This window comes from Pseudomonas sp. NPDC089396, from assembly GCF_044749545.1.
Taxonomy (GTDB): domain Bacteria; phylum Pseudomonadota; class Gammaproteobacteria; order Pseudomonadales; family Pseudomonadaceae; genus Aquipseudomonas.
This window is the reverse complement of the sequence record NZ_JBIVIC010000011.1, coordinates 57,672-115,342: the sequence shown is the minus strand read 5'-3', so window position 1 is coordinate 115,342 and position 57,671 is coordinate 57,672. Positions and strand designations below refer to the sequence as shown.

Annotated in this window: 46 protein-coding genes (2 of these 46 cut by a window edge); 36 read left to right on the top strand and 10 right to left on the bottom strand. The window is 62.8% G+C overall.

Going from position 1 to position 57,671, the window contains the following annotated elements; translation table 11 throughout:
- From ACIPZB_RS20175 to ACIPZB_RS20155, 5 genes are all read left to right on the top strand, one after another.
- Positions 1-1,966, top strand: the 3' portion of a protein-coding gene (locus ACIPZB_RS20175; protein ID WP_400642304.1) for a TcfC E-set like domain-containing protein. 524 nt of this gene lie to the left of the window's left edge; 1,966 of the gene's 2,490 nt are visible here — the last part of the coding sequence; its start codon lies beyond the left edge, outside the window; it ends in the stop codon at positions 1,964-1,966.
- A gap of 173 nt (positions 1,967-2,139) precedes the next feature.
- Positions 2,140-3,138, top strand: coding sequence for a hypothetical protein (locus tag ACIPZB_RS20170; RefSeq protein WP_400642303.1), 999 nt, complete (start codon positions 2,140-2,142; stop codon positions 3,136-3,138).
- 134 nt (positions 3,139-3,272) lie between these two features.
- Entirely contained in the window at positions 3,273-4,007 is a 735-nt protein-coding gene (locus tag ACIPZB_RS20165; protein ID WP_400642301.1) for a molecular chaperone, read from the top strand.
- Between the two features lie 39 nt (positions 4,008-4,046).
- Positions 4,047-4,673 carry a response regulator gene (locus ACIPZB_RS20160; protein ID WP_400642300.1) on the top strand — a complete coding sequence of 209 codons (627 nt, stop codon included), beginning with the start codon at positions 4,047-4,049 and terminating at the stop codon, positions 4,671-4,673.
- Between the two features lie 3 nt (positions 4,674-4,676).
- A complete protein-coding gene (locus ACIPZB_RS20155; RefSeq protein WP_400642299.1) occupies positions 4,677-7,931 on the top strand; it encodes a transporter substrate-binding domain-containing protein in 3,255 nt (1,084 codons plus the stop codon).
- On the opposite strand, the gene ACIPZB_RS20150 is transcribed toward ACIPZB_RS20155, so the two are convergent.
- Positions 7,859-8,011, bottom strand: a complete 153-nt coding sequence (locus ACIPZB_RS20150) for a DUF3309 family protein (RefSeq protein ID WP_012271016.1) — start codon at positions 8,009-8,011, stop codon at positions 7,859-7,861. The two genes, ACIPZB_RS20155 and ACIPZB_RS20150, sit on opposite strands and share 73 nt — an antisense overlap.
- 304 nt (positions 8,012-8,315) lie before the next feature.
- On the opposite strand from ACIPZB_RS20150, the gene ACIPZB_RS20145 reads away from it, so the two are divergent.
- Positions 8,316-9,125 (top strand): SDR family oxidoreductase, encoded by an 810-nt coding sequence (locus ACIPZB_RS20145; protein WP_400642298.1) that lies wholly within the window; start codon positions 8,316-8,318, stop codon positions 9,123-9,125.
- Positions 9,126-9,251: 126 nt separating this feature from the next.
- Positions 9,252-9,440 carry a carbon storage regulator CsrA gene (gene csrA, locus ACIPZB_RS20140; protein WP_400642351.1) on the top strand — a complete coding sequence of 63 codons (189 nt, stop codon included), beginning with the start codon at positions 9,252-9,254 and terminating at the stop codon, positions 9,438-9,440.
- 114 nt (positions 9,441-9,554) lie between these two features.
- On the opposite strand, the gene ACIPZB_RS20135 is transcribed toward csrA, so the two are convergent.
- From ACIPZB_RS20135 to mnmC, 5 genes are all read right to left on the bottom strand, one after another.
- Complete coding sequence (locus ACIPZB_RS20135) at positions 9,555-9,782, bottom strand: YheU family protein (RefSeq protein WP_003252629.1); 228 nt, start codon at positions 9,780-9,782, stop codon at positions 9,555-9,557.
- Positions 9,783-9,842: 60 nt separating this feature from the next.
- Positions 9,843-11,027, bottom strand: a complete 1,185-nt coding sequence (locus ACIPZB_RS20130; RefSeq protein ID WP_400642297.1) for an osmoprotectant NAGGN system M42 family peptidase — start codon at positions 11,025-11,027, stop codon at positions 9,843-9,845.
- Between the two features lie 133 nt (positions 11,028-11,160).
- Positions 11,161-12,906, bottom strand: coding sequence for an N-acetylglutaminylglutamine synthetase (gene ngg, locus ACIPZB_RS20125; RefSeq protein ID WP_400642295.1), 1,746 nt, complete (start codon positions 12,904-12,906; stop codon positions 11,161-11,163).
- Between the two features lie 3 nt (positions 12,907-12,909).
- Positions 12,910-14,697 (bottom strand): N-acetylglutaminylglutamine amidotransferase, encoded by a 1,788-nt coding sequence (locus ACIPZB_RS20120; protein ID WP_400642294.1) that lies wholly within the window; start codon positions 14,695-14,697, stop codon positions 12,910-12,912.
- Between the two features lie 224 nt (positions 14,698-14,921).
- Positions 14,922-16,889, bottom strand: coding sequence for a bifunctional tRNA (5-methylaminomethyl-2-thiouridine)(34)-methyltransferase MnmD/FAD-dependent 5-carboxymethylaminomethyl-2-thiouridine(34) oxidoreductase MnmC (gene mnmC / locus ACIPZB_RS20115; protein WP_400642293.1), 1,968 nt, complete (start codon positions 16,887-16,889; stop codon positions 14,922-14,924).
- Between the two features lie 200 nt (positions 16,890-17,089).
- Here mnmC and pap point away from each other — a divergent pair, with 200 nt between their 5' ends.
- Positions 17,090-18,583 carry a polyphosphate:AMP phosphotransferase gene (pap, locus tag ACIPZB_RS20110; protein WP_400642292.1) on the top strand — a complete coding sequence of 498 codons (1,494 nt, stop codon included), beginning with the start codon at positions 17,090-17,092 and terminating at the stop codon, positions 18,581-18,583.
- A gap of 106 nt (positions 18,584-18,689) precedes the next feature.
- The gene (locus ACIPZB_RS20105; RefSeq protein ID WP_400642291.1) at positions 18,690-19,646 is read left to right on the top strand and encodes a DMT family transporter; all 957 of its coding nucleotides are present in this window, start codon (positions 18,690-18,692) and stop codon (positions 19,644-19,646) included.
- 138 nt (positions 19,647-19,784) lie between these two features.
- Here ACIPZB_RS20105 and ACIPZB_RS20100 read toward each other — a convergent pair whose 3' ends face one another.
- Positions 19,785-21,179 carry a class II fumarate hydratase gene (locus ACIPZB_RS20100; protein WP_400642290.1) on the bottom strand — a complete coding sequence of 465 codons (1,395 nt, stop codon included), beginning with the start codon at positions 21,177-21,179 and terminating at the stop codon, positions 19,785-19,787.
- Positions 21,180-21,333: 154 nt separating this feature from the next.
- Here ACIPZB_RS20100 and ACIPZB_RS20095 point away from each other — a divergent pair, with 154 nt between their 5' ends.
- The 7 genes from ACIPZB_RS20095 to ACIPZB_RS20065 all read left to right on the top strand — a co-directional run bounded on the left by ACIPZB_RS20095 (position 21,334) and on the right by ACIPZB_RS20065 (position 29,262).
- Positions 21,334-21,855, top strand: coding sequence for a DUF2059 domain-containing protein (locus ACIPZB_RS20095; protein WP_400642289.1), 522 nt, complete (start codon positions 21,334-21,336; stop codon positions 21,853-21,855).
- Positions 21,856-21,865: 10 nt separating this feature from the next.
- Positions 21,866-22,162 (top strand): BolA family protein, encoded by a 297-nt coding sequence (locus ACIPZB_RS20090; protein WP_400642287.1) that lies wholly within the window; start codon positions 21,866-21,868, stop codon positions 22,160-22,162.
- 203 nt (positions 22,163-22,365) lie between these two features.
- A complete protein-coding gene (locus tag ACIPZB_RS20085) occupies positions 22,366-23,298 on the top strand; it encodes a rhodanese-related sulfurtransferase (RefSeq protein ID WP_400642286.1) in 933 nt (310 codons plus the stop codon).
- Positions 23,299-23,301: 3 nt separating this feature from the next.
- Positions 23,302-23,934, top strand: coding sequence for a DsbA family protein (locus ACIPZB_RS20080; protein ID WP_400642284.1), 633 nt, complete (start codon positions 23,302-23,304; stop codon positions 23,932-23,934).
- Positions 23,927-25,759, top strand: coding sequence for an ABC transporter ATP-binding protein (locus ACIPZB_RS20075; RefSeq protein WP_400642283.1), 1,833 nt, complete (start codon positions 23,927-23,929; stop codon positions 25,757-25,759). The genes ACIPZB_RS20080 and ACIPZB_RS20075 overlap by 8 nt, the downstream gene beginning before the upstream one ends.
- A gap of 221 nt (positions 25,760-25,980) precedes the next feature.
- Complete coding sequence (locus ACIPZB_RS20070; RefSeq protein WP_400642282.1) at positions 25,981-28,437, top strand: EAL domain-containing protein; 2,457 nt, start codon at positions 25,981-25,983, stop codon at positions 28,435-28,437.
- Positions 28,438-28,476: 39 nt separating this feature from the next.
- Positions 28,477-29,262 carry a TenA family transcriptional regulator gene (locus ACIPZB_RS20065; protein ID WP_400642281.1) on the top strand — a complete coding sequence of 262 codons (786 nt, stop codon included), beginning with the start codon at positions 28,477-28,479 and terminating at the stop codon, positions 29,260-29,262.
- Between the two features lie 120 nt (positions 29,263-29,382).
- Here the strand turns inward: ACIPZB_RS20065 and ACIPZB_RS20060 are convergent, their stop codons facing one another.
- Genes ACIPZB_RS20060 through ubiG form a run of 3 tightly spaced genes read right to left on the bottom strand, consistent with a single transcriptional unit; the run spans position 29,383 to position 31,556 of the window.
- A complete protein-coding gene (locus ACIPZB_RS20060) occupies positions 29,383-30,123 on the bottom strand; it encodes a YciK family oxidoreductase (RefSeq protein WP_008090373.1) in 741 nt (246 codons plus the stop codon).
- Positions 30,124-30,183: 60 nt separating this feature from the next.
- A complete protein-coding gene (mupP, locus tag ACIPZB_RS20055; RefSeq protein WP_400642280.1) occupies positions 30,184-30,855 on the bottom strand; it encodes an N-acetylmuramic acid 6-phosphate phosphatase MupP in 672 nt (223 codons plus the stop codon).
- A 2-nt stretch (positions 30,856-30,857) separates the two neighbouring features.
- Positions 30,858-31,556: a bifunctional 2-polyprenyl-6-hydroxyphenol methylase/3-demethylubiquinol 3-O-methyltransferase UbiG gene (gene ubiG / locus ACIPZB_RS20050; protein ID WP_008090370.1), complete on the bottom strand. Its 699-nt coding sequence runs from the start codon at positions 31,554-31,556 to the stop codon at positions 30,858-30,860.
- A 110-nt stretch (positions 31,557-31,666) separates the two neighbouring features.
- Here ubiG and mtnA point away from each other — a divergent pair, with 110 nt between their 5' ends.
- The 20 genes from mtnA to ACIPZB_RS19950 form a co-directional block, all read left to right on the top strand.
- Complete coding sequence (gene mtnA, locus ACIPZB_RS20045) at positions 31,667-32,743, top strand: S-methyl-5-thioribose-1-phosphate isomerase (protein ID WP_400642278.1); 1,077 nt, start codon at positions 31,667-31,669, stop codon at positions 32,741-32,743.
- 345 nt (positions 32,744-33,088) lie between these two features.
- Positions 33,089-35,851, top strand: coding sequence for a DNA gyrase subunit A (gyrA, locus tag ACIPZB_RS20040; protein ID WP_400642276.1), 2,763 nt, complete (start codon positions 33,089-33,091; stop codon positions 35,849-35,851).
- 237 nt (positions 35,852-36,088) lie between these two features.
- Positions 36,089-37,174, top strand: coding sequence for a 3-phosphoserine/phosphohydroxythreonine transaminase (gene serC / locus ACIPZB_RS20035; protein WP_400642274.1), 1,086 nt, complete (start codon positions 36,089-36,091; stop codon positions 37,172-37,174).
- Complete coding sequence (gene pheA / locus ACIPZB_RS20030) at positions 37,174-38,268, top strand: prephenate dehydratase (protein WP_008090361.1); 1,095 nt, start codon at positions 37,174-37,176, stop codon at positions 38,266-38,268. The genes serC and pheA overlap by 1 nt, the downstream gene beginning before the upstream one ends.
- A gap of 105 nt (positions 38,269-38,373) precedes the next feature.
- Complete coding sequence (locus ACIPZB_RS20025; protein ID WP_400642349.1) at positions 38,374-40,581, top strand: bifunctional prephenate dehydrogenase/3-phosphoshikimate 1-carboxyvinyltransferase; 2,208 nt, start codon at positions 38,374-38,376, stop codon at positions 40,579-40,581.
- Positions 40,578-41,264, top strand: coding sequence for a (d)CMP kinase (cmk, locus tag ACIPZB_RS20020; RefSeq protein ID WP_008095152.1), 687 nt, complete (start codon positions 40,578-40,580; stop codon positions 41,262-41,264). Before ACIPZB_RS20025 ends, cmk begins: the two co-directional genes overlap by 4 nt.
- 123 nt (positions 41,265-41,387) lie before the next feature.
- On the top strand, positions 41,388-43,064 hold the full coding sequence (rpsA, locus tag ACIPZB_RS20015; protein ID WP_008095150.1) for a 30S ribosomal protein S1: 1,677 nt from the start codon (positions 41,388-41,390) through the stop codon (positions 43,062-43,064).
- Between the two features lie 254 nt (positions 43,065-43,318).
- Positions 43,319-43,615, top strand: coding sequence for an integration host factor subunit beta (gene ihfB, locus ACIPZB_RS20010; RefSeq protein WP_008095149.1), 297 nt, complete (start codon positions 43,319-43,321; stop codon positions 43,613-43,615).
- Between the two features lie 19 nt (positions 43,616-43,634).
- Complete coding sequence (locus tag ACIPZB_RS20005) at positions 43,635-43,898, top strand: LapA family protein (RefSeq protein ID WP_400642272.1); 264 nt, start codon at positions 43,635-43,637, stop codon at positions 43,896-43,898.
- 104 nt (positions 43,899-44,002) lie between these two features.
- On the top strand, positions 44,003-45,451 hold the full coding sequence (locus tag ACIPZB_RS20000; RefSeq protein ID WP_400642270.1) for an MBL fold metallo-hydrolase: 1,449 nt from the start codon (positions 44,003-44,005) through the stop codon (positions 45,449-45,451).
- Between the two features lie 339 nt (positions 45,452-45,790).
- Positions 45,791-46,828, top strand: a complete 1,038-nt coding sequence (locus ACIPZB_RS19995; RefSeq protein ID WP_400642268.1) for an LPS O-antigen chain length determinant protein WzzB — start codon at positions 45,791-45,793, stop codon at positions 46,826-46,828.
- A 249-nt stretch (positions 46,829-47,077) separates the two neighbouring features.
- Positions 47,078-48,208 carry a non-hydrolyzing UDP-N-acetylglucosamine 2-epimerase gene (gene wecB / locus ACIPZB_RS19990; protein WP_400642266.1) on the top strand — a complete coding sequence of 377 codons (1,131 nt, stop codon included), beginning with the start codon at positions 47,078-47,080 and terminating at the stop codon, positions 48,206-48,208.
- A gap of 4 nt (positions 48,209-48,212) precedes the next feature.
- Positions 48,213-49,478, top strand: coding sequence for a UDP-N-acetyl-D-mannosamine dehydrogenase (gene wecC, locus ACIPZB_RS19985; protein ID WP_400642265.1), 1,266 nt, complete (start codon positions 48,213-48,215; stop codon positions 49,476-49,478).
- A complete protein-coding gene (locus ACIPZB_RS19980) occupies positions 49,475-50,923 on the top strand; it encodes a mannose-1-phosphate guanylyltransferase/mannose-6-phosphate isomerase (protein ID WP_400642264.1) in 1,449 nt (482 codons plus the stop codon). The genes wecC and ACIPZB_RS19980 overlap by 4 nt, the downstream gene beginning before the upstream one ends.
- Positions 50,924-50,947: 24 nt before the next feature.
- On the top strand, positions 50,948-51,985 hold the full coding sequence (gene gmd / locus ACIPZB_RS19975) for a GDP-mannose 4,6-dehydratase (RefSeq protein ID WP_400642263.1): 1,038 nt from the start codon (positions 50,948-50,950) through the stop codon (positions 51,983-51,985).
- Entirely contained in the window at positions 51,969-52,889 is a 921-nt protein-coding gene (locus tag ACIPZB_RS19970; RefSeq protein WP_400642262.1) for a GDP-mannose 4,6-dehydratase, read from the top strand. Before gmd ends, ACIPZB_RS19970 begins: the two co-directional genes overlap by 17 nt.
- Positions 52,890-52,962: 73 nt before the next feature.
- Complete coding sequence (locus tag ACIPZB_RS19965; RefSeq protein ID WP_400642261.1) at positions 52,963-53,931, top strand: glycosyltransferase; 969 nt, start codon at positions 52,963-52,965, stop codon at positions 53,929-53,931.
- A 52-nt stretch (positions 53,932-53,983) separates the two neighbouring features.
- Positions 53,984-55,258, top strand: coding sequence for a lipopolysaccharide biosynthesis protein (locus ACIPZB_RS19960; RefSeq protein WP_400642260.1), 1,275 nt, complete (start codon positions 53,984-53,986; stop codon positions 55,256-55,258).
- Between the two features lie 128 nt (positions 55,259-55,386).
- Positions 55,387-57,315 (top strand): asparagine synthase (glutamine-hydrolyzing), encoded by a 1,929-nt coding sequence (gene asnB / locus ACIPZB_RS19955; RefSeq protein ID WP_400642258.1) that lies wholly within the window; start codon positions 55,387-55,389, stop codon positions 57,313-57,315.
- Between the two features lie 96 nt (positions 57,316-57,411).
- Positions 57,412-57,671, top strand: partial view of a bi-domain-containing oxidoreductase gene (locus ACIPZB_RS19950; RefSeq protein ID WP_400642257.1) — the 5' end (the start) only. Its footprint extends 1,885 nt past the window's final position; the window shows 260 of its 2,145 coding nt (coding positions 1-260); the start codon lies at positions 57,412-57,414; its stop codon lies off the right edge, out of view.

The window sequence follows — 57,671 nt, the reverse complement described above, 5'->3', positions numbered from 1 at the left end:
TTCGCTGCAGGGTCAAGGCAGTCTCGACAACTGGACGACACTGGCCAATGCCCAGGTCGACCGTGGCGGCATCAGTGGTCAGGACACCCGCCACCGGATCAGTCAGCTGTATGCCGAACGCCTGCACGATGAACATTTCTACCGCCTGGGCTACTTCACCCCTGGCGCCCAGGGCCTGACTCGCCAGCCCCGGCTGCTGGGCCAGAGCCCCGACACCACCTTGGGCCTGATGTTCGGCAGCAGCGACAGCCTGCTGATCGACAACGGCCAGCCCAGTTCTACACCGATCTATGTCACCCCCAACCGCCCCGGCGTGGTGGAGATCTACCGCAACGGCGTGCTGATCAACAGCCAGCCGGTGCAGCCCGGCCTGCAAGCACTGGACACCCGAGTGCTGCCGGGCGGCATCTATCAGGTCGAAGTGCGCCTGCTTGAAGACGGCCAGGAAACCTCACGCACCGACGAATTCGTCTACAAGCCCAGCAGTTGGCGCAACCCCGACAGCCGCTGGCGCTACAACCTGTACCTGGGCCAGCAGACCAGCCTGCTGAGCAACTGGGATGAGCAGCACGACGACAGCCTCAGCGCCGGGGTGCTCGCCAACTACCTGCTGCACCCACGGGCGGTACTGGGCCTTTCTGTGCAGCAGGTCGATGAAGCCATGCAGTACGGCACCTCGCTGGACTGGGACGCGCTGGACCGGCTGAAGCTCTACGGCAACGTCTATCGCACCGAAGACCAGGGCAATGGCTACGACCTGCAGATGATCCACAGCCACGACCTCGGTTCGCTTGTGCTCAGCCACAGCCGCTCATGGCTGGAAACCACCAGCCGCTCGACGCACAGCCAATACGTACGCTACGAAGAGCAGAGTCAGAGTTCGCTGTTGCTCACCCATCGCCTGGATAACCGCAGCACGGCGACCATCCGCCTGGCCCACAGCTCCGGTGCCGCCGATGGCATGGGCATCGACCTGGGTTGGTCGCACTATGGCAAGTTCCTCGGCTCCGACGCCAACTGGCGCCTGACCCTGTTCGATCGCCCAGGCACCCGCAGCAGCGGCGACGCCCGTAGCCGTGGCGTCAACCTGGCCGTGAGCATGAGCCTCGGTGGCCCCGGCGAGCGCATTGCCGCCAGCATCGGCAGCCGCACCTCGCATGATGGCGGGCGTGACCACAACGCGTCGCTGTCGTACCAGCGCGATGTCGATCTCGGCGTGGTACGCAGCCTCGGCGCCACCGCCACGGTCGACCGTTATGGCGCAGGCCTGGGCGGCAATGCCCAGTTCCAGAACCAGGTGCTGCATGGCGATGCCTACGCCCAGAGTTCGTCCTACAACGGTGAAGTCAGTGCCGGCCTGAACCTGCAGAGTATCGTGGCCGTGGGCGAGGGCAAGCTGGCCATGACCGGTCAGTACCTGCCCCACGACGCCGGGCTGATCGTCGATGTGGAAAGCGACATCGACGGCCTGGTACTGCGCGCCGATGACCAGCACGGCCTGAGCGCTTCCTTGCAGCCGGGGCGCAACGTGATTCCGGTAGGGGCCTACAAGTCAGGCTATGTGCAGTTCGACCTGGAAGGCGACGACGAGGCGGCAGTGATCCAGCCCACCAGCTTCGACTACCACCTCAACCGGGGTGGTGTGGGCTACCGCAAGTTGCGGGTGATGCGCACGGTCACCGTGCTTGGACGCCTGCTGAACCGCCAGGGACAGCCGATGCAGGGTGCGCAGGTGGTCAACCATGCCAGCCGCAGTGTCAGTGAACCGGGCGGTCATTTCGCGGTGGAAATGAGTGAGTCGACCCCGACCCTGGAGGTACGCCAGGGCGGCGAGTCGTTGTGCCTGCTGCAGCTGGACTTCAATCGCCTGGAGCGCGAGGGGGACGTACTGCTGGCGGGCGATCTGCAGTGTGTGCCAGGGCGCATGGCCCAGGCCGAGGGCGTACCGATGGAGAACAAGAGTTGAGCAGGATTTGTCTAGTTGCACTGGTGCTCGTCTTGCTGGGCGGTTTCGTGCCAAACCCGAGCATGGGCTTGGAGATGGACCTGCGCTTGCGCTACCGCGGGGAGGCTTCCGGGAGGTTCGAAAACATTACCCCACCAGCCGCATTCTGCGCGGTGTGGCCAGAGTCATGTCGGGTGAGCAACTTCAATTTCGTCGCCGACCTGCCCATCACCTACGACAAGACCATTGTGAACCAGGCGTCCGAGCAGCGTGATCGGCACTACATACAGATGCCCGCAGAGCGAAAGGTGCAAGTGATCAATGAAACCGGTCGCAGCTATGAGCTGACGTTCAGGTTTCGCTCGCTCAGCCAGCAGCTGAAACTGCTGCAGCCTAACAAGGTGGATGGGATCGGCCGGGGTGGTTGCGAGTTCTTCACGGCGATCAACAACAGGAGCGCGGTGCGTTTCCGTTGGGGCATTCTCAATCCACCGGCCCCTCAACCTTGCCATGACACTACCAATACCAACGTGGGCCTGCGCACCGATGTACAAGTGACGCAGTTCGGGGTCGGCTACGAGTTGATCATGCCGCGCCCGATCGGCATGCCCCAGGGCATCTACCGAGGTTCCGTGGATTACATCATTGGCCCGGGAGGTGATTTCGATTTCGGCAACGCGGTTTCGAACCTCAACGGCACCCGGCTCACGGTGAACTTCGAACTGGATGTGCAGCACGACTTGTATTTGCAGTTTCCTCCTGGCTCCGACCGCGCCGTGCTGGAGCCGCCGGGCGGCTGGATGGCCTGGCTGAGCGGGCGGAGTACGCCTCCACGACTGTTCCGTGACATACCCCTGCGCATCTGGAGCACCGGGCCGATCAAACTCTACAAACGTTGCCAGTACGAATTGGCCGGCATCTGTGGCCTGCGCGAAAGCAGCGGCCACATGGTGCCGGTGCAGGTGGCGGTGACGTTGCCCGCCGGCATGCAGCATGGCGGCAACCCCATCAACCGGGTGGCGATCCCCACCCACGAGGCCGCAGCGCTTCAGGTCGAACCCATCAGCACGGTATGGAATCAGCCCGGCCAATTGCATTTCGAGGTGGCTGGCAGTGATGTGTCGAGCATGCTTGCCCACCCGGGTAGCCGCTATGAGGGGTTGGTTACCGTGGTATTCGAGGCGCAGTTGTAAAGGCAAAAAGCTGTCTTTAGGAAATTTCCTCAAGTCGCAGGGAAATTTCCTGCATTTTGCGCGCGCGCAAAAGACCACAATCACTGTGGTGATACTGATTCGCTATCAGCGGTTTTTGCTATGAGGACTTTTTCATGAGGCTGTTTCGATACGTCTGCCTGACCCTGGCGATGCTGCCTTGCGCAGCCCAGGCGGGACCCGAACTGAATGTCGGCGGGCTCTACGACTACCTGGAGGAGGGCAAGAGCACCTTGCTCAAGCGTGTGCGCAATGGCGGCGACTCCACTGCCTTCGTCAAGGTCAGCGTGGTCGAACTGGTGTACGAAGGCAGCGGTGCGCCCCGTGAAGTTGCCCTCGAAGGCCTGGCCCTCGAACAGCGCGGGCTGGTGGTCAGCCCGGCGCGGCTGATCGTGCCGGCGCGCGGCATGCAGGCGGTGCGCTTGCTGTATCGCGGTGATCGCGACAAGGAGCGCTACTACCGCTTGCGCTTCATCCCGGTGCTCCCGGAGCAGGACGACGGCTTCGCCGTCAGCGAGGCCGAAGCCGAGGAGTACCGCGACAGCCTCAAGGCCGGGGTCAACTTGCTCGCAGGCTACGGCACGCTATTGTTCGTACGCCCCAACCAGACCCACTACCAGACCCCGATCCGCCGCCAGGCCGGTGCACTCACCGTGACCAACCAGGGCAACGCCACCGTGGTGCTCGATCACTTCCGCCAGTGCCAGGCCCAGGACCAGGTGTGCGAACCGGCCACTAAGCATCATCTGCTGCCGGGGCGTACCCGGCAGTTCGATGGCCAGGCGGCCAAGGTGCACCAGTTCGAACTGCACGAAGGTGCCGAGCGCAAGGCCATGGTGCTGAAAGGATGAGCCCCGGTGGATCGAAGTGCCGGTCAAGCGAGGTAGATCATGCATAGAGCACTGGTGGTCGACGACCACCCTTTCATCCGTTCCACAGTGTGCATGCTGCTGCGCCAGGAGCGCCTGCAGATCGTTGGTCAGACCGACAATGGCATCGATGCGGTGCGCCTGGCACGTGAGCAGGCGCCCGACATCATCATCCTCGACATCAGTCTGCCCGGACTCGACGGCATGGAGGTGATCGCCCGGGTCAAGCGCCATGAGCATCCGGTCAAGACGCTGGTGTTGACGTCGCACATGGCCGAAGCCTACTCCCTGCGTTGCATGCAGGCCGGGGCGGCGGGTTTCGTGTCCAAGACCAACGACCTTGGGGAGTTGAACAAGGCCGTGCGCGCCGTACTGTCGGGGTTCACCTATTTCCCCGAGGTGGCCCTGAGTTCGGTGCACAGCCAGGAGCTGCATGCCACCGACGCCCAGCGCATCGCCTGCCTCAGTGACCGCGAGCTGATGATCCTGCAGCACCTGGCCCGTGGCCTGAGCAACAAGGCCGTCGGTGAAGCCATGTTGCTGAGCAACAAGACCGTCAGTACCTACAAAGGGCGCCTGCTGGAAAAGCTGCGCCTCAACTCACTCATCGACATGGCGGATTTCGCTCGTCGCAATCACCTGATCTGAACCGTGCGTACGTTCTGGCTGATGTTGCTGTGCTGTCTGTTTCCCTTGCCGGGCGTGGCGGCGCCGGTGTTCCACGGCCGCGCCGCTTTCGACGGGCCGCGTGTCGAGCCCGACAGCAGCGACCTGCGCTGGCTGTGGCGGCACCGGGTGCTGCGCCTGGGGGTGCTCGGCAACGACCAGCCGCCGTTGGATGTCCTCGGCACTGGCCGTGCCTATGAAGGCATCACCGCCGACTATGCGGGGCTGGTGGCCGAGCACCTGAACCTGGACATGCAGGTGCAAGTGTTCGAGTCGTTCGAGGCGGCGCTGGCGGCCCTTCGCGACGGGACGGTGGACATGCTTGGGTCGGTCACCACAGAGCAGGCCTTGCAGGCTGGCCTGCGCCTGTCGCCACCCTACGCCGAGGACCGCCCGCTACTGCTCGTCCATGAGCAGAAGGCGCGTGTTCAGCAGGATCAGCCATTGCGCCTGGTGATGGTGGAAGGCTACCGCACGTCCGAGCAGGTGGCCCTGTTCTACCCCCAGGCCCAGCTGCAGGTGCACCCGACGGCGTTCAGCGCCCTGGCCGCGCTGGCCCTGGGTCAGGCCGACCTGTACCTGGGCAACGCCCTGATTGCGCGCTACGTGCAAGGGCGCAGCCAGCTCGGGGCAGTGGAGGAGATCGGCCACGCCGCCGTGCCGCGCCAAGGGATCGGCTTTGCCATGCTCGACAACGATTCGCCCTTGCCGCGTCTGGTGGACATCGCCCTCAATAGCATCAGCCTGGCCCAGCGTGACCGTATCACCGAGCGCTGGAGCCCGCTGGCAGGCGCTGCCCGCGCGACCCAAGCGGTGCAATTGAGCGAGGCCCAGCAGCGCTGGCTGCACGACAACCCGAGCGTGCGGGTGCTGGTGGATGATCAGCTGCTGCCGTTGAGCTACCGCGACAGCAAGGGCCAGCTGCGAGGCCTGACCCTGGACATGCTGCAGCTGATCACCCGGCGCACGGGCCTGAACTTCGACGTGCAAGCCGGCGCGGGCGTCGAACAGATGATCGAGCAGGTGAACCAGGGCAAGGCGCAATTGATCGCCGGCTTGCCTTACAGCGCAAGCCTGGAGCGGAGCCTGGGCTTCAGCCGGGCATACCTGAGCGCCTCGCGGGTGCTGGTCAGCCGCAAAGGCGCCGATGCACCGCAGAGCCTTGAGCAACTGGCTGGCCGACGGGTCGCGCTGGTCTGGGGCAGTGCCCTGGTCGAACTGCTGCAGCGCCGTTACCCGCAGGTGCGCCAACGGATGTTGCCCAGCCCGCTGCACGCCTTGCGCGCGGTTGCCGATGGCAAGGTGGATGCCGCCTTGCTGACCCTGGACGACGCTCGCCCACTGGTCGCGCGCTGGTACCCTGGGCAGTTGCAGATCAGCGCCAGCCTGGCCCTGCCACCTGCGCACTTCGCCCTGGCCGGCGCTCGTGGCGCCAACGAGCTGCTGGGCATCATCGACAGTGCGCTACTCAGCCTCACCCCCCGCGAGACCGGCTCGCTGGTGCGCCGCTGGCGTAATCCGATGATCGTCCCCGACGGCGTCTGGCCGCGCCACCGCGGCAAGATCCTGTTCGGCTTCGGCACTGTGTTCGGGCTTTTGCTAGTCGCCCTGCTGTGGATCCGCTACCTGCGCCGGCTGCAGGTTCGGTTGCGGCGGGCCAAGCGTGCGGCGGATGCGGCCAACCAGGCCAAGACCGAGTTCCTCGCCACCGTCAGCCACGAGATCCGCACGCCACTGCATGCGGTGCTGGGCATGCTGGAACTGGCCCAGCGCAAGGCCGCCCAGGGCATCCTCGACCGGCTGGCCATCGAGGTGGCCACCGATGCTGCGCGTGGGCTGAAAGAGCTGATCGGCGACATCCTCGATATCACCCGCATCGAGACTGGCCACCTGCAGCTGGCGCCGCAGCACGTGCGCCTGCGTGAACTGGTGGCGCGGGTGGTCCAGCTGTTCGAGCAGCAGGCCCGTGGCAAAGGGCTCGACCTGCAGGTGCAGATGAGTGGCGCGGTGGATGCCGAAGTGATGCTCGACCCGCTGCGCTTCAAGCAGGTGCTGGCCAATCTGCTGAGCAACGCGATCAAGTTCACCGAGCGCGGTCGCATCGTGGTCAGCCTGCAGGTCTTGGCGGTCGATGGCCAGCTGAACGTGGGGCTGCAGGTCAAGGACACGGGCATGGGCATCGCTGCCAGCGAACTGGCCTCCCTCGGCCAGCGCTTCCGCCAGGCCAGCAACCAGAGGCAGTCACCCCGTGCCAGTGCCGGGCTGGGCCTGAGCATCAGCCGTAGCCTGTGTGAACTGATGGGAGGGCAATTGAGTCTGCGCAGCACCCTTGGGCAGGGCACCGAGGCGCATGTGCAGCTCAAGCTGCCATTGCTGTCGGCCGAGGCATCGACGCCTGTGCCCTCACCCTTGTTGCCGGGACACAGCGAGACGCGGCTGCGGGTACTGGTGGTGGATGATTACCCGGCGAACCGGCTGTTGCTGGCGCAGCAACTGGACTACCTGGGGCATCAGGCGCGGGTGGCGGAGGATGGCGCCCAGGCCTTGCGCCTTTGGCTCAAGGAGCATTTCGATGTGGTCATCAGCGATTGCAACATGCCGCGCCTCGATGGCCACGGGCTGGCCCGCGCCATCCGTGAGCACGAGCGCCGTAGCGGGCGCCCACGCTGCCAGGTGATCGGCCTGACCGCCAGTGCCCAGGAGGTCGAGCGCCGGCGCAGTCGCGCCGCAGGGATGGACGACTGCCTGTTCAAACCGCTGGACCTCGACAGCTTGACCCAGGCGCTGATCAACGCACAGCCCACCCAGGCGCAGGAGGAGGACGTGATGCCGTGCCTGCAGCACCTCAGGCATCTGGTGGGCAATGACGAGGCCGCGCTGAAGGCACTGCTGGCGGACCTGCGTGCCAGCAACCGTGCAGACCTGAAGCGCCTGGAGAGCCTGGGCGATGCACCGGGCCCCATCGCCGAACTGGCGCACCGGGTCAAGGGTGGTGCACGCATCGCCCGCGCCGAGGCGCTGGTTGCCTTGTGCGAGCAAGTGGAACGCTGCTGCCACGCCGTGCCGCTGGAGCGGCTGGCGCTCAGCCTGGCTGTCCGTGCCATGGGCGACGGCATGAGTCGCCTGGAGCGGCAGCTGGAACGCCAGGCCGGGCAGAACGCGGTGGGTCATATCATGCCGAGCAACAACAGCACCAACAGAATCACCAGCACCACGCCGACGATGCCGGAAGGGCCATAGCCCCAGCTGCGCGAGTGAGGGAAGACCGGTAAGCCACCAATCAACAGCAGGATCAGGATGATGATGAGGATCGTGGTCATGGCGGAGTCCTTGCGTGGTTGAGGGTCAAGGGCCTCGGACTGCTGGCCTCTTGTTAATTGGGACCAGTGCCGCTTGTGAAAGATTCCATTCGTTTGTGGCCTGTCCCGGCCCTATCGCCGGCAAGCCGACTCCCACAGGTATCCCACTGATTTCAAGCACTGTGCATTTCTCGTGGGAGCCGGCTTGCCGGCGATAGGGCCGGGACAGAGTCATGCTCCCCCATTCACTAACCTGATCGACCCTGCCAGCCCGCGTGGCCTTGTTTAGACTTCGTTCAATCTCACCAGAACAAGGCCTGCCACCATGCACAATCGCATCATGATCACCGGCGCCGGATCCGGCCTCGGCCGCGAGATCGCCCTGCGTTGGGCGCGCGAGGGCTGGCGCCTGGCGCTGGCCGATGTCAACGAAGCCGGCCTGCGGGAAACCCTCGACCTGGTGCGTGCAGCGGGCGGCGAGGGCTTCGTGCAGCGCTGCGACGTGCGCGACTACAGCCAGCTCACCGCCCTGGCCCAGGCCTGCGAGGAGAAGTTCGGCGGCATCGATGTGATCGTCAACAACGCGGGGGTCGCCTCGGGCGGGTTCTTCGCCGAGCTGTCGCTGGAGGACTGGGATTGGCAGATCGCGATCAACCTGATGGGCGTGGTCAAGGGCTGCAAGGCCTTCCTGCCGCTGCTCGAGCGCAGCAAGGGGCGCATCGTCAACGTGGCGTCCATGGCCGCGCTGATGCAGGGGCCCGGCATGAGCAACTACAACGTCGCCAAGGCCGGGGTGCTGGCGCTCTCGGAAAGCCTGCTGGTCGAGCTGCGCCAGGTGGAAGTGGCCGTGCATGTGGTGTGCCCATCGTTCTTCCAGACCAACCTGCTCGATTCGTTCCGCGGCCCGAACCCGGCGATGAAGGCGCAGGTGGGGAAATTGCTGGAGGGCTCGCCGATCAGCGCGGCCGATATCGCCGATTACATCCACCAGCAGGTGGTCGCCGGCGAGTTCCTGATCCTTCCGCACGAGGCCGGGCGCCAGGCTTGGCAGCTCAAACGGCAGGCGCCGGAGCGGCTGTATGACGAGATGGCGGACATGGCCGTGAAGATGCGTGCCAAGGCGCAGACGCGTTGATCGCGGGAAGAATCTGTAGGGAATTTTACCTGTCTACGTAGGACGATTCTGATTTTTAGCGGAAGCATTGAGTTGCTGAATATCCACATGCAATCTCCGGTTTTTCCTGTTGTCGGAGAGTGGAACATGCTGGTCATAGGGCGCGAAGTGGGCGAAGTCATCACCATTGGTGACGACATCCAGATCAAGGTCGTGGAGACGCGAGACGGCACGGTGCGTTTTGGTGTGAGTGCGCCGCGCGAGGTGACGGTGCATCGGGCCGAGGTGTACAAGCGGATCAAGGCGGGGGAGGCGAGTAAGGCCAAGTCGGCCTGAGTTTGTCTGTACTGGCCTCATCGCCGGCAAGCCGGTTCCCACAGGTACCCCACTGAACTTGAGAACGGTGGGGTTGCTGTGGGAGCCGGCTTGCCGGCGATAGGGCCGGTGATATCAGTCGAGCAACTCGCGCGGCACATCATGCTTGGCCAGTAGCTGGCACTGCTGACTCTCCAGGTCGAACAGAATGAACGCCTGGCCCTTGGCCAACGCCTGGCGCACCCGCAGCACACGGGTTTCCAGCGGTGTGTCGTCACCATTGTCGGTGCCGTCGCGGGTCACGAAGTCCTCGATCAGGCGGGTCAGGGTTTCAGCTTGCAATTGGTCGTAAGGAATCAACATGGCAGCGTTCGGCTTGGTAGAAGAATCCGACAATGCTACGCGAAACCCGCCCCCCCTTGCTCACCCCTTGTTCCCCACCAGGCTGTCCACCGCCGGCACCCGTGTGTCGCTCTCCATCTGCGCATCGTGCTCCAGCTGGTGGCTGAAGCGCTCAAGCGACGCATTGGCCGGGTTCGAGTCGCTGGCGAATACCGGCGGGCTGAGCAGATAACCCGACAGCAGGCGGCTGAGTGCGGCCAGGCTGTCGATGTGGGTGCGCTCGTAGCCGTGGGTGGCATCGCAGCCGAACGCCACCAGCGCGGTGCGGATGTCGTGCCCGGCAGTGACGGCCGAATGGGCATCGCTGAAGTAATAACGGAACACATCCCGGCGCACCGGCAGGTCCTGGTCGCCGGCAAGTTTCAGCAGGTGGCGCGACAGGTGGTAATCGTACGGGCCCGAGGAGTCCTGCATGGCCACGCTGACGGCGTGTTCGCTGGAGGCCTGGCCGGGTGCCACCGGGGCGATATCGATGCCGACGAACTCGCTGACGTCCCAGGGTAGGGCGGCGGCCGCGCCGGAGCCGGTTTCCTCGGTGATGGTGAACAGTGGGTGGCAATCGATCAGCGGCTGGCGGCCGCTCTCCACCACAGCCTTGAGGGCGGCCAGCAACGCCGCGACACCGGCCTTGTCGTCCAGGTGGCGGGCGCTGATATGGCCGCTTTCGGTGAACTCCGGCAGCGGGTCGAAGGCGACGAAGTCGCCGACGGCTATGCCTAAGGCTTCGCAGTCGGCGCGGGTGGTGCAGTAGGCATCCAGGCGCACCTCCACGTGCTCCCAGCTGACCGGCATCTGGTCGATGGCCGTGTTGAAGGCATGTCCGCTGGCCATCAGTGGCAGCACGCTGCCGCGGTACACGCCGGTGTCGGTGAACACACTGACCCGGCTGCCTTCGGCGAAGCGGCTCGACCAGCAGCCGACCGCCGCCAGGGCCAGACGGCCATTGTCCTGCAGCTGGCGCACGCTGGCGCCAATGGTATCGAGGTGGGCCGAGACGGCGCGGTCGGGGGAGCTTTGCCGGCCCTTGAGGGTGGCGCGGATGGTGCCGCGGCGGGTCAACTCGAAGGGGATGCCCAGTTCGTCCAGGCGTTCGGCCACGTAGCGCACGATGGTGTCGGTGAAGCCGGTCGGGCTGGGGATCGCGAGCATCTCCAGGAGCACGCGCTTGAGGTAGTCGAGGTCGGGTTCTGGGAGGTGTTGGGACATGGGTACTCCTTGGTTCGGGCGCTGTCCTCGCTGGCCTCATCGCCGGCAAGCCGGCTCCCACAGGTACTGCACAGATGTCAAAAAATGTGGGGTACCTGTGGGAGCCGGCTTGCCGGCGATAGGGCCCTCGAGGTCACGCCAACGGCCGACTATGGGGAAACAGCAAGTCGACAAAGCGTTCGGCGGTTGGCTGCGGTTCATGGTTGGCCAGCCCAACCCGTTCGTTGGCCTCGATGATCACGTACTCCGGGCTTTCGGCATCGCGCACCATCAAATCCAGCCCCACCACCGGAATATCCAGCGCCCGTGCCGCGCGCACGGCAGCGTCGGCCAGCACCGGATGCAAACGCTCGGTCACGTCTTCCAGGGTGCCGCCGGTGTGCAGGTTGGCGGTACGGCGCACGGCCAGGCGCTGGCCGGCGGGCAATACGCTGGCGTAGTCGAGGCCGGCATCACGCAAGGTGCGCTCGGTCTCCTCGTCCAGCGGAATGCGGCTTTCCCCCCCGGTCGCGGCCCGGCGACGTCGGCTCTGGGCTTCGATCAGCGCCTTGACACTGTGCTTGCCGTCGCCTACCACCTGGGCCGGGTGGCGAATGGCGGCAGCCACCACCTCAAAGCCGATCACCACGATGCGCAGGTCCTGGCCGGGGTGGAAGCTCTCCAGCAACACCCGACTGTCGAAGCGCCGGGCCTGGTCGATGGCCTGGCTGACTGCTTCGTAGGTCGTCAGGTTCACCGCCACGCCCTGACCTTGCTCGCCGTCCACCGGCTTGACCACCACCGCGCCGTGGTCGTCGAGAAAGGCCAGGTTATCGTCGGCATTGCCAGCCAGCTGCTGCACCGGTACCCGCAGGCCGGCGTTATGCAGGGCCTGCTGGGTCAGGCGCTTGTCCTGGCAGAGGGTCATGCTGACGGCGCTGGTGAGGTCGCTGAGCGATTCGCGGCAACGCACCCGGCGCCCTCCAATACTGAGGGTGAACAGCCCGCCAGCGGCGTCGTCGACCTGCACCTCGATGCCCCGTCGGTAGGCTTCGTCGACGATGATCCGGGCATAGGGGTTGAGCCCGGCTTGCGGCCCGGGACCAAGGAACAACTGCTGGTTGATACCGTTCTTGCGCTTGACCGCGAAGGTCGGCAGGTTGCGAAAGCCCAACTTCTTGTACAGGCGCTTGGCCTGGCGGTTGTCGTGCAGCACCGACAGATCGAGGTAGGCCAGGCCCCGGCTCATGCAGTGCTCGATCAGGTGGCGCACCAGCACTTCGCCGACACCGGGGCGGGTGCACTGCGGGTCGACGGCCAGGCACCACAGGCTGCTGCCGTGTTCCGGATCGTCGAACGCCTTGCTGTGGTTCAGGCCCATGACGCTGCCGATCACCGTACCGCTGTCTTCGTCCTCGGCCAGCCAGTACACCGGGCCACCGAGGTGGCGCGGGGTGATCCGCTCGGGCTGCACCGGCAGCATGCCGCGGGCCTGGTACAGGCCGTTGATCGCTTGCCAGTCGGCGTCGGATTGCGCACGGCGGATACGAAACCCGCGGAACACCCGTTGCGCCTGGCGGTAGTCGGTGAACCACAGGCGCAGGGTGTCGGACGGGTCGAGGAACAGCTGGTGGGGCGCCTGGGCCAGCACTTGCTGGGGCGCGGCCACGTACAAGGCAATGTCGCGCTCCCCCGGTTGCTCTTGCTGCAGCGCCTCGGCCAGGCTCGCTGCATCCGGGTACGTGTGGCCGATCAGCAGGCGGCCCCAGCCGCAGTGCAGGGCACGCGGCTGGTCGTGGGGCTCGCTGCCGTCGCCAGCCAGCTGGGCTTGCAGGCGCTCGTAGGACGGCACCTGGCCTCGCAGCAGGCGCTGGCCGTAAGCGATTTCGTGGGCTTTCATCGGTCAGATTCCTTGTTCGCTGAGCCACAGGTTCAGCGCCGCCAGCTGCCACAGCTTGGAGCCGCGCAGGGGGGTGAGCTGGCCATGCGGGTTGCTCAGCAGGCGGTCGAGCATGGCCGGGTTGAACAGCCCGCGGTCCTGGCTGGGGTCGGTCAGCAGCTCGCGCACCCAGTCCAGCGTGGCGCCTTGCAGGTGCTTGAGGCCGGGCACTGGGAAGTAGCCTTTCTTGCGGTCGATCACCTCGTGGGGGATCACCCGCCGTGCGGCCTGCTTGAGCACCTGCTTGCCGCCGTCAGGCAGCTTGAAGCGGGCCGGGATGCGCGCCGACAGCTCGACCAGGCGATAGTCGAGGAACGGCGTGCGCGCCTCCAGGCCCCAGGCCATGGTCATGTTGTCGACCCGTTTGACCGGGTCGTCGACCAACATCACCGTGCTGTCCAGGCGCAGCGCCTTGTCCACCGCATCCGGGGCGCCGGGGCGGGCGAAGTGTTCGCGGACAAAGTCGCCGGCCACGTCGGTTTCCAGCAGCCATGGCGCCTGGACCGTATCGCGGTACTCGGCATGGCTGCGGTCGAAGAAGGCGTCGCGGTAGGCGCCGAAGGCATCCTCGGCGCCATCTACCTGCGGGTACCAGTGGTAGCCGGCGAACAGCTCGTCGGCGCCCTGGCCGCTTTGTACGCCCTTGCAGTGCTTGGCCACTTCCCGCGAGAGCAGGTAGAAGGCGATGCAGTCGTGGCTGACCATCGGTTCGCTCATGGCGCGGAAGGCCGCCGGTAGCTGTTCGATGATTTCGCTTTCGGCAATGCGCAGCTGGTGGTGGCGCGTGCCGTAGTGACGGGCGATCAGGTCGGAGTACTGGAACTCGTCGCCACGCTCGCCACCGGCATCTTCGAAACCGATGGAGAAGGTCGACAGGTCGTCCACTCCGACTTCCCGCAGCAGGCCGACCAGCAGGCTCGAATCGACGCCACCGGACAGCAGCACGCCGACGTCCACGGCTGCACGCTGGCGGATGGCCACGGCATCGCGGGTAGCGTCCAGCACGCGGGTGGTCCAGCCTTCCAGGTCGAGGTCGCGCTCGTCCGGGTTGGGGCCGTAGTGCAGTTGCCACCAGGTCTGGCGCTCGACTTCACCGTGGCGGTCGATGCGCATCCAGGTGCCGGGTTCGAGCTTCTGCACGTTGGCCAGCAGGGTGCGCGGGGCGGGCACCACGGCGTGGAAGTTGAGGTAATGGTTGAGCGCCACCGGGTCGATCATCGGGTCGATGTCGCCGCCCTTGAGCAACGCGGGCAGTGTCGAGGCGAAACGCAGCCGCTCGCCATTGCGCGACAGGTACAGGGGTTTGACGCCAAGGCGGTCGCGGGCCAGGAACAGGCGCTGGTTGTCGCGCTCCCAGATGGCCAGGGCGAACATGCCGTTGAGCTTGGGCAGCAAGGCCGCGCCCCAGGCGTGGTAGCCCTTGAGCAGCACCTCGGTGTCGCCGTCGGAGCAGAAGGTGTAGCCCAGCGCCTGCAGCTCCTGGCGCAGTTCGGGGAAGTTGTAGATGGCGCCGTTGAAGGCCAGCGACAGACCCAGGGGGTTGTCGACCATCGGCTGGGCCGAGCCGTCCGACAGGTCCATGATCTTCAGTCGTCGGTGGCCGAGGGCGATCGGGCCGTGGCTATGGAAGCCCCAGGCGTCTGGTCCGCGTGGCGCCAGGTGATGGGTCATGCGCTCTACCGCGGCGAGGTCCGCCGGGCGAGGGGCTTGGTCGATAGGGGTGAAACGCAACTCTCCTGCTAATCCGCACATAGGTCCTTACCGGTTTTTCCGTTGGGGAATCAGTGCCCCGGATTAGGGCACCTGTAAGGAACTGACCTGGGTGATTTGCGAGAGTTTTAGATCGATCTGTTATATGGAGTGGGGCCGCGCTGCGGCCCATCGCCGGCAAGCCTGCTCCCACACCGGTTCCCTGTGCCTGTGGAGATCCCTGTGGGAGCCGGCTTGCCGGCGATTGGGCTGCAAAGCAGCCCCGTTCACTTACCTCGAATCAGCTTGCGCAACACAAACCGGTTCGGATGACAGGCCTCGGCCACCGCCCGCGGCAACGGCAATGGCTCACCACTGGCGCAGGCCGCAATCAACTCGCCTGAAAGCGGCGCCGTGATCAACCCTCGCGAACCATGCCCACTGTTCACATACAGCCCTTGCAGCCAAGGGCAGGGCACCTCGGGCACCTGCCGCGCATCCTTGCCCAGCACGGCAAAGGCTTCGACGAACGCCTCTGGATCAGCAACCGGCCCGACGATCGGCAAGTAATCCGGGCTGGTGCAGCGAAACGCCGCGCGCCCCTGCAGCTGCTCAGGGTCGAGCTTTGCAGTGCCCAGGCGCTGGGCCAGGTCGGTGGAGATTTCGTCCAGCAACGCCAGGTTGCCCTGGTGCTCGGCCACGGTGGGCGTCAGGTCATCGCTATGGAAATCGAAGCTGGCCCCCAGCGTATGTTCGTCACCCCGTGGTGGCGCCACATAGCCCTCGGCGCAGACCACGGTACGCAGTTCGCGGCTTGTCTCGGTGGCCGGCAAGCGGGTGATCTGCCCGCGGATACGCTTGAGTGGCAATTGCGCGCACGGTTCGAAACGGTGCACATCGGCGGCGCCGGCCAGCACCACCAGCGGTGCACTGGCCAGCAACTGTTCGCCATCCCAGGCCTGCCACAGGCCGTCGGCTCGCCGTAGCTCCACCACGTTGCGATGGACCTGCAGCTGAATATTCGGGTGCTGCAGCTGTGCCTGGCACAAAGCGGGCGGGTGCACCCAACCCCCTTCGGGATAGAACAGGCCGCCCGCAGGCAGTGCCACGCCGGCAATCGCCTCGGCTTCAGCCTGCTCCAGCGCACGCAGCAGGCCGCTGTCGAAGGCCTCGGCGAGCTTGGCCTGGCGTTCGGCCTCCTGGCTGTCGAAGGCCAGCTGCAGCACGCCGCAGGCATCCCAGTCCTGGCCTTTTTGCAACTGTTCGAGCTGGCGTCGGGTGTAACCGAAGCCGGACAGGATCATCTGCGACAGCGCCGTGCCATGGGCGGAAAGTTTCAGGTAGAGCACACCCTGCGGGTTGCCCGAGGCTTCCTGTGCGGGTGCGTTGTGCCGTTCCAGTACCGTTACCTGCCAGCCGCGCGCGGCCAGGCTGGCGGCGCTGGCGCTGCCGGCCAGCCCGGCGCCTATCACCAGTGCCTGGCGCGGCCCTTCGATCGCGGCTGGCCGGGCATACCATGGCGCGGCCATGGCGGCTGAAGGCTGACCGGTGTACTCCCCGCTCATCACCTCCCATTTCTTGCCCAGGCCAGGCACCTTCTTCATGGTGAAACCGGCTTCGATCAGCCCGCGTCGAACCCAGCCTGTGGTGGTGAAGGTGCCCAGCGCGGTCCCGGCACGGGACAGCCGCGCCAGTTGCGCGAACAGGGCGGGTGTCCACATGTCGGGGTTCTTCGCCGGGGCGAAACCGTCGAGGAACCACACGTCGATGCAAGCGTCGAGTTGCGGCAGCTGTTCCAGCACATCGCCGATCAGCAAGGTCAGGGTGACCCGGCCCTGGTCGAAGGTGAACTGCTGAAAGCCCGCGTGCACCGCCACGTACTGCTTGAGGAAGGGCTCGGTGAAGGCGGCCAGTTCCGGCCACAGGCGCACGGCGCGGGCCATGTCATCGGCACCCAGTGGGTACTTCTCGACACTGACGAAATGCAGGCGGGCGTCATCGGGGGCGTGTTCGGCGAACAGCTGCCAGGCACAGAAAAAGTTCATGCCGGTGCCAAAGCCGGTTTCGCCGATCACCAGGCAGGCGTGCGGCGCGAGTTCGATGCAGCGCTGGCGCAGGCGGGTCTGTTCGAGGAACACGTAGCGGGTTTCCTCGGTGCCTTCGTTTTTCGAGAAGTAGACGTCGTCGTAATGCCGCGAATGAGGGCGGCCCTGGTCGTCCCAGTCGATCTGGGCGTGCTGGAGGAGGGTGGACATGGTTGGCTCGGTTGCAGCGGATGTGCGGATTTTATGTCATCTGCGAAGTTTGCGCTGTGCTTGTACCGGCCTCATCGCCGGCAAGCCGGCTCCCACAAGGGGGGCGCTGAACCCTGTGGGAGCCGGCTTGCCGGCGATAGGGCCATTACAGACCCGCACAAAAATCCGCTAGTCTTGCTAATCCAATGAAGGAGCCCAGCATGTTCGAATCCGCGGAAATCGGTCACAGCATCGACAAGGACACCTACGAGGCCGAAGTGCCCGCCCTGCGCGAGGCGCTGCTCGAAGCCCAGTACGAACTCAAGCAGCAGGCGCGTTTCCCGGTGATCGTGCTGATAAACGGCATCGAAGGCGCTGGCAAGGGTGAGACGGTCAAGCTGCTGAACGAGTGGATGGACCCGCGCATGATCGATGTGCTCACCTTCGACCAGCAAACCGACGAGGAATTGGCCCGGCCTCCGGCGTGGCGCTACTGGCGAGCATTGCCGCCGAAGGGGCGGATGGGCGTGTTCTTCGGCAACTGGTACAGCCAGATGATCCAGGGGCGGGTGCATGGTGTGTTCAAGGATGCCGTGCTCGACCAGGCCATCGCCGGTGCCGAGCGCCTGGAACAGATGCTCTGCGACGAAGGCGCGTTGATCATCAAGTTCTGGTTCCACCTGTCCAAGCGGCAGATGAAGGATCGCCTCAAGTCGCTCAAGGACGACCCGTTGCACAGCTGGCGGATCAGCCCGCTGGACTGGCAGCAATCGCAAACCTACGACCGTGTCGTGCGTTTCGGCGAGCGCGTGCTGCGCCGCACCAGCCGCGACTATGCGCCGTGGCACATCGTCGAAGGGGTCGATCCGCACTACCGCAGTCTGGCGGTTGGTCGCATCCTGCTGGACAGCCTGCAGGCGGCGCTGGCCGTCAACCCCAAGGGCAAGCACCAGGGCAATATCGCGCCGCTGGGCCGCAGCATCGACGATCGCAACCTGCTGGGCGCGCTGGACATGACCTTGCGCCTGGACAAGCAGGACTACCAGGAGCAACTGGTGACCGAGCAGGCCCGCCTGGCTGGCCTGCTGCGGCACAAGCACATGCGCCGGCATGCCCTGGTGGCCGCTTTCGAAGGCAACGATGCCGCCGGCAAGGGCGGGGCGATCCGTCGCGTGGCGGCGGCGCTCGATCCGCGCCAATACCGCATCGTGCCGATTGCCGCGCCCACCGAAGAGGAGCGTGCGCAGCCTTATCTGTGGCGTTTCTGGCGGCATATCCCGGCACGCGGCAAGTTCACCATCTTCGACCGCTCGTGGTACGGGCGGGTGCTGGTGGAGCGGGTCGAAGGCTTCTGTACGCCCAGTGACTGGATGCGCGCCTACAGCGAGATCAACGACTTCGAGGAACAGTTGGTCAACGCCGGCGTGGTGCTGGTCAAGTTCTGGCTGGCGATCGACCAGCAGACCCAGTTGCAGCGCTTCGAGGAGCGTGAGCAGATCCCGTTCAAGCGCTACAAGATCACCGAGGACGACTGGCGCAATCGCGACAAATGGGGCCTGTATGTCGATGCGGTGGGCGACATGGTCGACCGTACCAGCAGCGAGATCGCGCCGTGGACCCTGGTGGAAGCCAATGACAAGCGCTGGGCCCGGGTGAAGGTGTTGCGCACCATCAACAATGCGCTGGAAGCGGCGTTCGCCAAGCACAAGAAATAGCCCTGACATGCCGTCGGGGAATGAACAGATGAATTCTTTTCCCGGCATTTTTCCCTGAAGTCCTTAGAATCCAGCCACCCCCACCCCGGGTTCGATCGAGGACGTTATGCACAAGACTTCCGGCCGCTGGGTCTATGGCCTGTTCCTGGCACTGCTCACCGCGCTGCTGTGGGGCATTTTGCCCATCAAGCTCAAGCAGGTATTGCAGGTGATGGACCCGGTGACCGTCACCTGGTACCGCCTGCTGGTGTCCGGCGGCCTGCTGTTCTGCTGGTTGGGGGTAAAGCGACGCTTGCCGGCTGTGGGCAAGTTGCCGGCCAAGGGCAAAGGCCTGTTGGTGGTCGCCGTGTTCGGCCTGCTGGGCAACTACGTGCTGTACCTGATCGGCCTGAACCTGCTGAGTCCGGGCACCGCGCAACTGGTGGTGCAGATCGGCCCGGTGCTGCTGCTGGTGGCCAGCGTTTTCGTGTTCAAGGAGCGCTTCAGCCTGGGGCAGGGGATCGGTCTGTTGATTCTGCTGGGCGGTTTCGGCCTGTTCTTCAACCAGCGTCTGGAAGAGTTGCTGACCTCGCTGGGCACCTACACCACCGGTGTGCTGACCATTTTGCTGGCGACCAGCATCTGGGTGTTCTACGCGCTGAGCCAGAAGCAGCTGCTGACGGTGTGGCATTCGCAGCAGGTGATGGTGGTGATCTACCTGGGCTGCGCCGCGTTGCTGACGCCCTGGGTGCATCCGCTGCAGGCGCTGCAGTTGACGCCGCTGCAGGGTTGGCTGCTGCTCGCTTGCTGCCTCAATACCTTGGTGGCTTATGGCGCCTTTGCCGAGGCATTGGCGCACTGGGAGGCCTCGCGGGTGAGTGCCACACTGGCGATGACGCCGCTGGTGACGTTCGTTGCGGTAGCGCTGGCGGCCTGGATGTGGCCTGACTATGTGCATGCCGAGGACATCAATGCCCTGGGGTATGTGGGGGCGGTGACGGTGGTGCTGGGGTCGACGCTGGTGGCGGTGGGGCCTTCGCTGGTGGCGGGGTGGCGGGCGCGCATGGCCAGGGTTGCGGGTTGACGCTACCGGCCCTATCGCCGCGGTTCGTCGCCACGACAAGCCGGCTCCCACAGGTACCCCACAATATTCAAGGTTGTGGTGATCCTGTGGGAGCCGGCTTGTCGTGGCGACGAACCGCGGCGATAGGGCCGGTACAGATCAGCCCTTGCCTCCGGGAGCCAGCATGTTCTCCGGCCGCACCCACTGATCGAACTGCTCGTTGGTCAGGTACTTCAACTCCAGCGCCGCCTCGCGCAAGGTCTTGCCTTCGCCGTAGGCTTTCTTGGCAATCTCCGCCGCCTTGTCATAGCCGATATGCGGGTTCAGCGCCGTCACCAGCATCAACCCCCGCTCCAGGTGCGCCGCCATCTGCTCGGCATCCGGCTCGATCCCGGCCACGCAATGCAGTTGGAAGTTGCGACAGCCATCGGCCAGCAGCTCGATCGACTGCAGCAGGTTATGGATGATCACCGGCTTGAACACATTCAGCTGCAGGTGCCCTTGGCTGGCGGCAAAGCCGATCGCCGCGTCGTTGCCCAGCACCTGACAGGCCAGCATCGACAGCGCCTCGCACTGGGTCGGGTTGACCTTGCCGGGCATGATCGAACTCCCCGGCTCGTTGGCCGGCAGGCGCACTTCGGCCAGCCCTGCGCGTGGGCCGGAGCCGAGCAGGCGCAGGTCGTTGGCGATTTTCATCAAGGCCACCGCCAGGGTCTTCAGCGCGCCGGCCAGGCTGGTCAGCGGCTCATGGCCGGCAAGGGCGGCGAACTTGTTCGGGGCGGTGACGAACGGCAAGCCGGAGAGGGCGGCCAGCTCGGCGGCGATGGCTTCGGCGAAACCGTGCGGCGCGTTCAGCCCGGTACCCACCGCGGTGCCGCCCTGGGCCAGCTCGCACACCGCCGGCAACGTGGCGCGGATGGCGCGCTGGGCATAGTCGAGCTGGGCGACGTAGGCGGAAACCTCCTGGCCGAAGGTGATCGGCGTGGCGTCCATCATGTGCGTGCGGCCGGTCTTGACCAGCTTGTGGTGGCGTGCCGACAGCTCGGCCAGCCCGGAAGACAGCTCGGCAATCGCCGGCAGCAGATTGTCGTGCACCGCTTGTACCGCGGCGATGTGCATGGCGGTAGGGAAGCAGTCATTGGAGCTCTGCGAGCGATTGACGTGGTCGTTCGGGTGTACCGGGGCCTTGCCACCGCGGCCCTTGCCGGCCAGCTCGTTGGCGCGCCCGGCAATCACCTCGTTGACGTTCATGTTGCTTTGGGTGCCGCTGCCGGTCTGCCAGACCACCAATGGGAACTGGTCGTCGTGCTCACCGCCGAGCACTTCGTCGGCGGCCTGTTCGATCAACCGGGCGATGTCGGCCGGCAGGTCGCCGTTGCGGTCGTTGACCCGCGCCGCGGCTTTCTTGATCAATGCCAGGGCGTGCAGCACCGCGAGCGGCATGCGTTCCTTGCCAATGGCAAAGTTGATCAGCGAGCGCTGGGTCTGCGCCCCCCAGTAGGCGTCCTCCGGAACTTCGACCGGGCCCAGGCTGTCTGTCTCGATACGGCTCATGCTGCGTTCACTCCTTTGTCAGTCAGAATCAGCAGTTTAGGCCCTCATGCGAACAAGCGGTTCAATCGCTCGTCGTGCTACTTGAGCGCTGCGCCCTTGCGGGAGCAGAATGCTCTACTCTGAGGTTTCGCCTCCCCTCCTTGAAGGAAATGCAATGACCCGTCTCCGTGTCCTCTGTGCCGCCGTCGCCCTGGCCTGTGCCAGCGGCCAGGTGCTCGCTGCCACCGCCAGCCACAACGCTGCCGCCGAGAAGTTCCTGACCCTGGCCAATGCCGACAAGCTGGGTACCCCGGTGTACATGCAGGTCCAGCAGATGTTCGCCCAGCGTTTCGCCCAGACCAAGGCGCCGTCCTCCAAGCAGCCCGTGCTGCAGAGCTACCAGGCCAAGGCCAACGCTGCGCTGGACAGTGCCATCGGCTGGAACAAGCTGAAGCCGAAGATGGTTGACCTGTACACCCAGACCTTCACCGAGCAGGAGCTCAAGGACCTGGTCAAGTTCTACGAGTCGCCGCTGGGCAAGAAAATCCTGCGCGAGATGCCCAAGGTCACCCAGCAGTCGGCCCAGCTGACCCAGCAGAGCCTGGAGCCTGCGGTACCGGTGGTGAACAAGCTGCTCGAAGACATGACCAAGGAACTCGACCCCAACGCTGGCAAGGCCGCACCGGCCAAGAAGTGAGTAGCGACCGATGAGCATGCAGCAACGCATCGAGCAGCAGCTGGCCGCGCTGGCCCCGCAGCACCTTGAAGTGCTCAACGAAAGCCACATGCACAGCCGTGGCCAGGAGACCCACTACAAGGCGGTGATCGTCAGCGAGCAGTTTGCGGGGCTCAACAGCGTCAAGCGTCACCAGAAGGTGTACGCCACCTTGGGTGAGCTGATGGGCGAAATTCATGCCCTGGCAATCCACACCTACACCGCCGAGGAGTGGGCCCAGGTGGGCGCCGCGCCGGCATCGCCGGTGTGTGCTGGCGGCGGGCACTGAATCCGGTTCGTCGTTCTGGTACAATCCGCAACATCCCAAAGGGGGCCGCTGCGCGGCCATCGCTGGCAAGCCAGCTCCCACAGGTACAGCGCATGTCGCACCTGTGGGAGCTGGCTTGCCAGCGATGGCCGCGCAGCAGCCCCCTGTTTCATGTCAAACCCGGTCCGCCCCTTACGAGGGCAACCACCTGGAGATTCACTTACATGTCCCAACCGATCGTCGTGGCGGCGCTGTACAAGTTCGTCACCCTGGAAGACTACGTCGAACTGCGCGAGCCACTGCTCAAGACGATGCTCGACAACGGCGTCAAAGGCACGCTGCTGATCGCCCATGAAGGCATCAACGGCACCGTCTCGGCCACCCGCGAAGGCATCGACGGCCTGCTCGCCTGGCTGCGCAGCGACCCGCGCCTGGTGGATGTCGACCACAAGGAATCCTACTGCGACGAACAGCCGTTCTACCGCACCAAGGTCAAGCTCAAGAAAGAGATCGTCACCCTCGGCGTGCCCGGCGTGGACCCGAACCAGGCGGTCGGCACCTATGTCGACCCCAAGGACTGGAACGCCCTGATCAGCGACCCCGAAGTGCTGCTGATCGACACCCGCAACGACTACGAAGTGGCCATCGGCACCTTCAAGGGCGCCATCGACCCGAAGACCGAGACCTTCCGCGAGTTCCCCGAGTACATCAAGGCCAACTTCGACCCGAGCAAGCACAAGAAGGTTGCCATGTTCTGCACCGGCGGCATTCGTTGCGAAAAAGCTTCCAGCTACATGCTCGGTGAAGGCTTTGATGAGGTCTATCATCTTAAGGGCGGCATCCTGAAATACTTCGAGGAAGTGCCTCAGGAAGAAAGCCTCTGGGAAGGCGACTGTTTCGTCTTCGACAACCGCGTCACGGTGCGCCATGACCTGAGCGAAGGCGAGTACGACCAGTGCCATGCCTGCCGCCACCCGATCGATGTGCAGGACCGCGCGTCCGAGCACTATTCGCCAGGTGTGAGCTGCCCGCACTGCTGGGACAGCCTGAGCGAAAAGACCCGGCGCAGCGCCATCGACCGGCAGAAGCAGATCGAGCTGGCCAAGGCGCGCAACCTGCCACATCCGATCGGTTACAACTACAAAGCCGAGGCCTGATGCATGACTGCACGCCTGCTCTATGTGATGGACCCGATGTGCTCCTGGTGCTGGGGTTTTGCGCCGGTGGCCGCGGCCCTGATCGCCCAGGCGCGTGATGCTGGCGTGCCGACCCGGCTGGTGCTGGGCGGCCTGCGCAGCGGCGGCAGTGCGCTGGATGCCTCGACTCGGCGCTACATCCTCGAGCATTGGCAGGCGGTCGCCGAGGCCACCGGGCAGCCGTTTCGTTTCGACGGCGCCATGCCCGATGGGTTCGTCTACGACACCGAGCCGGCCTGCCGCGCCCTGGTCGCGGCCCGCGAGCTGGATGCCGAGCGCGTGTGGCCGCTGTTGCAGCTGATCCAGCGTTCGTTCTACGAACAGGGCGTGGATGTCACCACGGTGCTGCAGCTGGTCGAGCTGGCCGAGCAGGCCGGCTTCGACCGCGCCACCTTCGCCGAGGCCCTCACCCGTGCCGATACCCGCGCCGCCACCGCAGCGGATTTCAGCTGGGTGCAGGACCTGGGCATCGCCGGCTTCCCGACCCTGCTGGCCGAGCGCAATGGCCAACTGGCCCTGCTGACCAACGGCTACCAGCCGCTGGACAGCCTGCAACCCCTGCTTGGCCGCTGGCTACAGCAGGCCGCCTGTGCTTGATCTGCCAGGGTCTCCCGACCCTGTGCCAGGGAAGCCCGCTGCTGTGCCTGATCGCCTGAGCTGGGCGGAAATCCGCCGCCTGGCGCTGCATCACAAGAAAAACCTGTGGACCGCCAACATGGTCGCCGTCCTGGCGGCCTGCTGCAGCGTGCCGATTCCGCTGTTGCTGCCGTTGCTGGTTGACGAAGTACTGCTTGGCCATGGTGATGCGGCCCTGAAGTTCATGAACCACTTGTTGCCCAGCGGCTGGCAGGTAGCGGCTGGCTACATTGGCCTGATGCTGGTGGTCACCCTGTGCCTGCGCCTGTCCGCGCTGGCGTTCAACGTGGTACAGGCCAAACTGTTCGCAGGCCTTGCCAAGGACATTGTCTACCGCTTGCGCATCCGCCTGATCGAGCGGCTCAAGCGAATCTCGCTCAAGGAATACGAAAGCCTGGGCAGTGGCACCGTGACCACGCACCTGGTCACCGACCTGGATACCCTCGACAAGTTCGTTGGCGAAACCCTCAGCCGCTTCCTGGTGGCCATGCTGACGTTGACCGGTACGGCGGCGATCCTGATCTGGATGCACTGGAAGCTGGCGCTGCTGATCCTGCTGTTCAACCCGCTGGTGATCTACTTCACCGTGCAGTTGGGCAAGCGCGTCAAGCACCTGAAAAAGCTCGAGAACGACAGCACCTCGCGCTTTACCCAGGCCTTGGCGGAAACCCTCGATGCGATTCAGGAGATCCGTGCCAGCAACCGCCAGGGTTACTTCCTCGGCCGCCTTGGTCTGCGCGCCCGCGAAGTGCGCGACTACGCCGTGGACTCGCAGTGGAAGAGCGACGCCAGCGGCCGCGCCAGTGGTCTGCTGTTCCAGTTCGGCATCGATATCTTCCGCGCCGCGGCCATGCTCACGGTACTGTTCTCCGACCTGTCGATCGGGCAGATGCTGGCGGTGTTCAGCTACCTGTGGTTCATGATCGGCCCGGTCGAACAATTGCTGAACCTGCAGTACGCCTATTACGCCGCCGGTGGCGCGCTGAGCCGGCTGAACGAGCTGCTGGCACGTGACGACGAGCCGCAATACCCGGCGGCCAGCGACCCGTTCGCCGGCCGCGAAACGGTGGGTATCGAGGTGCGCGACCTGCACTTCGCCTATGCCGAGGAACCGGTGCTCGAGCACCTCGACCTGTCCATTGCGCCGGGCGAGAAGGTGGCCATTGTCGGCGCCAGCGGTGGTGGCAAGAGCACCCTGGTGCAGTTGCTGCTGGGCCTCTACAGCGCCCAGGCCGGGACCATTCGCTTCGGTGGCGCGAGCCTGCAGGAAATCGGCCTGGAGACCTTGCGGGAAAATGTCGCGGTGGTGCTGCAGCACCCCTCGCTGTTCAACGACACGGTGCGCGCCAACCTGACCATGGGCCGCGAATGCACCGACGACGCCTGCTGGCAGGCGCTGCGCATCGCCCAGCTGGACGCCACCATCGCGGCGCTGCCGCAAGGATTGGACAGTGTGGTCGGCCGGTCCGGGGTGCGCTTGTCTGGCGGTCAGCGCCAGCGCCTGGCAATTGCCCGCATGGTCTTGGCCGAACCCAAGGTGGTGATTCTCGATGAAGCCACCTCGGCGCTCGACGCGGCCACCGAGTACAACCTGCACCAGGCCCTGGCGCGCTTCCTCAGTGGCCGGACCACGCTGATCATCGCCCACCGCCTGTCGGCGGTGAAGCAGGCCGACCGGGTGCTGGTGTTCGATGGTGGGCATGTGGCCGAGGACGGAGGCCACCAGCAGCTGATTGCCGAAGGTGGCTTGTATGCCAAGTTGTATGGGCATTTGCAGCAAACCTGACGCTACGGCTGTCTGCTCTGGCCCTATCGCCGGCAAGCCGGCTCCCACAAAGGTGCAGTGGTGACCCTGTGGGAGCCGGCTTGCCGGCGATAGGGCCGGTACTGTCAGCTCCAATCCCAAAATCCCCACCCACAAAATTCCCCGCCACGTAGATGGCAAATGGCCTACGCTGAGCTTGTCTGGGTTGAATCGAGCCTTATCTGCTCTGTGACAGGGACTACATGAAGGGAAATCGAACGTTAGAGGCGCCAAGGTTGCTGGGTATCATCTGGCCCTTCATCGCCGTTGTAGTCTTCCAGGTCTTGCTGGGCAGCCTCAGCCTTTACGCGTTATCGGCCGTGCGTGCCTATGTTGCGGGCGAGAGCCTGTGGTCCAAGGCCCAGAAAGACGCCATCTATTACCTGAACCTGTATGCCGACAGCGGCGACGCGCGCATCTACGAGCGCTATCGCCAAGTCATCGCCGTGCCGCAGGGCGATCACCTGCTGCGCGAGGTGCTCGACCAGCCCAACCCGGACATCGAGGCCGCGCGCCAGGCTGTGCTGCAGGGCGGCAACCACCCCGACGACGTCGACCGCATCATCTGGTTCTACCGCAACTTCCACCAGGTCAGCTACATGCAGACGGCGATCGCCTACTGGAATGTCGGCGACGATTACCTGAACAGGTTGGACGTGCTGGCCAACGAGATGCGCGATGGTTTTGCCAGTGGCCAGGCCACGCCTGCTCGGGTCAGCGACTGGCGCGACCGCATCGTTGCCGTCAACGAAGGCGTGACGCCTGCGGCCAAAGCGTTCAGCGACGCCCTGGGCGAAGGCTCGCGCATGCTGTTGCGCGTGCTGCTGATCACCAACCTGCTGACGGCCTTGTTCCTCATCACCATCGCCTGGCGCCGTTCGAGCAAGCTGCTGGCCCAGCGCCAGGCCTTCGCCAGCGCCCTGCAGGAAGAAAAGGAGCGGGCCCAGATCACCCTGCAAGCGATCGGCGATGCGGTGATCACCACGGATGTGGAAGGCTGCATCGCTTACATGAATCCCGCTGCCGAGCAATTGACCCATTGGCAGGCCGGACAGGCCCTGGGCCTGCCATTGACGGCGCTGTTCAGCCTGGTCGACGAGCAGGCCGAGAATGAAGAAAGCACCTTGCTCGAACAAGTGCTCAGCGGTTCTCTCAAGGGCGGGGCCGAGCATGCGCGGCTGATCCAGCGCCTGGATGGCAGCACCGTGTCGATCAATCTGGTTGGCTCGCCGATCATCAACGACGGGCAGTTGGCCGGCATCGTGCTGGTGCTGCACGACATGACCCAGGAGCGTCAGTACATCGCCAACCTGTCGTGGCAGGCCACCCACGACGCCCTGACCGGCCTGGCCAACCGCCGTGAGTTCGAATACCGCCTGGAGCAGGCGCTCAATGGCCTGGCGCGCCAGGCCGGGCGGCACACGCTGATGTTCCTCGACCTCGACCAGTTCAAGCTGGTCAACGACACCTGTGGCCATGCCGCCGGTGATGAGCTGCTCCGGCACATCTGCGCCGTGCTGCAGTCGGGCTTGCGTGAGGGTGACACCTTGGCCCGGCTGGGCGGCGATGAGTTCGGCGTGTTGCTGGAGAACTGCCCGTCCGATCAGGCCGAACGCATTGCCGAGAATCTGCGCCAAGCCGTGCAGAGCTTGCACTTCGTCTGGAAGGGCAGGCCGTTCGTGACCACCGTGAGTGTCGGCCTGGTCAACTTGTCGCAGGCGCCCACTACCTTGGAAGCTTCCCTGCGCGCGGCCGACATGGCCTGCTACATGGCCAAGGAGAAGGGGCGCAACCGGGTCCAGGTTTACCACGCCGACGACAGCGAGTTGTCCATGCGCTTCGGCGAAATGGCCTGGATCCAGCGCCTGCATGTAGCGCTGGAAGAAAACCGCTTCTGCTTGTATGCCCAGGAAATCGCCCCGCTCACGTCCATCGAAGGCCCTGGCCATATCGAAATCCTGCTGCGCCTGCACGACGAGAGCGGCCGCACCATCCTGCCTGACAGCTTTATCCCGGCAGCTGAGCGCTATGGCCTGATGACCGCCCTCGACCGCTGGGTGGTGCGCAACGTGTTCCAGGTCATCCGCCAGGGCCTGGATGAAGGGCGGGAAGGCCCCCTGGCGATGTGTGCGATCAACCTGTCGGGCTCGAGCATCGGCGATGACATGTTCCTTGAGTACCTGCAGCGGCTGTTCGTCGAATATTCCATTCCGCCACGGCTGATCTGCTTCGAGATCACCGAAACCAGCGCCATTGCCAACCTTGGTAGCGCAATCCGATTCATCAACGAATTGAAAGGGCTCGGCTGCAAGTTCTCCCTCGACGACTTCTGTGCCGGGATGTCGTCATTCGCCTATTTGAAACATTTACCTGTCGACTTCTTGAAGATCGACGGAAGTTTTGTCAAAGATATGCTGGATGATCCGGTCAACCGGGCCATGGTCGAGGTGATCAACCACATTGGCCATGTCATGGGCAAACGGACCATTGCCGAGTTCGTGGAAACACCGTTGATCGAGCAGGCCTTGCAGGAGATCGGCGTGGATTACGCCCAGGGCTATCTGATCGAAAGACCGCAGGTGTTCACCTGCGACAGTCTGCAGCGCCAACGGATTGCTGCACGGCCCCTGCTGTATCGGGCGCCTGGAACGTTTCGCTGAACAAAACATCGGCAGATCACAGGGATCAAGGAGCTGAAAGTGATTGATGCATTCGTTCGTATCGGGCCTTTGATGGATCCCGCCAGTTATCCCCAGTGGGCTCAACAGCTGATCGAAGATTGCCGGGAGAGCAAGCGCCGGGTGGTCGAGCATGAGTTCTACCAGCGCTTGCGCGACGGCCAGCTGCGTCAGGCGACCATTCGCCAGTACCTGATCGGTGGCTGGCCGGTGGTCGAGCAGTTCTCGCTGTACATGGCCCACAACCTGACCAAGACCCGCTACGCCCGCCATCCTGGCGAAGACATGGCGCGGCGCTGGCTGATGCGCAACATCCGCGTCGAGCTCAACCATGCCGACTATTGGGTGCACTGGTGCAACGCCCACGGTATCCACCTGCACGAGCTGCAGGGGCAGGAGGTGCCGGCGGAGCTCAACGGGCTCAATGACTGGTGCTGGCGGGTGTGTACTACCGAGTCGCTGGCGATCGCCATGGCGGCGACCAACTACGCCATCGAAGGTGCGACCGGGGAGTGGTCGGCGGTGGTCTGCGCCGAGGACACTTACGCCATGGGGTTCCCGGAGGACCAGCGCAAGCGCGCCATGAAGTGGCTGAAGATGCATGCCCAGTATGACGACGCCCACCCGTGGGAGGCACTGGAGATCATTTGTACCCTGGCCGGCGAGAACCCGACCTCGGGGCTGCGCAACGAACTGCGCAAGGCGATCTGCAAGAGCTATGACTGCATGTACCTGTTCCTGGAGCGGTGCATGCAGCTGGAGGGGCGTCAGCAGGGGCGTATGCGCCCGGCGCTGGCGGCGGGCTGATCAGTATTGGCCCTATCGCTGGCAAGCCAGCTCCCACAGGAACCGCGCAGTGCTTGAGCCTGTGGCGAACCTGTGGGAGCTGGCTTGCCAGCGATAGGGCCAGTGTAAACGGCGCAAACCTTACTGGGCGTTGAACGCTTGCCCATTCACCCCGGTGCTGTCCGGCCCCATCAGGTACAGGTACACCGGCATGATCTCTTCGGGCAGCGGGTTGTTCTGCGGGTTCTCGCTCGGATAGGCCTGGGCCCGCATCGCCGTGCGCGTGGCGCCCGGGTTGATGCTGTTGGAGCGCACCGGTGCTACTCCTTCAAGCTCGTCGGCCAGGGTCTGCATCAGGCCTTCGGTGGCGAACTTCGACACCCCGTAGGCCCCCCAGTAGGCCCGGCCCTTGCGCCCGACGCTGCTGGAGGTGAACACCACCGAGGCATCCTCCGACAGCTTGAGCAGCGGCAGCAGGGTGCTGGTGAGCATGAAGGTGGCATCGACGTTGATGTGCATCACGCGCATGAAGTTGTCGCCGGAGAGCTGCTCCAGCGGCGTGCGCGGGCCGATGATCGAGGCGTTGTTGAGCAGGCCGTCGAGGCGGCCGAACTGGTCCTCGATCATCACCGCCAGTTCGTCGTACTGGTGGGGCAGGGCGGTTTCCAGGTTGAACGGGATCACCACGGGCTGCGGGTGGCCGGCAGCTTCGATCTGGTCGTAGACCTCGTTGAGGTTGGCTTCGGTCTTGCCCAGCAGCAGCACGGTGGCGCCCAGCGCGGCATAGGCCTTGGCGGCGGCGGCACCGATGCCGCGGCCGGCACCGGTGACCAGGATGATCCGGCCCTTGAGCAGGTCGGGGCGGGCGGTGTAGTCGAACATGGATTTTTCCCTATCTCTATGGGCTGGCACGGGCCTTGTGGGAGCGGCTGATCGTTAAGCTCAGCAGCCGCACAGGGCGCTGTCGATCACCTTGCGCAACTCCAGTGGGTGGTCCACCACCACGTCCGCGCCCCAGTTGTTCGGGTTGTCTTCTGGATGAATATAGCCATAGCGCACCGCTGCCGTGCGGGTGCCGGCATCGCGGCCGGACTCGATGTCGCGCAGGTCGTCGCCGACGAACAGGACGCTGGCCGGGTCCAGGTTCAAGGTCTTGCAGGCCAGGATCAGGGGCTCGGGATCGGGCTTGCTGTTCTTCACGTGGTCCGGGCAGATCAGCAGGGCCGAACGCTCGGCCAGGCCCAGGCGCTGCATGATCGGCTCGGCGAAACGTACCGGCTTGTTGGTCACCACGCCCCACAGCAGGTTGCCTTTCTCGATGTCGGCCAGCAGTTCGCCCATGCCGTCGAACAGTTTGCTGTGTACCGCGCAGTCACGCTGGTAACGCTCGAGGAACTCCAGGCGCAGCGGCTCGAAGTCGTCGTCGTCAGGGTTCATCGCGAAGGTCGCGGCGACCATCGCGCGGGCGCCGCCCGAGATCACGTCCCGGATCAGCTTGTCGTCGACGGCCGGCAGGCCGCGCTCGGCCAGCATGGCCTGGCAGATGGCAATGAAGTCCGGCGCCGTGTCGAGCAGGGTGCCGTCCATGTCGAAGAGTACTGCTCGCAAACGCATGCTCATTCCTCGCGCAGGGTCTGGATCATGTAGTTGACGTCGACGTCGCTGCTGAGCTTGTAGTGCTTGGTCAGCGGGTTGTAGGTCAGGCCGATGATGTCCTTGACTTCAAGGCCGGCGACGCGGCTCCAGGCGCCCAGTTCGGAGGGGCGGATGAATTTCTTGAAGTCATGGGTGCCGCGCGGCAGCATCTTGAGGATGTATTCAGCGCCGACGATGGCCAACAGGTAGGCCTTGGGGTTGCGGTTGATGGTCGAGAAGAACACCTGGCCGCCGGGCTTGACCATGCGGTAGCAGGCGCGGATCACCGAAGAGGGGTCGGGTACGTGCTCGAGCATCTCCAGGCAGGTGACCACATCGAACTGCTCGGGCATTTCTTCGGCCAGGGCCTCGGCAGTGATCTGCCGATATTCGACTTGCACGCCCGATTCCAGCTGGTGCAGCTGAGCCACGGCCAGCGGTGCCTCGCCCATGTCGATGCCGGTGACGGTGGCGCCACGCAGGGCCATGGCTTCACTCAGGATGCCGCCGCCGCAGCCTACGTCCAGTACCTTCTTGCCGGCCAGGGCGACGCGCTCGTCGATCCAGTTGACGCGCAGCGGGTTGATGTCGTGCAGCGGCTTGAACTCGCTCTCGCGGTCCCACCAGCGGTGCGCCAAGGCTTCGAACTTGGCGATTTCGGCGTGGTCGACGTTGCTCATTGAACAATCCTCTGAAACTTCTACGAATTGCGGCGGAGTATACCCGAGCGCCCAAGGCCCAGGCTCGCTATAATCGACCGCTTTTGATATCCGAACGACGGGGAGAGGCGATGCGCGAGCGACTTTTGGCGGCGGAGAAGGTGACCGGGATTCGCTGGCAGCACGGCGTCCTGCACCTGCTCGACCAGCGCCTGCTGCCGTCGCAGGAGCGCTGGCTGGCCTGCGACAATGTCGCGCAGGTGGTCGCGGCGATCCGCGACATGGCTGTGCGCGGTGCAGCGGCCATTGGCATCGCGGCTGCGTATGGCCTGGTTCTGGCGCTGGAAGAGCGCCTGGCCGAGGGCGGCGACTGGGAGGTGGACCTGGAAGAGGACTTCCTCGACCTGGCCGAGGCACGGCCTACCGCAGCCAACCTGTTCTGGGCGCTCAACCGCATGCGCGAGCGCCTGCAGCGATTGCGCCCCGAAGAAGATGTGCTGGCGGCCCTGGAGGCTGAGGCGATCGCCATCCACGAAAGCGATCGCGAGGCCAACCTGACCATGGCCGAACTCGGTATCGAGCTGATCCGCCGCCATCAGGGCAACGAGCAGACCCTGCTGACCTATGGCAATGCCGGTGCGCTGGCCAGTGGTGGCTTCGGCACGGCGCTGGGGGTGATTCGCGCGGGCTTTCTCGAAGGTATGGTCGAGCGTGTCTACGCCGGGGAAACCCGACCTTGGCTGCAGGGGTCGCGCCTGACGACGTGGGAGCTGGCCAATGAGGGCATTCCGGTGACCTTGTGCGCCGATTCTGCCCTGGCCCATCTGATGAAAAGCAAGGGCATCACCTGGGTGGTGGTCGGCGCCGATTGCATTGCCGCCAACGGTGACATTGCCGGCAAGATCGGGACCTATCAGTTGGCGGTCAGTGCCATGCACCACGGCGTGCGCTTCATGGTGGTGGCGCCGAGCACCAGCATCGATCTGAACCTGGCCACTGGCGAGGATATTCCGCTGGAAGAGCGCGATGCTGATGAATTGCTCGATTATGCCGGCAACCGCGTAGCGCCGCAGGTCGAGGTCTTCAACCCGGTGTTCGACGTGACCCCGGCTGATCTGATCGACGTGATTGTGACCGAGCGCGGTATCGTCGAGCGCCCGGATGCGGTCAAGCTTGCCCAGCTGGTGTGTCGCAAGCGTTTGCACTAGCAGGTCTGGCCCTATCGCCGGCAAGCCGGCTCCCACAGGTTTGCCACTGGCTCAAGCTTTGTGGGGTACCTGTGGGAGCCGGCTTGCCGGCGATAGGGCCAGTGCGAACACCCTCACATTCATTGCCCTGCGGCAACCTGCCAGATCTCCCCACCGCCACTGCCTTTGTGATAACATCCGGCAGTTTCCAAGACCGCCCATCACGGCGGCCAATTTTGCGCAGATCCATGGCACAACTCATTGATTTGTCGTAAGTCGTCGCACCCTTAAGCGCTGCGGCGGCGAGCTTCGTTCGGCCCTTGATGGAGCTGCGAAGTTTCACCAGAAAAAGGAATCAGGCTTCTCATGGGCGAACTGGCCAAAGAAATCCTCCCGGTCAATATCGAAGACGAACTGAGACAGTCTTACCTCGACTACGCGATGAGCGTGATTGTCGGGCGAGCGCTGCCCGATGCACGTGACGGCTTGAAGCCCGTGCATCGTCGCGTTCTCTATGCGATGAGCGAACTGGGCAACGACTGGAACAAACCGTACAAGAAATCCGCCCGTGTGGTCGGTGACGTGATCGGTAAGTACCACCCGCACGGCGACACTGCGGTCTACGACACCATCGTGCGTATGGCCCAGCCATTCTCGCTGCGTTACCTGCTGGTCGACGGCCAGGGCAACTTCGGCTCGGTCGACGGCGACAACGCCGCGGCCATGCGATACACCGAAGTGCGCATGGCCAAGCTGGCCCACGAGCTGCTGGCCGACCTGCACAAGGAAACCGTCGACTGGGTGCCCAACTACGATGGCACCGAGCAGATTCCGGCGGTCATGCCGACCCGTATCCCCAACCTGCTGGTCAACGGTTCCAGCGGTATCGCCGTGGGCATGGCGACCAACATCCCGCCGCATAACCTCGGCGAGGTCATCGACGGCTGCCTGGCGCTGATCGACAACCCGGAAGTCACCATCGATGAGCTGATGCAGTTCATCCCCGGCCCTGACTTCCCGACTGCCGGCATCATCAACGGCCGCCAGGGCATCATCGAGGCGTACCGCACCGGCCGTGGCCGCATCTATATGCGTGCGCGCTCCGAGGTCGAAGACATCGACAAGGTCGGTGGCCGCCAGCAGATCGTCGTCACCGAGCTGCCGTACCAGCTGAACAAGGCGCGTCTGATCGAGAAGATCGCCGAGCTGGTCAAAGAGAAGAAGATCGAAGGCATCACCGAGCTGCGCGACGAGTCCGACAAGGACGGCATGCGTATCGTCATCGAGCTGCGTCGCGGCGAGGTGCCGGAGGTGGTGCTCAACAACCTCTACCAGCAGACCCAGCTGCAGAGCGTGTTCGGCATCAACGTCGTGGCACTGATCGATGGTCGCCCGCGCCTGCTCAACCTCAAGGACCTGCTTGAAGCGTTCGTCCGTCACCGCCGTGAAGTGGTGACCCGCCGTACCGTGTTCGAGCTGCGCAAGGCCCGCGAACGCGGCCACATCCTTGAAGGCCAGGCGGTTGCGCTGTCCAACATCGACCCGGTCATCGCCCTGATCAAGGCCTCGCCGACACCGTCGGAAGCCAAGGAGGCGTTGATTTCCACTGCCTGGGAGTCCAGTGCCGTGCAGGTCATGGTCGAGCGCGCCGGCGCCGATTCCTGCCGTCCGGAAGATCTGCCTGAGCAATTCGGCCTGCGCGACGGCAAGTATTACCTGTCGCCGGAACAGGCCCAGGCGATCCTCGACCTGCGCCTGCACCGCCTGACCGGCCTGGAGCACGAAAAGCTGCTGGCCGAGTACCAGGAGATTCTCGAGCAGATTGGCGAACTGATCCGCATCCTCAGCAGCGCCGAGCGCCTGATGGAAGTGATCCGCGAAGAGCTCGAAGCGATCCGTGCCGAATACGGCGATGCCCGCCGCACCGAAATTCTCAACGCCAGCCACGACCTCAACTACGGCGACATGATCCCGGAAGAAGAGCGTGTGGTGACCATCTCCCACGGTGGCTATGCCAAGACCCAGCCGTTGTCCGCCTACCAGGCCCAGCGCCGTGGCGGTAAAGGCAAGTCGGCGACCGGCGTGAAGGACGAGGACTACATCGAGCATCTCCTGGTCGCCAACAGCCACGCCACCCTGTTGCTGTTCTCCAGCAAGGGCAAGGTGTACTGGAAGAAGACCTACGAGATTCCCGAGGCTTCCCGCGCCGCGCGTGGCCGCCCGCTGGTCAACCTGCTGCCGCTGGAGGAGGGTGAGCGCATCACCGCCATGCTGCAGATCGACCTCGAGGCCCTGCAGCAGAGCGCCGATCCGGATGAAGAGCTGGAAGACGGCGACGAGGGCGTGATCGAAGGTGAAGTGGTAGAAGTCGAAGAAGTCGACGAAGAAGACGGCGACACCCTTGAGTGGGTGGCGGAACCGACTGGCGCGTACATCTTCATGGCCACCGCTTCCGGTACTGTCAAGAAGACCCCGCTGGTGCAGTTCGCCCGTCCTCGCTCCAACGGCCTGATCGCCCTGAAGCTGAAAGAAGGCGACACCCTGATTGCCGCGGCGATCACCGATGGTGCCAAGGAAGTCATGATGTTCTCCGACGCCGGCAAGGTGATCCGCTTCGCCGAGAGCGTGGTTCGTGAAATGGGCCGTACCGCCCGTGGCGTGCGTGGCATGAGGCTGGGCAAGGGGCAGCAGATCATCTCCATGCTGATTCCCGAGTCCGGCGCGCAGATCCTTACCGCTTCCGAGCGTGGTTTCGGCAAGCGCACGCCGCTGTCGAAGTTCCCGCGCCGCGGGCGTGGTGGCCAAGGCGTGATCGCCATGGGTACCAAAGGCCGCAACGGGCTGCTGATCGGCGCCATCCAGGTGCAGGAAGGGGAAGAGATCATGCTCATCTCCGACCAGGGCACCCTGGTGCGCACGCGGGTCGGCGAGGTGTCCAGCCTGGGTCGTAACACCCAGGGCGTGACGCTGATCAAGCTGGCCAACGACGAGACGCTGGTGGGCCTTGAGCGTATCCAGGAGCCGTCCGAGGACGAACTCGATGAGCTGATCGAGGCGGACGCGGAAGGCCTCGAGGCCGACGCGGCGGACGATGAAAATGCGGGCGCCGAAGAGGCGCCGCAAGAGTAAGCAAGCGCAACAACCCGAGCGGGGCGACCAAGGTCGCCCCGTTTGACTGATTAGAGACGTCAATGGGGCCGCTTTGCGGCCCATCGCCGGCAAGCCGGCTCCCACAGGTACAGCGCAAGCCATGAGATTGACGCGACCCCTGTGGGAGCTGGCTTGCCAGCGATGGGCTGCGAAGCAGCCCCAATGCAGGCGACATCGAATTACGATTTTGTTCTATTTGGCAGAGCGAGAGTGGATGTGAGCAAACGAGCCTTTAACTTCTGCGCAGGCCCTGCCGCGCTTCCTGATGCCGTACTGCAGCGTGCCCAGGCCGAAATGCTGGATTGGCGCGGCAAGGGCTTGTCGGTGATGGAAATGAGCCATCGCAGCGACGACTACGTGGCCATCGCCGAGAAGGCCGAGCAGGACCTGCGTGACCTGCTGTCCGTCCCCTCGAACTACAAGGTGCTGTTCCTGCAGGGCGGCGCCAGCCAGCAGTTCGCCGAGATCCCGCTGAACCTGCTGCCGGAAAACGGCACCGCAGACTACATCGAGACCGGCATCTGGTCGAAGAAGGCCATCGAGGAAGCGCGCCGCTTCGGCAACATCAACGTCGCCGCCAGCGCCAAGCCCTACGATTACCTGGCCATCCCAGGTCAGAACGAATGGAAGCTGACCCAGAACGCCGCTTACGTTCACTATGCGTCCAACGAAACCATCGGTGGCCTGCAGTTCGACTGGGTACCCGAGACCGGTGAAGTGCCGCTGGTGGTCGACATGTCGTCCGACATCCTCTCCCGCCCGATCGATGTGTCCCAGTACGGCCTGATCTACGCCGGCGCGCAGAAGAATATCGGCCCGAGCGGCCTGGTGGTGGTGATCGTGCGCGAAGACCTGCTGGGCCATGCCCGCAGCAGCTGCCCGACCATGCTCGACTACAAGGTCTCGGCCGACAACGGTTCCATGTACAACACCCCGGCGACCTATTCCTGGTATCTCTCGGGCCTGGTCTTCGAGTGGCTCAAGGAGCAGGGCGGTGTCGAAGCCATGGAGCAGCGCAACCGCGCCAAGAAAGACCGTCTGTACGGCTTCATCGACGCCAGCGAGTTCTACACCAACCCGATCAGCCACAACGCCCGTTCGTGGATGAACGTGCCGTTCCGCCTGGCTGACGAGCGCCTGGACAAAGCCTTCCTGGCCGGCGCCGATGCCCGTGGCCTGCTCAACCTCAAAGGCCACCGTTCGGTGGGTGGCATGCGCGCGTCCATCTACAACGCCCTGGGCCTGGAGGCGGTGGAAGCCCTGGTGGCCTACATGACCGAATTCGAGAAGGAGCACGGCTGATGTCCGATCAGGAGTTGAAGGCACTGCGAGTACGCATCGACAGCCTCGACGAGAAGATCCTGGAGCTGATCAGCGAGCGCGCCCGCTGCGCCCAGGAAGTGGCGCGGGTCAAGACCGCTTCGCTGGCCGAAGGCGAAAAGCCGGTGTTCTACCGCCCCGAGCGTGAAGCGGCGGTGCTCAAGCGCGTCATGGAGCGCAACAAGGGCCCGCTGGACAACGAAGAGATGGCGCGGCTGTTCCGCGAAATCATGTCGTCCTGCCTGGCCTTGGAAGAGCCCCTGAAAATCGCCTACCTCGGCCCTGAGGGTACCTTCACCCAGGCGGCGGCGATGAAGCACTTCGGCCATGCCGTGATCAGCCGTCCGATGGCGGCCATCGACGAAGTGTTCCGCGAAGTGGCGGCCGGTGCCGTCAACTTCGGCGTGGTGCCGGTGGAGAATTCTACCGAAGGCGCGGTCAGCCACACCCTGGACAGCTTCCTTGAGCACGACATGGTGATCTGCGGCGAAGTGGAGTTACGCATCCACCATCACCTGCTGGTGGGCGAGAACACCAAGACCGACAGCATCACCCGCATCTACTCCCACGCCCAGTCCCTGGCCCAGTGCCGCAAGTGGCTGGACGCCCATTACCCGAATGTCGAGCGGGTGGCGGTGTCGAGCAATGCCGAGGCGGCTAAACGGGTCAAGGGCGAATGGAACTCGGCGGCGATCGCCGGTGACATGGCAGCCAACCTGTATGGCCTGACCCGCCTGGCCGAGAAGATCGAAGACCGCCCGGACAATTCCACGCGCTTCCTGATGATCGGTAGCCAGGAAGTGCCGCCGACCGGCGACGACAAGACGTCGATCATCGTTTCGATGAGCAACAAGCCGGGTGCCTTGCATGAGCTGCTGGTGCCGTTCCACGAGAACGGCATCGACCTGACTCGCATCGAGACCCGTCCGTCGCGCAGTGGCAAGTGGACCTACGTGTTCTTCATCGACTTCGTCGGCCATCACCGCGACCCGCTGATCAAGGCGGTGCTGGAGCAGATCAGCCAGGAGGCTGTAGCGCTGAAGGTGCTGGGGTCGTATCCGAAGGCGGTGCTTTGATTTGAGGCTGTCGGGGCCGCTTCGCGCCCCATCGCGACACACTGTCTTGATTTCTGAACAGGGTTCGAACCAGTGGTAAATGCAGCAAAAACCAAACCTGCACCGATCATCGACCGCCTGGTCGTCGTCGGCCTTGGCCTGATCGGCGGCTCCTTCGCCAAAGGCCTGCGCGAAAGCGGCCTGTGCCGCGAAGTGGTCGGTGTCGACCTGGACGCCCCCTCGCGCAAGCAGGCCGTGGCGCTGGGCGTGGTCGATCGCTGCGAAGAAGACCTCGCTGCTGCCTGCGTCGGTGCCGACGTTATCCAGCTCGCCGTGCCGATCCTGGCCATGGAAAAAGTCCTGGCGCGCCTGGCGCAACTCGACCTTGGCAACGCCGTGATCACCGACGTCGGCAGCGCCAAGGGTAACGTCGTGCGCGAGGCGCGTGCCGTGTTCGGTCAGCGTCTGCCGCGTTTCGTCCCTGGTCACCCGATCGCCGGCTCCGAGCAGAGCGGGGTGGAGGCCTCCAACGCCACGCTGTTCCGTCGTCACAAAGTCATCCTGACGCCGTTGCCGGAAACCGACCCGGCCGCCCTGGCCTTGGTTGACCGTCTGTGGCGCGCGCTGGGCGCCGATGTCGAGCATATGCCGGTGGAGCGCCACGACGAAGTGCTGGCCGCTACCAGCCACCTGCCGCACCTGCTGGCCTTCGGCCTGGTCGACTCACTGGCCAAGCGCAATGAAAACCTCGAGATCTTCCGGTACGCTGCGGGAGGTTTCCGCGATTTCACGAGAATCGCCGGTAGCGATCCGACCATGTGGCACGACATCTTCCTCGCCAACCGCGAGGCGGTCCTGCGCACCCTTGATACATTTCGCAGCGATCTCGACGCCTTGCGCGACGCGGTCGATGCTGGGGACGGGCACCAGCTGCTGGGGGTATTTACCCGCGCACGCGTTGCCCGCGAGCATTTCAGTAAAATCCTGGCCCGCCGGGCCTATGTGGACGCTATGAACGCCAACGATCTGATTTTCCTGGCCCAACCCGGTGGCCGCCTGTCCGGGCGAATCCGCGTACCGGGCGACAAGTCGATTTCCCACCGTTCGATCATGCTCGGCTCGCTGGCCGAAGGCACGACCGAAGTAGAAGGCTTCCTCGAGGGTGAGGATGCCCTGGCGACCCTGCAAGCGTTCCGTGACATGGGGGTGGTCATCGAAGGCCCCAACCACGGTCGCGTGACCATCCATGGCGTTGGCCTGCATGGCCTCAAGCCGCCACCCGGGCCGATCTACGTGGGTAACTCCGGAACGTCGATGCGCCTGCTCTCGGGCCTGCTGGCCGGTCAGCCTTTCGATGTCACCATGACCGGTGACGCGTCGCTGTCCAAGCGCCCGATGAACCGCGTAGCCAACCCGCTGCGCGAAATGGGTGCGGTGGTCGAAACCGGCCCGGATGGCCGCCCGCCGCTGACCATTCGTGGTGGCCACAAGCTCAAGGCATTGACCTACACGCTGCCGATGGCCAGTGCCCAGGTCAAATCCTGCCTGCTGCTGGCCGGTCTGTACGCCGAAGGCAAGACCACGGTCACCGAGCCTGCGCCTACCCGTGACCACACCGAGCGCATGCTGCGTGGTTTCGGCTATTCGGTCGAAACCAATGGCCCGGTCGCTTCGCTGCAGTCGGGTGGCAAGCTCACCGCGACCCGCATCGAAGTGCCTGCGGACATTTCCTCCGCGGCCTTCTTCCTGGTTGCCGCGTCCATTGCCGAGGGCTCCGAGCTGGTGCTCGAGCACGTTGGGATCAACCCGACCCGTACCGGCGTCATTGATATCCTTCGCCTGATGGGCGGCGACATCACCCTGGAAAACCAGCGTGTAGTCGGCGGCGAGCCAGTGGCCGACCTGCGCGTGCGCGGGGCCAAGCTCAAGGGTATCGACATCCCTGAGCACCTCGTGCCACTGGCCATCGACGAGTTCCCGGTGCTGTTCGTGGCCGCTGCCTGCGCCGAAGGGCGTACCGTGCTGCGCGGCGCCGAGGAGCTGCGGGTCAAGGAATCCGACCGCATCCAGGTCATGGCCGATGGCCTGATCACCCTGGGCATCAAGTGCGAGCCGACCCCGGATGGCATCATCATCGACGGCGGCCAGCTGGGCGGCGGTGAAGTGCACGGTCACGGTGACCACCGTATTGCCATGGCCTTCAGTGTTGCCTCGTTGCGTGCCAGTGCGCCGATCCGCATCCATGATTGCGCCAACGTCGCTACCTCGTTCCCGAACTTCCTCAAGCTGTGCGCCGAAGTCGGCATCCGCGTCGCCGAAGAGGGCAAGTCGTGAATTCGCAAGCACCAGTCATCACCATCGACGGCCCGAGCGGCTCGGGCAAAGGCACGATCGCGGGTATTCTGGCCCGCGAGCTGGGCTGGAAGCTGCTGGACTCCGGCGCGCTTTACCGTTTGCTGGCGTTCAATGCCAGCAATCACGGCGTCGACCTGACCAACGAAGAACTGCTCAAGGCCTTGGCCGCCCATCTGGATGTGCAGTTCATTGCCGCCGAGCCGGGTAAGCTTCAGCAAATCATTCTTGAGGGTGAGGATGTCAGCAATGTCATCCGCACCGAGACAGTCGGTGCCGGTGCATCGAGGGTGGCCTCCCTGCCCGCGGTGCGCGAAGCGCTGCTGCAACGCCAGCGTGCCTTCCGCGAAGCACCGGGCTTGATTGCCGATGGTCGCGACATGGGCACCGTGGTGTTCCCGGACGCGCCACTGAAGGTCTTCCTGACCGCCAGTGCCGAGGAGCGTGCCCGCCGTCGCTACCTGCAGTTGAAGGGCAAGGGTGAAGATGTTAGTCTGTCGAGTCTGCTAGATGAGATTCGTGCGCGCGATGAGCGTGACACCCAGCGTTCAGTGGCCCCGCTCAAACCAGCGGCCGATGCCATTCAGCTGGACTCAACCGAGTTGTCCATCGAGCAGGTGTTGCAACGTATCAGAAGCGAGCTCGCCCAGCGCGACTTGGTCTGATCGCCAGGAGAGCCGGCAGGGGCACCAGTCAACGTCCTGCCTGCTTTCCTTTACTTAACGAAACCCACATTGTCTGGAGTGTGGCTAGGGGCGTATGTTTCGCCCGAATCTACAGGAATTAAAATGAGCGAAAGCTTTGCAGAACTCTTTGAAGAAAGCCTGAAAACCCTCAATCTTCAGCCGGGTGCGATCATCTCCGGTATCGTTGTCGACATCGACGGCGACTGGGTTACCGTACACGCTGGCCTGAAGTCCGAGGGCGTCATCCCGCTCGAGCAGTTCTACAACGAAGCTGGCGAGCTGACCATCAAGGTCGGTGACGAAGTTCACGTTGCGCTGGACGCGGTCGAAGACGGCTTTGGCGAAACCAAACTGTCCCGTGAAAAAGCCAAGCGCGCCGAGTGCTGGATTGTTCTGGAAGCAGCTTTCGCCGCCGAAGAAGTGGTCAAGGGCGTTATCAACGGTAAGGTTAAGGGCGGCTTCACTGTCGACGTTAACGGCATCCGTGCGTTCCTGCCGGGCTCCCTGGTTGATGTCCGCCCTGTGCGCGACACCACCCACCTGGAAGGCAAAGAGCTGGAATTCAAGGTCATCAAGCTGGACCAGAAGCGCAACAACGTTGTCGTTTCCCGTCGCAGCGTGCTGGAAGCCGAGAACAGCGCCGAGCGCGAAGCCCTGCTGGAAACCCTGCAGGAAGGCCAACAGGTCAAAGGTATCGTCAAGAACCTCACCGACTACGGCGCCTTCGTGGACCTGGGCGGTATCGACGGCCTGCTGCACATCACCGACATGGCCTGGAAGCGCATCAAGCACCCGTCGGAAATCGTCAACGTTGGTGACGAAGTCGACGTTCGCGTTCTGAAGTTCGACCGTGAGCGCAACCGCGTTTCCCTGGGTCTGAAGCAGATGGGCGAAGATCCGTGGGTTGCTATCACTTCGCGCTACCCAGAAGGTACTCGCGTACAGGCTCGCGTTACCAACCTGACCGACTACGGCTGCTTCGCTGAGCTGGAAGAAGGCGTTGAAGGTCTGGTACACGTTTCCGAAATGGACTGGACCAACAAGAACATCCACCCGTCGAAAGTCGTTCAGGTTGGCGACGAAGTGGAAGTCATGGTTCTGGACATCGACGAAGAGCGTCGTCGTATCTCCCTGGGCATCAAGCAGTGCAAGTCCAACCCATGGGAAGACTTCTCCGGCCAGTTCAACAAGGGTGACAAGATCACCGGTACCATCAAGTCGATCACCGACTTCGGTATCTTCATTGGTCTGGACGGCGGCATTGACGGCCTGGTTCACCTGTCCGACATCTCCTGGAACGAAACCGGCGAAGAAGCCGTGCGTCGTTTCAAGAAGGGCGACGAGCTGGAAACCGTCATCCTGTCGGTCGACCCAGAGCGCGAGCGCATCTCCCTGGGCATCAAGCAGCTGGAAGACGATCCGTTCTCCAACTTCGTTGCTGTCAATGACAAGGGCGCTATCGTCAAGGGCATCGTGAAAGAAGTTGACGCCAAAGGCGCCATCGTCACTCTGGCCGACGACATCGAAGCCACTCTGAAAGCTTCCGAAATCAGCCGTGACCGCGTTGAAGACGCGCGTAACGTCCTGAAGGAAGGCGAAGAGATCGAAGCCAAGATCATCAGCGTTGACCGCAAGTCCCGCGTTATCAGCCTGTCGATCAAATCGAAAGACGACGCTGAAGAGCGCGAAGCTATCCAGAGCCTGAAAAACGCTCCGGAAGCTGCTGCCGACACCACCATGGCTGCGCTGCTGCGCGAAGCAATGGCCAAGCAGAACTAAGTTCTGTTTGATCGGTAAAAAAAGGGTGGCCTTCGGGCCACCCTTTTTTTATGCCTGAATTTCCTTCGCGCCAGCGTCGCCCCTTGTGGGAGCCGGCTTGCCGGCGATGGGCTGCCAGGCAGCCCTACGCTAGTTTCCTGCATCCCGATCTTGAATTTTTTTATTAAGTCAAGATCCACCCTGTTCAAATCCCTCCCGGCGTGCTACAAACTGATTAAGCAATGATCTAGCTGCTTGATAACGAAGGGAAAAATATGACGAAGTCGGAGCTGATCGAACGTATTGTCACCCATCAGGGGCTGCTCTCGTCCAAGGACGTCGAGCTGGCCATCAAGACCATGCTTGAGCAGATGTCCCAATGCCTGGCCACTGGCGATCGCATCGAGATCCGTGGTTTTGGCAGCTTTTCCTTGCACTATCGCGCACCGCGGGTAGGGCGTAATCCCAAGACCGGCCAGTCGGTCGAGCTCGAAGGCAAATTCGTGCCGCATTTCAAGCCGGGCAAAGAATTGCGTGACCGCGTCAATGAAGACGAGCACGAGCACCCTTGAGCGATGAAGGAGCAGTCTGATGCGTAACCTCAAGCGCGCCCTGGCGGCGTTGTTCGTGCTGCTGTTGGCGGCTGTGGTGCTGTTCTTTGTGCTGGAGAACCAGCAGGCGGTGTCGTTGGTGCTGTTTGGTTGGTCGGCGCCGGCGTTACCCGTTGCTGTGCCGGTACTCGCTGCCTTGGTTGTGGGGTTGGCGGTAGGGCCGCTGCTGGGGGCCTACGGCGTGCAGCGCAGCAAGCGCAAGATTCGTGCCTCGGCGCGGCAGGCGGCATTGAGCAGTAATTAACGAGTTTTCTTACGCTTTCGTAGGAAAATATCACCTGTGCGCGGCGCCTTTGAAATGGGGTAATTAAGTACCTCATTTTTCGGCCTAGGCGAGTGTGCAGTTTAATGGAATACCCCTGCCTTTCTCATCATGGTGGCACCCGCGGTGTTACCGGGTCTTGCCACCAGTTGCACCTCGACGCGTCAACTAGCCTGTTGGTCGACTGCGGTCTGGAGCAGGGTGAGGAAGCACCCTCTGGCGCTGCGTCTGCGCCGATCGGTTTTGCCATTGGCGCGATCCGCGCACTCGTCATCACTCATGTTCACCTCGATCACGTCGGCCGCATTCCGGCGCTGCTGGCGGCAGGATTTCGTGGGCCTATTCTCTGCAGCGAGCCCTCGGCCAAATTGCTGCCGCTGGTGCTTGAAGATGCATTCAAGCTAGGGGGCAGCGCCGAGCCTGCGCAAGTTGCCCGCTTTCTGGCTGTGTTGCAGCGGCAGGTCGTAGCTTTGCCTTTCGAGCAGTGGTACCTCGTCATTGAGCAGGAAAGTGTCGCCTGTTCCATTCGCTTGCAACGTGCCGGGCACCTGCTGGGGTCGGCCTATGTCGAGTGCGATGTGCGTTTTCCAGGTAAGGAGCCCAGCTCGCGGGTCGTGTTCTCCGGCGACCTCGGCCAGCCAGGCAATCCGCTTTTGAGGTCAGTGAAACCGCCTGAGCGAGCAGATATTCTGGTTCTGGAAAGTACCTATGGTGACCGTGTGCATGCTGATCGCAGTGATCGGCAGGCGCGTCTGGAGGCTGTGATCGATCGGGCGCTGGCGGATCGGGGCACAGTGCTCATTCCGGCATTCAGCCTTGGCCGGACACAAGAGCTGCTGTACGAGATCGAGGATATTCTGCACCGCAGGTCGCTGCTTCATGAGCATGCTGTGGGCGCTGCCGATGACTCGTTGCACAACATGATCGACTGGCCGCGCTTGCCGGTCATACTCGATTCCCCTCTGGCGCAGCGAATCACCAAGGCCTACGTGGAGTTGCATGAATACTGGTATTGCACAGCCAGGCAGCGATTGAGCGAAGGTAGGGCGCCTCTGAAGTTTGAACAGCTGGTTTGCGTGGAGAGCCATTCGCAACATTTGCAGGTTGTAAATTACCTCAAGAGCACGGCGCGGCCGGCGATTGTGATCGCTGGAAACGGGATGTGCTCAGGGGGACGTATTGTCAATTACCTCAAGGCGATGCTCGGCGATCCGCGGCATGAGGTGGTGTTTGTCGGTTATCAGGCGAAAGGGACGCCGGGGGCGATGCTGCAGGCAGCGGCGGGGGTGCAAGGGGATGTGCAGGTTGAGTTGGGTGGGGAGGTAGGCGCCCTGCGCGCCAAGGTGATCACGCTAGAGGGTTACTCCGCTCACGCAGACCAGGTTGCACTCGTTGATTATGCGCTGGCTGGTAAGGCGCAAATCCGTAATATCGTTTTGGTGCACGGGGAGCGCACCGCCAAGCAAAGGCTTGCTCAAGCAATTATCTGGCAGGCAAACAAAATGGGTCTGCAAGTCGAAATTTCTATTCCTTGATTCTGGCGTTCTTCAGGTGGCAGCTTGTTTGGACGGGGTTGTTGAAGCCCGTCAGATGGTATGCCATGACGCATCTTTGAGGTCGCTCACTTACGTCTTGCGATAGCTGAAGCGCCGCGTCACAATCGATGGTCGCCGTCTCAGTTCGGGGGTCGGTGGAGAGGCGTCGAAGCGTTGTCATTTCGCCTCCCTAGAGTGATTAACGCTAAAGGTGTAGCCAGCTTAAAGCGTTGATGAAATGATGCTAGTCTCGATTGCCGGGCTGGTGGCGTGCGACAGGCGCCACTCGGGCCTTGGAAGCTGGCACGGAAAGACGGACCCAAGGAATAACAGAATAAAATGCGTATTGAACGTGAGCAGCTGGGTTACAACGAAGAAGTTGATTTCATGGATTTGATGAGGGGGCTCTGGAAGCAAAAATTCCTGCTGGTTGTCACGACGCTCCTCACAACTTTAGCAGCAGTTATCTATGCGTTCATGGCAACACCTGTATATGAGGCTCGCCTGTTCGTTAAACCCCCCACGCAAAACGATATTTCACAGCTTAATGTCGGGCGCAATGGCGAAGGGGAGCGGGTGACCGCTAAAGGTGTATATGAATCGTATCTGCAAAACTTGCAGTCCGAATTGCAGCGCCGTGCATTCTTTCGTGACATTTATCTCCCAAGCTTGAATGAACAGGCAAGGAAGGGTTCACAGGACGAACTTTATTCCGAATTTGGCAAAGCACTGCAAGTGAGAATGGTCGGCCCGGACGCGCCTAACCGTTACTACGTGGCCGTGCGTGCAACGGATCCCCAACTGGCCGCTACCTGGGCGGAAAAGTACGTACAGACTGCCAGTGACCGAGCCAAGCGTGAATTGATTGCGGATGCCAAGGCGGATGCGTTGATCAAGGCCGGCAACCTGAAACAAAGTATCTTTGCGTCCAGGGAAAGCGCGCGCAAGCAGCGTGAAGACCAGATTGCCCTGTTGACCGAAGCCTTGAAAGTTGCCAGATCTGTCGGGCTGGAGAAGCCACCGATCATTTCCAATACCTTGTCGAATGAAGTTTCGGCGGGTATGGATGGTGCCTTGGTTTACATGCGCGGCAGCAAGGCGCTGGAGGCCGAGATCTCGAACCTGCGTGCGCGGACCTCGGATGATCCGTTCATCACCGACCTGCGTTCGCGTGAAGAGGCGTTGACGTTCTACAACAACCTGGAAGTAAAAGACTCGGTGTTCGAGGTTTATCGCCAGGATGGTGGCGTTGAGGCACCGGATCGCCCGGTCAAGCCCAATAAGCTGCTTATCATCGCACTGGGGATCATTGGCGGCCTGTTCATCGGCGTTGTCATTGCAGTCATGCGCGGATTGACTACCCGTTCCAAGGCATAAGTTCGTCGGCAAGTGACATTGGATGCGGCGGCAAGGCTCGCCGTGACGTGTGTCACTTCGCCATTGCTTGCCGGTCGGGCTCCGGCTTATGGCTTGAACAAATCACGTGTCCGCTGTTCGGTATGTGTTTCATTCAGGTGGTGCCCTATCATCGCCTGGCTGCTCTGATCGTATAGGTCATTTGACTTGGTAGGGTGGCAGCCGCGCCGGCTGTCGGATGTTCATCCTTTTCGAAAAGATGGTAGTCGAATGACACTCAAGGTTTTAAGCGTTTTTGGTACTCGGCCCGAAGCCATCAAAATGGCTTCTCTGGCGCTGGGCCTGCAGGCTGATGCCCGGTTCGAATCGAAGATCTGCGTGACTGGCCAGCATCGGCAGATGCTCGATCAGGTGCTTGAACTGTTCGAGCTGACCCCTGACTATGATCTGAAGATCATGAAGCCGGGGCAGGATCTCACCGACGTTACCGTTGCCATTTTGCAGGGGTTGAAGGCTGTCCTGGCCGAGTTCAAGCCTGACATCGTACTGGTCCACGGTGATACGGCCACGACTTTCGCCACGTCGCTCGCAGCCTATTACCAGCAGATTCCGGTCGGCCATGTCGAAGCTGGCTTGCGCACCGGCAACCTGTATTCGCCCTGGCCCGAAGAGGCCAATCGCAAGCTCACCGGGGCATTGAGCCAGTTGCATTTCGCGCCGACGAGCCAGTCGCAGGCCAACCTGTTGGCTGAGGGGGTGGCCGGCGAGAGCATTCATGTAACAGGCAATACGGTGATCGATGCGTTGCTGGAAGTGACCCGCAAATTGCAGCGACCCGACCTGGCGAAAGCCTTCGCGGAAGAATTTTCCTATCTCGACCCTTCGCGTCGCCTGGTCCTGGTTACTGGGCACCGTCGCGAAAGTTTCGGTGATGGATTCGAAAGGATCTGCAAGGCACTGGTGCAGATAGCCCAGGACTGCGCCGATGTGGAAATTGTCTATCCGGTGCACTTGAATCCCAATGTCAGGGAGCCAGTGAATCGTCTTCTCAAAGGTGTGCAGAACATTCACTTGATCGAGCCGCTGGACTATTTGCCTTTCGTCTACCTGATGAATCGCTCGTATCTGATCCTCACCGACTCGGGAGGCGTTCAGGAAGAAGCGCCTTCTCTCGGCAAGCCGGTGTTGGTCATGCGTGACACCACCGAGCGGCCGGAAGCAGTCCAGGCCGGTACGGTTCGCCTGGTGGGTACCGACCTGCAGGCCATTATCAGCAATGTAGAAGAACTGCTCGGGGATGATACCGCTTATCAGCGTATGAGCGTCGCCCATAACCCTTATGGAGATGGGCAGGCTTGTGCCCGCATCATTGAAGTTCTCGCCAATTTCAAAACAAGGTAGTGCTATGAGTATTTCTAAGGTTTCCGTCGTTGGTTTGGGCTACATAGGTCTGCCTACAGCCGCCGTGTTCGCTTCGCGCAAGATCGAAGTCATCGGGATCGATGTCAATCAGCACTGCGTTGACACCATCAATCGAGGCCAGATCCATATCGTTGAACCCGATCTGGACATGGTCGTGCATGCTGCCGTGACCGAAGGGTATCTGCGCGCCAGTACCGTCCCGGAGCCTGCCGATGCCTTCCTCATTGCCGTACCTACGCCGTTCAAGGAAGGCTTCAAGCCTGACCTGAGCTACATCGAGTCGGCCAGCAAAGCCATTGCGCCAGTGCTCAAGGCCGGAGACCTGGTCATTCTGGAGTCCACCTCTCCGGTGGGTGCTACCGAGCAGATGGCCGCCTGGCTGGCCGAAGCCCGTCCTGATCTGAGTTTCCCTCAGCATGCAGGCGAAGCCTCGGACATTCGTGTTGCCCACTGCCCGGAACGCGTGCTCCCTGGTCATGTACTGCGTGAGCTGGTGCAGAACGACCGGGTTATCGGCGGCATGACTGAAAAATGCTCCGAGGCTGCGCGGACCCTGTACAAGACCTTCGTGGAAGGTGAGTGCGTATTGACCAGCGCGCGCACTGCCGAGATGTGCAAACTGACGGAAAACAGCTTCCGCGATGTCAACATTGCGTTTGCCAACGAGCTGTCGATCATCTGCGAGAAACTCGACGTCAATGTCTGGGAGCTGATCCAGCTGGCCAACCGCCACCCGCGGGTCAACATTCTCCAGCCTGGCCCGGGCGTGGGTGGGCACTGCATTGCTGTCGACCCATGGTTCATCGTCGATTCCGCCCCTGATGAAGCGCGCCTGATCCGCACTGCCCGGGAAGTGAACGATTCCAAGCCGGCCTGGGTAATAGACAAGCTGTACGCCGCGATCGGTGATCACCTGAGCCGCAACCCCGGCAAAACCGCCAAGGATGTGGTCGTCGCCTGCTTCGGCCTGGCATTCAAGCCCGACATCGATGACCTGCGCGAAAGCCCGGCGCTGGAAATCTCCAAGGAAGTGGTCGAGCGCCATGCGGGCAAGGTCATCGTGGTCGAGCCGAACATCAAGGCATTGCCGGCCAAGCTGGAGCAGGCCGAGCTGTGCACGGTCGCTGAGGCCATCGAACGCGCCGACATTCTGTTGCTGCTGGTGGATCACAAGCCGTTCAAGGACATTCCGGCGCAGTCCCTCCAAGGCCTGCAGGTTGTCGACACCCGCGGAATCTGGCGCCTATGAACATTCTTCCGGTGATCATGTCCGGGGGCTCGGGTACGCGCCTCTGGCCGCTGAGCAGGACGTTGTATCCCAAGCAGTTCCTGGCCATCTTCGGCCGCGAGACACTGTTCCAGCAAGCCATCAACCGGCTGATGAAAGTCAAGCCGGCTGGGTTCGAGCTGCTGCCTCCCTGCATCGTGGCCAACGATGAACATCGTTTTCTCTGCCTGGATCAATTGCGTGAGATCAAGGTAGAGCAAGGTGCGTTGGTGCTTGAGCCGCTGGGCCGCAATACCGCTCCAGCGCTGACCCTGGCTGCACTGCATGGCAGAGATTCGTCGCAATCGCAGGACGATCCGGTGATGGTCGTCATTCCGGCAGACCAGACCATCCATGATGTAGACGTTTTCACTCAGGTGGTCGGCAAGGCCGTGCAAGCCGCCACGCAGGGCGCGATCGTCACCTTGGGTATCCAGCCCGATCGCCCTGAGACCGGGTACGGCTACATCCACTCGAAGGACGTGGCCGAGGTCAAGAGCGTCGACTCGTTCGTCGAGAAGCCCGACCTTGCCACTGCCGAGCAATACCTGAAGGCCGGCAGCTACTACTGGAACAGTGGCATCTTCATCCTGCGGGCTTCGGTGTGGCTGCGGGCGCTGAAGCACTATCGCCCGGACATCATGGAGGCCACCGAGGCTGCGTGGGCGAAGCGGACTTCGGATAACGGCTTCGTGCGGCCGCAGCAGGAAGCCTTCGAGGCCATCCCTGCGGAGTCCATCGACTATGCGGTGATCGAGCATTGCACGCGCGCGCCGCTGGAAGGTGTGGAGCTGAAAATGCTGGCGATGGACGCCGGCTGGTCCGACCTGGGCGCCTGGGACGCGGTGTGGCGGTCGGGCGACAAGGACGACCGGCAGAACAGCACCCACGGCGACGTGATCCTCGACTCCAGCTCGGACACCTTGGTTTATGCCTCCCATCGCCTGGTAACCGCCGTTGGCCTGGAAAACATGGTCATCGTTGAAACACCCGATGCTGTGCTGGTCGCCGACAAGGCGCGCTGCCAAGGCGTCAAGGCTATCGTCGAGGCCTTGGGCCGTGAGGCGCGTAGCGAGTCCAGGCTCCATCGTCGCGTGCACCGCCCCTGGGGCTGGTATGACAGCATTGATGCGGGCTCGCGCTTTCAGGTCAAGCGCATCCTGGTCAAACCCAAGGCAACCCTTAGTCTGCAGAAGCACTACCACCGTGCAGAGCACTGGATCGTGGTATCCGGCACCGCCGAGGTGACCTGCGAGGATAAGGTGTTTCAGTTGAACGAGAACCAAAGTACCTACATACCGGTTGGTCACGTCCATCGACTTGCCAACCCCGGCACCATTCCTCTGGAAATCATCGAGGTACAGTCGGGGAGCTACCTGGGCGAGGACGACATCGTCCGGTTCGATGACACCTATGGCCGTGTATAGGCTTGATTTCTAGTGGAGTTGCAAATGCAAAAAAGTGCGCTGGTTACAGGTATCACAGGTCAGGATGGGGCGTACCTCGTCGAATTGCTGCTGAGCAAAGGTTACAAGGTTTACGGCACCTATCGTCGGACCAGCTCGGTCAACTTCTGGCGCCTGCAGGAACTGGGTGTGCTTGGCCATGATGATTTGCAGTTGGTCGAATTCGACCTGACCGATCTGGCTGGCATCATCCGCCTGCTGCAGAAGGTTCAGCCGGATGAGGTCTATAACCTTGCCGCGCAGAGCTTCGTCGGCGTCTCCTTCGACCAGCCGATCACCACTGCACAGATCACTGGCGTGGGTGCGCTCAACCTGCTTGAAGGCATTCGTCTGGTGAATCCGAAGATCCGTTTCTATCAGGCGTCCACGTCCGAAATGTTCGGCCTGGTGCAGGCAGTTCCGCAATCCGAGAGCACCCCGTTCTACCCGCGCAGCCCGTATGGCGTTGCCAAGCTGTTCGCCCACTGGACCACCATCAATTACCGTGAGTCCTACGACATCTTTGCCACCAGCGGCATCCTGTTCAACCATGAGTCGCCGCTGCGTGGGAAAGAGTTCGTGACCCGCAAGATCACCGACGCCGTGGCCAACATCGAGGTCGGCAGCCAGCAGGTATTGGAACTGGGCAACATGGATGCCAAGCGCGACTGGGGCTATGCCCGCGAGTATGTCGACGGCATGCACCGGATGCTGCAGGTCGACAAGCCCGACACCTTCGTGCTGGCCACCAACCGCACCGAAACCGTGCGCGACTTCGTCAGCATGAGCTTCAAGGCAGTGGGCGTCGACATCGAATGGCGTGAAAGTGGCGAGAAAGAGTTCGGCGTAGACCGCCGCACCGGCATCACCCGCGTCAAGGTCAACCCGCAATTCTACCGCCCGGCCGAAGTCGAGCTCTTGATTGGTGATGCATCCTTGGCCAAGGAGCGTCTTGGCTGGGCGCCAAATACCACGCTTGAACAGTTGTGTCAGTTGATGGTTGAAGCTGACCTGAAGAGGGCCAAGCATGGCACGTCGTTCTGACAAGACTGTCCTGATCACTGGCCTTTCAGGGTTTACCGGTGCGCACCTTGCGCATCGGCTCACCCAGGATGGCTGGCGTATCGCCGGGCTCGGTGGCCGTCGCCTGGACTGCGAAGCAGAGCACCTGGACGCGGATCTCAATGATACCGGTCGACTGGCCGAGTGGATCGGCAAAGTCCAACCGACCCACGTGATTCACCTCGCGGCATTGGCCCATGTCACGGCAAGTGATGCGCTGTCGTACTATCGCGTGAATGTCCTTGGCACGGAGAGCCTGCTCACGGCATTGCAGGACAGCGGCGCTGCACTGGAAAAGGTGGTCATCGCCAGCAGTGCCAATATTTACGGCAATGCCTTGGTCTCACCGATCGTTGAGAGCAGCGAAGCGCGCCCGATGAACCACTACGCGGTCAGCAAGCTGGCCATGGAAGCGCTGGTGCGCAAGTGGTTCACGCGCTTCCCGATGCTGGTGACCAGGCCGTTCAACTACACCGGGCCTGGGCAGTCGGAGGCGTTCGTGTTCGCCAAGATTGTCGCCGCGTTTGCTCGCCGCCAGGACGAACTGACCCTCGGCAACCTGGATGTCTCGCGCGACTTGTCCGATGTGCGCTATGTGGCTGAAGCCTATGCCCGCATGCTGGAGTGCGACGCCGAAGGCGAGTTCGTCAACATCTGCTCGGGCCGCAGTGTCTCCCTGCTCGAGGTCATCGATGAAATGTCCCGCATCGCCGGTTATCGCCCGCAGGTGCGGGTCAACCCTGCGTTTGTCCGGGCCGATGAAGTCAAGGAGCTCTTCGGCAGTCCAAGCAAACTTTACGATGTCGTGGGAAAACTAGAAGTGCCAAGCCTGCATGAGACGTTGCAGTCCATGTACGAGTGGAACCTTCAGGCTCAAGGCAACTGACTGACAACGGATTGGTGTAACTGTGCGTATATGTTTCTTTGCCAACATGTCGGCTCACGCGAACTGGCGTGAGATGTTTGACAAGGTCGAGTTCTATCGGGTCGACATCAGAATTCTCAAGGAGCTGGGGCATGAAGTCGTGCTTTCCGGCTCTCCGTCGACGCTCGACTGGAAGGCTGACCTTTACTACTGCTGGTGGTGGGGGCACTCACCTTTCCCGTTGCTGGCGGGCAAGCTGCGACGCAAACCGGTCGTGGTGACCGGCGCGTTCGACTACTCGACATGCCGCAAGGAAATCCCCGGCATGTGCTACCTGGATCGGCCGCTGTGGCAGAAGGCCGTGCTGCGCGCTTCGCTGCGCTTGGCGGACCGCAACCTGTTCATCTCCAGGTCCGAGTATGACGAGGTCACCCGTAACCTGCCGGTGAAGAACCCGGTCTACGCCACGCTGGCAGTCGATACCGACTACTACTCGCCGGCAGCCGAGCCCGTGGCAGCATCCGACTACTTCTTCACGGTGACCTGGACCAGCCGCACCAACGCCATCCGCAAGGGCCTGGTGCCAAGCATCGAAGCCTTCGCACGCTTCGCCAAGGACCACCCGAATATCCGCTTCGTCATCGCCGGCAAGCACGGCGACTACCTGCCGCAGTTGAAGGACCTGGCCCAGCGGCTTGGCGTAGGCGATAGAGTCGAGTTCGCCGGGATGATTTCCGATGAGGAGAAGCTCAACCACTACCGCAATTGCCTGGCCTACGTGCAGCCGACCCTGTACGAAGGTTTCGGCCATGCCATTGGCGAAGCCGTGGCCTGTGGTGCACGGGTCATTACCTCTCCACGTGGTGCGGTGCCGGAAGTGGCGGGCGCGTTCGCCAATTGGGTGCAGCCCGACAGCCCGGAGGAAATCGCCGCAGCCATGCAGAAGGTGCTGACCACACCGGTAACCCGTGAAGATGCCATGGCCAGGCATCGCTGGATCAGCGATAACTATTCGATCAATGCGCGCCGTGAAGCGCTAAAGAGCATTCTGGATTCCTTGTAAGGCTACGGAGGAAATCGTTGAGTGAAATAATAAATAAACAAGGTGGAACCGCGTGTTAGCTCGCCTCATCAGCATTTTCGAGAGATCGAGGTTGTTGCAGTTGTTTGTCGTCACCGCCTGTATCCAGGGCGGTGTCATCATCAGTCAGTTTCTGATCGCCCCATTCGTCGATCCTTCTGTCGTTGGTGCTGTACGATCACTGGAAACAGTCATAGCGTTGGTCGTCTTGGGCGGTAGCCTCGGCATGCAGAGTATTGCCGTCCGCGATACGGCTGCCTGCAGCGAGGAGAGGGCGCAGCACGCCGTGCTGCGTCATGTCTTCGTGCTGGTCGGCATCACCTCTGCGGTGGTCATCCTGGGCATCTTCGTGGCGCATGAGTTCCTGCTCACGAGTGCCATCAGTTCATACGTGTTCATGACCTGTGGCTTGGTCCTGTTCACCAACCTGCTGCGTGTGACCACGGGGTACGCGCAGGGTGCCAAGGCGATCAACGAGATCTACCTGGCACTGATGTTCGTCACGGCTGCCGGGGTCGTGCTGCATGTCGTGCTCACCCGGTTGTATGGTATTCAGGGCTGGATGGCTGCGCGCTACTGCACCGAAGTGCTGTGCCTGGCGGCAGTATGGTGGCGCCTGCGCAGCCACATCTTCCCTGCGTTGAATCTGTTCGACATCAAGCGTAGAGAGTTGATCGCTGCCGCAGGTTCGGGCGTAACCATCAACGCCAGTTTTTTCGTGCGCCTACTGGTCGATAGCTTGCCGGTACTGATGTTGACCGCGCTGCATGTCCGAACCGACGATATCGGCTTCTTTGGCCTGGCGATTCTCAGCCTGGTACTGGGCCTGCTGCCATTGGCGATCATCGCCCAGCGAGCGATACCGGACCTGGTGGAGGTGCTGGAGGATAGCGCTTTGCTGGCGGCCAAGTTCCATGCGTTCCTGAAATCCATGGTGCGAGTTTCGTCGGCCATGACGGTTGTGCTGGTCATCGCGGCGGCTGGCTGGTGGCTACTGATTGGCGGGCAGTACGAGATGACGGCCAAGTATGTACTGATTCTCGCGTTGAGCTTGCCGCTAAAGGCAATCGGATTGGCTTGCGGCACCATGCTGGTAGCCCTTCGGGTATTTGGTCTGAGCCTGAAAGTGAATATTCTCGAAGGCCTTCTGGTGGTGCTGATCTTGTTCTTTGGCATTCCCATACTGGGCGGGTGGGCGGGTGTCGTTGCGTATCTGGCAGGCGCGCTGCTCTCTCTCGTGTTATTGCTGACGGCGGTGAAGGTCCGCCTGGCCGAACTGCAAAGAAACAGTGACCATGCAGAAAAATAGTCTCTAAGTGCCTATTCAGGGGCGATGGTGTAGTTTTTTTCTCATGTTGGCGTCCCTCTGGCTGCATTTCCTGCTTTTGAGCTCCAGGCGCACGGCGCCTGCCAATCACCCGAACTAGAGATACAGGCATGTGCGGAATTTTGGGTTATGTACATAACGGAACGAAAGCGTCGATCGACTTCTCGTCGGCACTTTCCTTCATTCGACGTCGCGGCCCGGACGACCAGGGAATATGGTCCGACACCGACGTTGGCGTATGGCTTGGGCAAGTACGCCTGTCCATCCTCGATACCACCTCGGCCGGGCACCAGCCAATGCTGTCTGCCGATGGCCGGGTAGTGATGGTATTCAACGGCGAGATCTACAACTTCCGCGAATTGCGCGCCGAGCTCGAAGCCCAAGGCCATACATTTACCAGCCAGTCCGATTCGGAAGTGCTGTTGGCCTTGTTCTGCCGTGATGGCATCGAGTGCCTGAACCGCCTGAACGGTATCTTCGCCGTCGTGTTCTGGGAGCGTGATACCCAGACGTTGTGGGTGGCGCGGGACCAGTTGGGGGTCAAACCCCTCTATATCTACAACGAGGGTGGCTGCTTCGCATTCTCCAGCGAGATGAAGGGCCTGATTCGCGGTGGTTTCGGCAAGACCGAGATCGACCCGCACGCTGTGCTCGCCCACCTGGGGTATCTGTGGTCGCCGGGTGATCGCACCATCGTGCGCGACATCAAGAAAGTGCTGCCGGGTCAGGTGCTGCGTGTGCGCAACGGCCAGGTCGAGAAGAAGTGGTTCTACTACCAGTTGCCTATCGGCGAGCAACCGTTGACCGGCACGGTCGAGCAAACCGCAAGTGCCGTTGCCGATGCTGTTCGAACCGCAGTGAAACGCCAGCTGGTGTCCGATGTTCCCCTCGGCTCGTTCCTTTCCGGTGGCCTGGATTCCAGCGCAATCGTCGCCTTCGCCGCCGAGGAGATGCGCGACAAAGGGCGCCTGCAATGCTTCAGCATCCGTGTTGATAACGGGTCCACCGCCAACGAAGGCTTTGCCGACGACTTGCCTTACGCCGAGCGGGTGGCCAAGCACCTGGGTGTCGACCTGCATGTGGTCGGTGTCGGCGACGAGATGATGGACCGCCTGCCCGAGATGGTCTACCTGCTCGATGAACCAACGCCAGACCCGGCAGCGCTCAATGCCCTGTTCATTTCCGAGCTGGCGAGCCAGAACGGCATCAAGGTACTGCTGTCCGGTGCCGGCGGTGACGATATCTTCACCGGTTATCGCCGCCATTTCGCCTTGGCCCAGGAGCGCTGGTGGGGCGGCTTGCCTACGCCACTGCGCAGTGTCCTGGCCAGCAGCTCGAACCTGCTGCCGGCGTCTTCGCCGCTGTCGCGCAGGCTGGGCAAGGCGTTTCGCTACGCCGACCTGCCTGCCGACGACCGCCTGATCAGCTACTTCTTCTGGCTTGAGCCAGAACAGGCCCATGGCCTGCTGGCCCCGGAGTTGCGCCGGCAACTGGCAGCGGATGAGCTGTTCGCGCCATTGCGTGAGACGCTGTCGCGTGTGCCAGCAGGTGCTACGCCGCTGGACAAGATGCTTACGCTTGAATGCAAGCATTTCCTCACCGATCACAACCTCAACTACACCGACAAGATGGGCATGGCGACCGGCGTCGAGGTGCGTGTGCCGCTGCTCGATCTGGACCTGGTGCGCCTTGCCGGTGCATTGCCTTCCGACATCAAGCAGAAAGGGCGTGAAGGCAAGTGGATCTTCAAGAAAGCGATGGAGCCGTACCTGCCACACGACATCATCTACCGGCCCAAAACCGGTTTCGGTGTCCCCCTGCGCAACTGGCTGCAAGGGCGCCTGAAGCCGCTGGTCGATGAAGTGCTGTCGCCTGCGTCGCTGCGCAAGCGCGGTATCTTCGACCCCGAGGCAGTCGCCCGCTTGATCAGCGCTGATCGCGCCGGCCGTATCGATGCGGCCTACACGCTGTTCGGCATTGTTTGCATGGAGCTTTGGTGCAAACAGTACCTGGACGGCAATTTCGCGCTGGATGGCTAAGCAGCTGCGCGGTTGATTGCCGGGATGGGGGTACTATCGTCCCCCGTCGGTGGCCCGTAGCAAGTGCTCAATTTTCAACTTTTTTGGTGGCAATTCATGAAGCAAGTTGTTCAGAACATGGCGAGCGGTGAGACTTCCCTGGTCCAGGCGCCTGTGCCGGGCGTGCGCAGCGGTGCATTGCAGATCAACACCAGCAGGACGCTGATCTCCGCCGGTACCGAGCGGATGCTGGTCGGTTTTGGCAAGGCCAACTGGATTGAAAAGGCCCGCCAGCAGCCGGATAAAGTGCGCATGGTGCTGCAGAAGGTGCAGACCGATGGCCTGGCGACCACCGTCGAGGCCGTGCGCTCGAAACT

Excerpts from the sequence above, each read along its gene's own strand:
- ACIPZB_RS20165 (WP_400642301.1), top strand. The coding sequence starts at position 3,273 with ATGAGGCTGTTTCGATACGTCTGCCTGACCCTGGCGATGCTGCCTTGC.
- ACIPZB_RS20160 (WP_400642300.1), top strand. The coding sequence starts at position 4,047 with ATGCATAGAGCACTGGTGGTCGACGACCACCCTTTCATCCGTTCCACA.
- ACIPZB_RS20150 (WP_012271016.1), bottom strand. The coding sequence starts at position 8,011 with ATGACCACGATCCTCATCATCATCCTGATCCTGCTGTTGATTGGTGGC.
- ACIPZB_RS20145 (WP_400642298.1), top strand. The coding sequence starts at position 8,316 with ATGCACAATCGCATCATGATCACCGGCGCCGGATCCGGCCTCGGCCGC.
- csrA (WP_400642351.1), top strand. The coding sequence starts at position 9,252 with ATGCTGGTCATAGGGCGCGAAGTGGGCGAAGTCATCACCATTGGTGAC.
- ACIPZB_RS20135 (WP_003252629.1), bottom strand. The coding sequence starts at position 9,782 with ATGTTGATTCCTTACGACCAATTGCAAGCTGAAACCCTGACCCGCCTG.
- ACIPZB_RS20130 (WP_400642297.1), bottom strand. The coding sequence starts at position 11,027 with ATGTCCCAACACCTCCCAGAACCCGACCTCGACTACCTCAAGCGCGTG.
- ngg (WP_400642295.1), bottom strand. The coding sequence starts at position 12,906 with ATGAAAGCCCACGAAATCGCTTACGGCCAGCGCCTGCTGCGAGGCCAG.
- ACIPZB_RS20120 (WP_400642294.1), bottom strand. The coding sequence starts at position 14,697 with ATGTGCGGATTAGCAGGAGAGTTGCGTTTCACCCCTATCGACCAAGCC.
- mnmC (WP_400642293.1), bottom strand. The coding sequence starts at position 16,889 with ATGTCCACCCTCCTCCAGCACGCCCAGATCGACTGGGACGACCAGGGC.
- pap (WP_400642292.1), top strand. The coding sequence starts at position 17,090 with ATGTTCGAATCCGCGGAAATCGGTCACAGCATCGACAAGGACACCTAC.
- ACIPZB_RS20105 (WP_400642291.1), top strand. The coding sequence starts at position 18,690 with ATGCACAAGACTTCCGGCCGCTGGGTCTATGGCCTGTTCCTGGCACTG.
- ACIPZB_RS20100 (WP_400642290.1), bottom strand. The coding sequence starts at position 21,179 with ATGAGCCGTATCGAGACAGACAGCCTGGGCCCGGTCGAAGTTCCGGAG.
- ACIPZB_RS20095 (WP_400642289.1), top strand. The coding sequence starts at position 21,334 with ATGACCCGTCTCCGTGTCCTCTGTGCCGCCGTCGCCCTGGCCTGTGCC.
- ACIPZB_RS20090 (WP_400642287.1), top strand. The coding sequence starts at position 21,866 with ATGAGCATGCAGCAACGCATCGAGCAGCAGCTGGCCGCGCTGGCCCCG.
- ACIPZB_RS20085 (WP_400642286.1), top strand. The coding sequence starts at position 22,366 with ATGTCCCAACCGATCGTCGTGGCGGCGCTGTACAAGTTCGTCACCCTG.
- ACIPZB_RS20080 (WP_400642284.1), top strand. The coding sequence starts at position 23,302 with ATGACTGCACGCCTGCTCTATGTGATGGACCCGATGTGCTCCTGGTGC.
- ACIPZB_RS20070 (WP_400642282.1), top strand. The coding sequence starts at position 25,981 with ATGAAGGGAAATCGAACGTTAGAGGCGCCAAGGTTGCTGGGTATCATC.
- ACIPZB_RS20060 (WP_008090373.1), bottom strand. The coding sequence starts at position 30,123 with ATGTTCGACTACACCGCCCGCCCCGACCTGCTCAAGGGCCGGATCATC.
- mupP (WP_400642280.1), bottom strand. The coding sequence starts at position 30,855 with ATGCGTTTGCGAGCAGTACTCTTCGACATGGACGGCACCCTGCTCGAC.
- ubiG (WP_008090370.1), bottom strand. The coding sequence starts at position 31,556 with ATGAGCAACGTCGACCACGCCGAAATCGCCAAGTTCGAAGCCTTGGCG.
- mtnA (WP_400642278.1), top strand. The coding sequence starts at position 31,667 with ATGCGCGAGCGACTTTTGGCGGCGGAGAAGGTGACCGGGATTCGCTGG.
- gyrA (WP_400642276.1), top strand. The coding sequence starts at position 33,089 with ATGGGCGAACTGGCCAAAGAAATCCTCCCGGTCAATATCGAAGACGAA.
- pheA (WP_008090361.1), top strand. The coding sequence starts at position 37,174 with ATGTCCGATCAGGAGTTGAAGGCACTGCGAGTACGCATCGACAGCCTC.
- rpsA (WP_008095150.1), top strand. The coding sequence starts at position 41,388 with ATGAGCGAAAGCTTTGCAGAACTCTTTGAAGAAAGCCTGAAAACCCTC.
- ihfB (WP_008095149.1), top strand. The coding sequence starts at position 43,319 with ATGACGAAGTCGGAGCTGATCGAACGTATTGTCACCCATCAGGGGCTG.
- ACIPZB_RS20005 (WP_400642272.1), top strand. The coding sequence starts at position 43,635 with ATGCGTAACCTCAAGCGCGCCCTGGCGGCGTTGTTCGTGCTGCTGTTG.
- ACIPZB_RS20000 (WP_400642270.1), top strand. The coding sequence starts at position 44,003 with ATGGAATACCCCTGCCTTTCTCATCATGGTGGCACCCGCGGTGTTACC.
- ACIPZB_RS19995 (WP_400642268.1), top strand. The coding sequence starts at position 45,791 with ATGCGTATTGAACGTGAGCAGCTGGGTTACAACGAAGAAGTTGATTTC.
- wecB (WP_400642266.1), top strand. The coding sequence starts at position 47,078 with ATGACACTCAAGGTTTTAAGCGTTTTTGGTACTCGGCCCGAAGCCATC.
- wecC (WP_400642265.1), top strand. The coding sequence starts at position 48,213 with ATGAGTATTTCTAAGGTTTCCGTCGTTGGTTTGGGCTACATAGGTCTG.
- ACIPZB_RS19980 (WP_400642264.1), top strand. The coding sequence starts at position 49,475 with ATGAACATTCTTCCGGTGATCATGTCCGGGGGCTCGGGTACGCGCCTC.
- gmd (WP_400642263.1), top strand. The coding sequence starts at position 50,948 with ATGCAAAAAAGTGCGCTGGTTACAGGTATCACAGGTCAGGATGGGGCG.
- ACIPZB_RS19970 (WP_400642262.1), top strand. The coding sequence starts at position 51,969 with ATGGCACGTCGTTCTGACAAGACTGTCCTGATCACTGGCCTTTCAGGG.
- ACIPZB_RS19965 (WP_400642261.1), top strand. The coding sequence starts at position 52,963 with ATGTTTGACAAGGTCGAGTTCTATCGGGTCGACATCAGAATTCTCAAG.
- asnB (WP_400642258.1), top strand. The coding sequence starts at position 55,387 with ATGTGCGGAATTTTGGGTTATGTACATAACGGAACGAAAGCGTCGATC.